This is a genomic window from Mesorhizobium sp. M0854, assembly GCF_040319815.1.
Lineage (GTDB): Bacteria > Pseudomonadota > Alphaproteobacteria > Rhizobiales > Rhizobiaceae > Mesorhizobium.
Genome location: NZ_JAMYOL010000002.1, coordinates 1 through 56,018 on the forward strand (window position 1 = coordinate 1; position 56,018 = coordinate 56,018).

The following is a 56,018-nucleotide window of genomic DNA, read 5'->3' on the forward strand; positions in this document are numbered from 1 at the left end:
CCCCCCCCCCCCCCCCCCCCCCCCCCCCCCCCCCCCCCCCCCCCCCCCACCCCCCCCCCCCCCCCCCCCCCCCCCCCCCCCCCCCACCCCCCCCCCCCCCCCCCCCCCCCCCCCCCCCCCCCACAAGACGGGCGCGGCGACCGACGGTCGCCCGCTCGTCTTCGGAATTCGCCCTGAAGACGTCTATCTCGAGACCGGCGCTCTGGTCGAGGCGCGGGTCCACGATGTCGAGAACCATGGCGTCGAAAAGATCCTGACGCTGCGGGTCGGCGACACCATGCTGCGCGCCACCGTGCCGGCCAGGACCGACGTGCAGATAGAGCAGCCGGTGCGCTTTGCCTGGAACCCGGACAAGGTGGTGCTGTTCGACAAGGGCAGCGGAATAAGCCTGCGTCACGCCGGCTAAGTACAAGCCTCTTTGCTGCAGCTAGAACGGATGCGTTCAAATCGAGCCGTGCATACCGCTCTAAACCATGTGTTTTAGCCGCATTTGTGCGACGTCGAGTGATTCCCTTGGCTGCTAAATGCTCGAGTCTTCCCGTCATCCCCCATACGGGGGATGCGGATGCTCCGATTTGTCGAATAGGCTGATCCTTTGGTCCCAAACGGGCTTTGCAAGCCCAATTTGGAGGCCCAAAACGGAGGGTTGGCTATGGGAACTCTATTTCGCGGTTTTGCGACGATCCTACTCGTCGCCGGTATGGGATTGTCGGCGGCGCATCTGGGCGAGGCGCAGGCAGCCAAGAAAGTTGTCGCCGGCGCGAAGGTCGACGCCAAGAAGATCAAGGATCTCAACGGCACGGTCAATCTGTCCACCAGCGACTGCAAGCTGTTGTTGAGCGGCACCGTCGTGGAAGTCTCGGATGGCAGGTGCGGGGCTTCCGGTAAATATTGCAAGAGCAGCGCCGGCTCGGCCTGCATCACCGAGCAATAACCCGGCCAACGTTTAGCCGGCCTGGCGGATATCAGCCTGTTCCTCGGCCCGGAAATGGCTAGGCGGCGATCCGATGACCCGTTTGAAGGCGCGGCTGAAGGAGGCGTCGGATTCGTAGCCGAGACGAGCCGCGACGACGGAAATCTTGAGCCGGTCGCGGACCAGCCATTGCCTCGCCTGGTGCATCCGCACCTGCGTGACGTACTTTGCCGGTGTTTCGCCGACAATGGTTGCGAAGCGCTCGGCGAAACCTGATCGCGAGGCACCCATCATCTTCGCCAGAGCTTCCACCGTCCAGTCGCGGTTCGGTTCCAGATGGATCGCGGCCAGCACCCGGCCGATCTCGCGGTCCCTGACCGCCGCAATCCAACCGGAAGAGTCGCCGCAGCCGCGCTCGACCCATGAGCGGATGACGGTCGCGGCGAGCACATCGGCCAGCCGCGCCAGGATGCCGCCGGAGCCGACGCGCTCCATCGTCACCTCGCGGGCCATCGCTTCCAGCAAATGCGGGATACCTGGCTCATAGGCCTCCAACTCATGTGCGCGCATCACGTCCGGCATCATGCCGAGCAAGGGGTGCAAGCCATCGAGATTGAAATACATGCTGCCGAAAAACAGCAAGGTCCCCGGACGGCAGCCGGGCATGCCGTCATTCGACATGCAATAGACATTCTTGCAAATTTCCTCGACCTCATAGCCGTGGATCGGCGCCGCCTCGGTACCCGGCTCGCTCGCCAGCGTGTGGGCTGAGCCGCGCGGCAACAATACCGCGTCGCCCGCCTTCAACTCGACCCATTCGCCGGACGGCTGGAGCAACCAGCAGCCTTTGCGGCCGATGAAATGAAACCGTGCCGCCGCCTGAGCCGGAAAATGGATGCCCCAGGGCTCCTTCATCTCGCAACGGCCGTAATCGACGCCTTCGAGGCGCAATCCGCGCAATATGTCTGTCAGCGGATCACCGGTGACGGGGATTTTGGACGAACGGTCAAGCATAATGGTGTTTCTAGCATGGAAACTCCAGACAGTCACTCCCTATGTTGCACTGCAGCCAGATGCTGCGCTGCAACCAGATCGGAGATCCCTCATGACCGAACCCGCGACAGGCGTCATGGACGCCGTTCTCGACCCATCGGAAACCGGCGAACGATCCGAGCCCGCATGGGGGGCAGTGGTCTCCCTGGCGCTCGGAGTCTTCGGCCTGGTGACCGCGGAATTTCTGCCAGCCAGCCTGCTGACGCCGCTTGCGCAGGATCTCGGCATCACCGAAGGCGCCGCCGGGCAGGCGGTAACGGCCACCGCCGTCATTGGCGCGATTGCGGCGCCGACCATGGCCATTGTCACCAAGCGGCTGGACCGCAGGCTGGTCATGTGGGCGCTGACGGTGCTGCTTGTGCTGTCAAACCTGGTGGCCGCGTTTGCGTCCTCGCTTCCCGTTCTTCTGATTGCCCGCATCATGCTCGGGATCAGTCTTGGCGGCTTCTGGTCGATGTCGGCAGCCATGGCGATGCGGCTCGTTCCGATGCGGCTGATGCCGCGCGCCATGTCGATCATTCTCACCGGCGTTTCGGTGGCGACGGTCTGCGCGGCTCCGGTCGGCGCCTATGTCGGCGACATCTGGGGCTGGCGGACGGCGTTCATGATCGCCGCCGTGGTCGGTGCGCTGGCGCTGCTGGTGCAGGTGGCTACCATTCCGAAGCTGCCGCCAGCAGGTACGGCAGGTTTTCGCACGCTGCTGGAGGTGATGAAGCGGCCGATGATCAGGGTGGCACTGCTGGTGGTGCTGCTGGTCGCCTCGGGACATTTTGCCGGCTTCACCTATGTCCGCCCGTTTCTCGAGAAGGTGCCCGCGCTGGACATCGAGACGATCTCGCTTGTGCTGCTCGCCTACGGCATTGGTGGCTTCTTCGGCAATTTTGCCGGCGGCTTCATTGCCGAACGCAGCCTCAAGGCAGCCGTCAGCCTGGCGCCCCTGCTGATCGCGTTTTCGGCGCTCCTGCTGCTGGTGGTCGGAGGTTCACCCGTCGTGGCTGCAATAGCAGTGGCCAGCTGGGGCTTTGCCTTCGGCGCCGTCCCAGTCGGGCTGCAGACCTGGCTGGTGCGGGCCGCCCCCGATCAGGCGGAAAGCGCCGGTGGGCTGATGGTTATGACGTTCCAGGTCGCCATCGCATTGGGCGCCGTCTTCGGCGGCCTGCTTGTCGACAATACCGGCGTTGCCACCGCCTTCGCCTATTGCGCGGCGGCGACGTTGCTTGCGGCACTGGCGGCGTTCTTCCTTGGCCCCAAGCCGATCGACGACCCCAAGGCCTAAACGGAACGGCCGTCGAAGTCGAAGACCGGCACGGCGACGACGTCCAACGCCTCGATGCAATTAATATTGATATAGGCACTTCGCCCGCTCCCTTCGCCGACATCCTCGGCGAAGGGGTGAATGCCGCAGCTGCGGCAGAAGCGGTGGGCGATGACATGGTTGCCGAAGCTGTAGCGGCCGAGATCATCGCCCCAGGCAAGCACCCGCACGCTCTCATGCGGAACTGCCCATAGCAGTGCACCCTTGCGCGAGCAGATCGAGCAATTGCACCGAACGGCTCCGGTCAGCTCGCCTTCGACCTCGAACGCGACCTTGCCGCAGTGGCAGCTGCCTTGGTAGAGCATCGGGCTTTCCTCCTTCGGTTCGACAGATGCAAATCCGACCGTGCCGGGCTATGTCTCCTGCGGCCAGTTTCTGGCTGCTACCTTAAGACGTTGCAAACGCGCGGAGTCCGACACCGAAAAATGCAATCAGCCCGCGATCACCTCGAAGCAATTCTTTCGCCTCTTGCCGCTCGCGTCGACGATGAGAGGGTTTTCGTAAAGCTCTACCCGGAAGCCGCACGGGCGGCGGCGGACGCTACCGATGCGCGGCGAAAAGCCGGCGTCACGCTCGGGCCGCTCGATGGGGCGATCGTCTCGATCAAGGATCTGTTCGATGTCGCCGGCGAGCCGACCACGGCCGGCTCTCTGCTGCTCGCCAACGCAGCGCCGGCGCTGCGGGATGCCATTGTCGTGCAAAAGTTGCGCCAGGCCGGTGCAATCATCCTCGGCAAGACCAACATGACCGAGTTCGCCTTTACTGCGATCGGCGTCAATCCACATTATGGCACGCCCGGCAATGCTAGCGATGCCAGCCGTATTCCGGGCGGCTCCTCCTCAGGCGCCGGCGTTTCGGTGGGCGAAGGCACCAGCGAACTCTCCATCGGTTCCGATACCGGTGGTTCGGTGCGCATTCCGGCATCGCTGAATGGCGTCGTCGGTTTCAAGCCGACTGCGCGGCGCGTGCCGCTTGCGGGTGCGTTTCCGCTGTCAGCCACGCTGGACTCGATCGGTCCACTGGCCCGCACCGTCGCCGAATGTGCGGCGGCCGATGCAGTGATGTCGGGCGAAAACCTGGCGGCACTGTTGCCGCTGCCGCTGGACGGCCTGCGCATCGGTATTGCGCGCGGCGTGCTGTTCGATGATACGCAGGAAGAGGTCGCGACGACGTTCGACCGGTGTCTGCGCAAGATAGAGCTTAGCGGCGCACGGCTTGTGGAGCTGTCGATCGACGACCTGCTTGCCGATCTGCACGTGGCAACCCAACGCGCGTCGATCGCGGCGATGGAAGGGGCGGAGATCCATGCCGACTGGCTGGCGACGGGAGCGACGAGGCCGGTCGACCCGCGGGTAAGCGGGCCATTGTCGCGCGCCGCCGCCATTCCGGCCACGGTCTATATCAGGGCCATGCGCCGCCGCACGGCGCTGGCCGCCGCGATGGATGACCGGCTGGCGTCGGTCGACGTGCTGGCCCTGCCGACCACACCGGTGACGGCGCCGACGATCGTGTCGATGACCAGCGACGAGGCTCTGTGCAACAGGACGGAAGGCCTTCTGCTGCGCAACACGCAGGTCGCCAACCAGTTCGATCTATCAGCCATCTCGCTGCCGATGCCGGGAATGACGCGTCCGGCCGGGCTGATGCTGGTGGCGCGCAATGGCCATGACCACCACCTGCTGCGCATCGCAGCCGGCGTGGAGGGGCTGCTTGCAAATTGATCGCACACCGCGTGTCAGCGCGACGAGCAGTGGCCGCGTTCGCTGTCCTTGGCGGCGCGTTCGATGCTGGTGGCGACCAGCCAAGGCAGGGTGTACCGCTTGCCGTTGAAGGTCCGGGTACGGTTCTCGATCGAGCCGACAACAACGACCTTGCCGGCATAGAGCTTGTCTGAAAGATCGAGCGCCTTGTCTTGTTGCGGCAGGCGATCGATGTCGATTGAAACGCCTTTGATGAGCTTCCCAGCAGCAAGGTCGAGTGCGCTGTTCGATGGACAGGGCGCCGCCAGGCAGCGTATGCCGTTGTCGCAGAACACGTAGCTGCCCTGTTCGTTGGCGAAGGGTTGCGTCGTCGCCACGCAGAAGCCGGCGGTCAGCAGGAATTTTGTGACGCTTGCCATGCCGGCACCATCGCCGGCGAATTCGGGAAAATTGGGGCGCTTTCAGAAATCGGCAGGGAACCGCCGCCGGTAGTGCTCGACCACTTCGGGGTTGCGCAGATTGACCGGCAATCTGTTGGCCAGCACCAGCAAGGCTTCGCCAGCCGCGCCGACGCCCATGCGCATCATCGACTGCTCGGTAATCCCAGCCATGTGCGGGGTGACGATGACGTTGTCGAAGCCAAAATAAGGATGGTTGGGCGGTAGCGGTTGTGTAGCAAAAACATCGAGCGCAGCGCCGCCGATGCGCCCCTTCTGCAAGGCCTCGATCAGCGCGTCGTCATCGATCACCGGCCCGCGCGAAACATTGATCAGCAGCGCATCCGGCTTCATCCGCTCAATGCGCTCGCGGCTGATCAGCCCCCGTGTTTCGGGCGTCAGCGGGCAGCACAGAACGATGATGTCGCTCTGCTCGATGAGTGCATCGATCGACAGGAAGCCGACCCTGTCCGGCGCCGGCCGCATGCTGCGCGTCGTCGCCACCACATTCAGATCGAACCCATGGGCGGCGATGTGGCCAACCGCCTGACCGATCGCGCCGAGGCCGACAATGCCGATCGTCTTGCCCGCGAGCTCGCTGGCTACCACCGTGTGTTCGCGGCCCGCCAGCCAGCCCTTCGCACGCAAGTCGCGGTCCAACACACGGAAGCGCCTAAGCAGCGCCAGCGCCGCGAACATCACATATTCGGCGACAGATCGCGCGTTCACCCCCGGCACATTCGCCACCAGCACGCCGGCCGCATTGGCCGCTTCCATCGGTACCATGTCCAGCCCGGCGCCGTGGCGGATCGCGGCCCTGAGCTTCTTCGCGCCTTCGAAAAGCGCCGCAGGCAAGGGAGCGCGAACGATGATGACATCGGCGTTCCTTGCCTCGGCGGCCAGCGTGGCCGCATCGAGGGCGGAAGCAACGACGAGTTCGCCGGCCCCGGTCAGCATGGAAGCGGCACGAGGGTGCAGTCTGTGTGTTGACAGGATCTTGGGCATTTCAGGCCTTTTCGAGCGCAGGGCTTTCCGGTTCCGCCCCACGCCCCTCGATCAGCCCCTTCCAGTAGCTTTCCGCGCCTTGCAGGTGGGCGCTCATCAGCGCCTGGGCGAGATTGCCGTCGCGGCGCAGCAGCGCCTCGTAGATCTGGATATGCTCGGCATGGGAGCGCACGCTGCGTTCGGGATCGTTGAAATAGATCGGCAGGCGCAGTTCACCCATCATGTAGTAGACGCTGCAGATATTGTGGAAGACGCTGTTCTTGGTCGCCCGCACGATCTCGAGGTGGAACTCGCGGTCTTCCCGGGCAAGCCCTTCACCGGCGGCGATGCGATCCTCGGAGGCCTTCAGGATCTCGCGCAGCCGCTCGAAATTCTCCTCGGTGGCGCGTGAACAGGCAAGTTCGGCGGCCTTGATCTCGTGGATCTTGCGCAACTCGACCGTCTCGTAGATCTGGACGGGATCGAGCGGCAGGCCGGCGCGGGCGAACAGCGCCATCGCCTCGACGCTCGCCTGCTTCGTATCGATGTAGATCCCGGATTTCGCCCGTCGCTCGACGATGCGCATGGCCTCGAGAATGGCCAGCGCCTCGCGGATCTGGCCGCGGCTGACGCTGAAATGCTCTGCCAGTTCGCGCTCCGACGGCGTGCGGCCCGTCTCCTTGTCCGAATGGGAGAACAGATAGGCGGCGAGTTCCGCGAGAAGGTTCTTTTCTTTCATGTCAGCCGTGTTGCGCGTGCGCCTCCAGGAACCGCTCCGAAATGGTGAATCCAAGCCCGGGTCTATCAGGGATCGCTACCATACCGTCCTTTGCTTCGACAGTCTCTTCGATCAGATCGTGGATCATCGGGTTGGCGCCGAGCGAATATTCGACGGTGAAGCTCGCCGGTGAAGCAGCGCAGACATGCAGCCCGGCAAAGAAGCAGGGCGCGCCGGCCCAAAGATGCGGCGCAAAGCGCAGATTGAAGGCGCTGGCGATGGTGCCGATCTTCATCGCCTCGCTGATGCCACCGCAAAAGGCCGGATCCGGCTGGAAGATATCGGCGGATTTGAGCACGGCGAGGTCGCGGAAGGCATAGCGCGTCGCCTCGCTTTCGCCGGTGGCGATCGGGATCGAACCGCAGGCGCGCACCTCGGCCATGCCGGGCTTGTCGTCGGCGATCACCGGCTCCTCGAACCAGGCGAGATCGAGGTCGCCGGCGAGATGGATAAAGCGCTTGGCTTCGGCCACCGTGTAGGTGCCGTGCGCGTCGACCATCAGGTCGATATCGGGACCGAGCGCCCGTCTGGCGGCACGGACGCGAGCGGCCGAGATATGTGGGGCGCCGTCCATGGCGCCGACGCGCATCTTCAGCGCCTTGAAACCGCCCTTGGCGATGTAGGACTGCAGCTGGTCGCCGATGGCTTCCGCAGTGGCCCAGCCGCCGGAAGCATAGGCCGGCATGCGGTCCAGCTTGCGGCCGCCGAGCAGCCGCCAGACCGGAACGCCGAGCGATTTGCCAAGAATGTCCCACAATGCGATGTCGACGGCGCTGATAGCCGCGATGCTCATGCCGCGTCGCGCCAATTGCGGCATGGCGTGGCCGGCGCGAGCGGCGCTGTCGTGGCGCGTGCCATTATAGAGCATCTCCCAGATGACGCCGATGTCAGCCGGGTCGCGGCCGATCAGCTGCGGGCCGACCTCGTAGTTCAGCAAATGGACAAGGGCGCCGTAGCTGCCGGCGCTGCCGGCGGCATTCTTGCCCTCGCCCCAGCCGACCAGCCCGTCGTCGGTCTCGATGCGCAGGATGGCGGCGTCGAACGTCGCCACCTGACCGAAGTCGCTGCGGTGCTGCTTCGCGGCTTCGATCGGTATGCGGACCCACCAGGCTTGGACCGTCTTGATGCGCATGTTCATCCTCGGCCCGGCCGCGGTGAGGCGGAAGGGCTCTTTCCAAACGGCTCGGCTACTTGATCAGCGGCAGCAGCGTTTCCGCGTTGATGCGCATCTGGTCGGTGTAGAATTTCTCCGTGAGCACGCTGGAGCCGTGGTCCTGAATGAATTTCAGCTGCTCCGGCGAGATGTCGACGGGGTTGCGTTCGACCATGTCGGGATAGGGGGCAGCCGGCGTGCGGTCGACGGGGGCGACGAATTCATTGGTCAGCGCGCCGTCATAGCCGATCTCCTTCAGCGTGCCGACGATCTTCGGCCAGTCGATCTGCCCGAGGCCGGCGGCGAAGCGGTTGTTGTCGGCGACATGGAAGTCGTACAGGCGCTTGCCTACCTGCCGGATGGCGTCGTAGACGTTAAATTCTTCCATGTGGATGTGGTAGGCGTCGAGGCAGACGCCGCATTCGGGGCTGACCGCATCGGCCAGCGCCAGTGCCTGGGCGCCGCGGTTGAACAGATAGGTCTCGAAGCGGTTGAGTGGCTCGACCGCGATCTTGACGCCGACCTTCTTGGCGTGGGTGAAGCATTCCCGGGTGGCGTCGACCACCCATTTCCACTCCTCTTCCTCGGTGCCGTCCGGCACCACCTTGCCGACGGTGGCCGGAACCAGCGTGATGATCTCGCCATCAAGTTCGCTGACCATGGTCAGCACGTCCTTGACATACTGCACCGAGCGCTCGCGCTGGCCCTGGTCCTTGGCGGCGAGATTTCGCTCGCCCAGCATCAGCGTCACCGCTCCCCAGCAGCGAATGCCGTACTCGTTCAACAGTGCGCGCGTCTCCTTGGGCTTGTACTGATCGGGTTCGCCGGAGATCTCGATCGACTCGTAGCCGAATTTCTTGATGCGCTTGAGCGTCGTTTCCAGCGGCTCCGCCCGCATCCAATTGTGCGTCGAAAGATGCATGGTCTATCCTTCCCAGAATCGCCTGTACCAGTTCGCCTGCGGCGCACTCTGCCGAAGCGTGCCGCATGATTCTTCCCCAAGGCGTCCCAGCATTTTTTGCAAACTGGTTCGACCAATTGGGCCTGATGGGAGGTCTACAGTAATTTCATCTGGACGGCAAGAAGTGCTGCCATCAAGCGTTGGCTCCTGTCTATGCTATTGATTATACTTAAACATGTGGCCTAACTCGGCATGGTTGCAGGACCGCGGCAGCGCGTCAAATGGCTTGACCAGATTTCGGCATTTGGTAATACCAGAATAGCGGCGCTGAGCGCGCTGTGCAAAGAGACCAAAGACGCTGGCCCTGTTTTCAATCGGCGCTATGCTTGGTCGTGAAACATAGGGAGATGCCGATGCCGACGACGATGAAGGGGCCTGGTCTGTTCCTGGCGCAGTTTGCGGGCGACGCCGCGCCGTTCAATTCGCTGGCCTCGATCACCAAATGGGCGGCTGGTCTGGGCTACAAGGGCGTGCAGATCCCGACATGGGACGCCCGATTGTTCGATCTCGAGAAGGCAGCCTCCTCCAAGGCCTATTGCGACGAGGTGAAGGGCATCTGCGCCGATGCCGGCGTCGAGATCACCGAACTGTCGACGCATCTGCAGGGGCAACTGGTGGCGGTGCATCCCGCCTATGACGCGCAGTTCGACGGCTTCGCGCCGGCTGCGGTGCACAACAATCCAAAAGCCAGGCAGCAATGGGCGGTCGAACAGATGAAGTTCGCCGCCAAGGCGTCGAAGAATCTCGGGCTCAAGGCGTCGGTGTCGTTTTGCGGCGCGTTGGCCTTCCCATACCTCTACCCCTGGCCGCAGCGGCCGGCGGGATTGATCGAGGAAGCGTTTGCCGAACTCGGCAAGCGCTGGAAGCCGATCCTCGACGTTTATGACGAGAACGGCGTCGATGTCGGCTACGAAATCCATCCAGGCGAGGACGTGTTCGACGGCGCGACATTCGAGATGTTCCTCGATGCGGTCGGCGGCCATAAGCGCTGCAACATCAACTACGACCCGTCGCACTTCCTGCTGCAGCAGCTCGACTATCTCGAATTCATCGACATCTACCACGAGCGGATCAAGGCGTTCCACGTCAAGGATGCCGAGTTCAATCCGACCGGGCGGCAAGGTGTCTATTCCGGTTACCAGAGCTGGACCAACCGTGCCGGGCGTTTCCGCTCGCTCGGTGACGGGCAGGTGGATTTCAGCGGCATCTTCTCCAAGCTCACCCAATACAATTACGATTCATGGGCGGTGCTGGAATGGGAATGCTGCCTCAAGCACCCGGAGGATGGTGCGGCCGAAGGCGCTCCCTTCATCCAGCACCACATCATCAGGGTGACGGAAAAAGCATTCGACGACTTCGCCGGCGGCACGACCGATAAAAAGGTGCTGCGCGGCATGATGGGGATCTAGCACAGATATCCCTCCCCCCTCGAAGGGAGGGTCGATCCACGCAGCGGATCGGGGTGGGGTCGCCGGGCGTAGAGCTCGGCATGAACCAACCCCACCCGGCCCTGCGGGCCACCTTCCCCTCAAGGGAGGGATATTTCAGTGACGAGGGAGAAAATCATGGTTGGCGCATCGAAGACGGAAACGGGAGGCGGTCCGATCCGCTACGGCATGGTTGGCGGCGGACAAGGCGCCTTTATCGGCGCGGTGCACCGCATCGCGGCGCGCATTGATAACGAGTTCGTGCTGGTTGCCGGCGCCTTGTCGTCGAATCCGGAGCGCGCCAAGGCCTCGGCGGCCGAGCTTGGGCTCGATCCGGCACGCAGCTACGGCTCCTATGCCGAGATGGCCAAGGCCGAGGCCAAGCGGCCGGATGGCATCGAGGTGGTGGCCATCGTCACGCCGAACAATGTGCACGTGCCGGCCGCCAAGGCTTTTCTCGAGGCCGGCATCCACGTCATCTGCGACAAGCCGCTGGCGACGACGCTGGCCGAGGCAAAGAAGCTTGCGGCTCTGGTCGAAAAGACCGGCAAGGTGTTTGTGCTGACGCATAACTACACCGCCTATCCGATGGTGCGGCAGGCACGCGAGATGGTGGCCAAAGGACAGCTCGGCGATATCCGCATCATGCAGTCGGAATATCCGCAGGACTGGCTGACCGAAGATCTGGCCGCCACCGGCCAGAAGCAGGCTGCGTGGCGCTCAGACCCCAAGCAGGCCGGTGCCGGCGGTGCGCTGGGCGATATCGGCACGCACGCCTACAACCTTGCCCGTTTCGTCTCCGGGCTGGAGCTCGATTCGTTGTCGGCCGATCTCGATGCCTTCGTGCCGGGGAGGCTGCTCGACGACAACATCAATGTGCTGCTGCGCTTCAAGCCGGTCGGCGGGTCGCACCCGGCCAAGGGAATGATCTGGGCAAGCCAGGTGGCGCCCGGCCACGAGAACGGGTTGAAATTGCGCATCTACGGCTCGAAGGGCGGCCTCGAATGGGTGCAGGCCGACCCGAACTATCTCTGGTACACGCCGTTCGGCCAGCCGAAGCAGTTGATTACCCGTAATGGCGCCGGCGCGCTCCCCGTCGCCGGGCGCGTCAGCCGCGTTCCGCCAGGGCATCCGGAAGGCTATCTCGAAGGTTTCGCCAACATCTATCAGGAAGCCGCGCGGGCTATTCGTGCAGCGCGCCGGAAGGGCGGGAAGCCGGCCAAGGATGTCGTCTTCCCGACCGTGCAGGACGGCGTCGAGGGCATGGCCTTCATCGAGGCCTGCGTGAAGTCGTCGAAGAAGAACGGAGCGTGGACGAAGCTTTAATCGCTGCGCCCGGTTAATGGGAAGTCCCCGTCACCCGGATTGCCAGCCGAATTGCAAGGCAATTCGGGGCAATCCGACCTTTCCTCGTGGGGAGAGGAGATCGTTGGCGCTGGCGTTCCCCTCTTTTCCCCGGCGGGGAGAAGGTGGCCACGAAGCGGCCGGATGAGGGGGCTTGTGGCGAAGTCGCCGGAGGAGCAAGCCCGGCCGTAAAAAGGGGAGGGGCGTCGATGAAAATCGGCATGTGCATGTTGTTGTGGACGACCAGTGTCTCGAAAAAACACGAGCCGTTGTTGAGGGACATCAAGGCGACCGGCTTCGACGGCGTCGAGATACCGGTCTTCTCCGGCACGCCGGACAACTACAGGAAACTCGGCGAGCTGCTCGACCGTATCGGGCTGCAACGCACCGCCGTCTCGGCGATGGGCGATCCGGCGATGAATTTGATCTCGCCGGATGCCTCGACGCGCAAGGCCGGTATCGACTACATGAAATCGGCGATCGACTGCACTCAGGCGCTTGGCGCGAACACGTTGAGCGGCCCGCTCCATTCGACACTCGGGGCCTTCTCCGGCAGCGGGCCGACGGCGGCCGAGAAAAAACGTTCGATCGCTTCGCAGCGCGCCATCGGTGACCATGCCGGCAACAAGGGTGTCACCATCGGGCTGGAGGCGCTCAACCGCTTCGAATGCTATCTGCTCAACACGATGGACGATTTGTCGGCGCATATCGACGCGATCGACCGGCCGCACATCAAGGCGATGTACGACACGTTCCATGCCAACATCGAAGAGGCTGACCCGATCGGGGCCTTTACGCGCAACCGCAAGAACATCGTCCATATCCACATTTCGGAGAACGATCGCGGCGTGCCGGGCCGCGGCCACGTCCCTTGGAAAGAGACGTTCTCTGCCATCCGCAAGAGCGGTTATGACGATTGGCTGACGATCGAGGCGTTCGGCCGCTCGCTGAAGGATCTGGCCGCGGCCACCAAGGTGTGGCGCGACTTTTCCGAAGGCCCGGAAGCCGTCTACCGCGACGGCTACAGGCATATCAGGAATGGATGGAGGAAGGCGCCCTAACCGCACGCCTGCGCAACGCCTCTGTCAGCCCTGGCCGGCCTGGATCCGGTTGTAGTCGTGGATCGTCCTGCTCAAGCGGCGGCGCAGGAAATTGGAAATGTTGTCGAAGATGAAAACGACGAGCAGGACCAAGAGCACCATGTAGAAGACATTGGCCCAGTTGGAATTGGTGCGCATCGCCTCCCAGAGCTTCAGGCCGATGCCACCGGCACCGACGGCGCCGATGATCGTCGCGCCCCTGGTGTTGGATTCCCACTGATAGAGTGTCTGGCTGATGAAGACCGGGATCACTTCCGGCAGCACGCCATAGCGCTGCACCAGCAAGCCGTTGGCGCCGGTCGACTGGATGCCCTCGCGTGGCTTGTCGTCGATGTTCTCGAGGCCCTCCGAATAGACTTTGCCGAGCGTGCCGATCTCGGTGAAGAAAATCGCGGCGCTGCCGGCAAGCGGGCCCGGGCCGAAGGCGCGGGTGAAGAACAGCGCCCAGATCAGCATGTCGACCGAACGCATGAAATCGAAGAACCGCTTTAGCACCTGGCTAAGCAGGCCGCTCGGGGTGATGTTGCGGGCGGCGAAGAAGGCGAGCGGGAAGGCAACGATGCCGCCGAGCAAGGTGCCGAGAAACGCCATGACGATGGTCTGGAACAGCTTCGTCCAGACGTCGCCATGCTGCCATTGGGCGTTGTTCCAGATATTGTCGGCGGCCAGCGCAATGTTTGATGTGCCCGGCTTGAGCTGGGGTCCGGACATCAGCAACGAGACCACCTCGCCGGGCGACTTGCCGAAGAAGGGCGAGCGTGTGTCGAAGACGAAATTCGCCCAGCCGAGGAAGCGTTTGCGGACCTTGACGCGATCGACGGTTATGCGGACCTCGCCGGCAAAGCCCATCCTGGCGACGATCTCATCGTCATGCGCGGTGATCCACTCCGGCACCGGGCCGGATATTACCGGTTTGCCGCTGGCCAAGGACACCGGCACCGTCTGGCCATTGGCGACAAGCGTCGCTTCGGCCTTGTCGAAGGTGACCGATTTGGCCCGGCCGTCGATCAGGACGGTGTAGGAGCCGTTGGCGTTGGTGATGACCCAATCGGGATGCGGGTCTTCGCCGAGCGCCGAAAAACGCGGATATCTGGGTGTGATCTGAGGCTGGTCGAGACGGAATTCCGGCTGCAGATCGTAGCTGATCCATTGCGTCAGGAAGAGCGGCAGGCGCTCCCAGTGCGATTCCCTCAGCACTTGCGGCAGGCTGAAGAACCACAAGGCGTAGAGGAGATAGAGCAGGATGCCGGTGAACAGGACCAGCGGGCCGAAGCGTTTGTACAAGGGCCGCCGGAACACTTGGGGGAAGCGCTCCTCGATCGACCGCATCTCATCGGCGGTCATTGCGGCCATGGGCAGTCTTCTTGTTGATTTGCCATGATCTTTTCCAAAAACGGGAATCCACTTTTTGGGATCATGGTCAGGCACCCATCATGAATGCCTGCTCGCCGACGAGCTTGCGGCGTAGCCAGGCGGAAAACTGGTCGACGAGGAAGATCGTCGTGAACAGCAGCAGCACCAATGCCAGCGTCTTGGCGCCGAAGCCGCGCGAGATGGAGAGCTTCAGTTCCTCGCCGATGCCGCCACCGCCGACCGCGCCGATAATGGTCGAGATACGCACATTGATCTCGATCCTGAGCAGCGTGTAGGACATGAAATTGGGCAGCACTTGCGGCAGGCCGGCAAAGCGCACGCGCTCGAACCAGTTGGCGCCGACCGCGCGCAGGCCTTCTTCGGCGCGCATGTCGATGTTTTCGTTGATCTCGTAGAAGAGCTTGCCGAGGGCGCCGATGGAATGCAGGCCGATGGCGATAATGGCTGCGACCGGGCCGGTCGAGAGGATGGCTGCGAACAGGCCGGCAATGACGATCTCGGGGAAGGCGCGAAGCAGTTCCATGAAGCGCTTGACGACGAGCCTGAGCACCGGACTCGGCGTCAAGTTGCGCGCGGCGATGAAGGAAAAGGGCACCGCAAAGACAAAGCCGATGAAAGTGGAAACCAGCGCCACGTTAAGCGTGGTGAGCATCAGCTCGAAATATTCGGGTAGATAAAAGCCGCCCCAGAGATAGACGCGGCCAAGCGGGAAGTTGAACTCTTGGCTGCCCTTGTCGTGCGGCGATGTGATGTCGAACAGCGCCCGCCAGACGTCGTTCCAGTCCTTGGGAACAAGCCAACTAAGGAAATCCAGTATGTGCGGCAGCCGATCGAAGAAATGTCCGGCATTGGCCTCGTCGGCGAACCACATGGCTGTGCACATGGCGACAAGCAGTGAGCCGATGCCGAGCGCCGTGTAGAACCGGCGCAAGGACGTCTGGCGTCGCCAGGCGTCTGCTGCCTGCCGGACCGCGTCTGAACGAATTGTAGCGGCGAAGGTCATACGGGATCACGAGCGGACAAAAAAAGGTGGCGACCGCATCGGCCCGAAAGTCGACTTTCGGAAAGCACGATGCGGCATCTAAGTGTTAGAGCGTACTTTGTGCGTCCAAGTGGACGCACGTCGCTCTAATGGACGCCGTCCTTTTCGCAATTGTCGTCAGCCGCCGATCGCGGCTTTGCGGGCTTCGACGATGACGCTGTAGAAGTCCGGCTTCACCGGAACATAGCCGGTGAAATCGCCGCCTTCGATGGCCTCGAAGCAAGGCTTGTCCTTGGCCGGCAGGCTGGTGAAGAAGTTGGCGAGCTTGGCGCTCATGTCGCCGCCGAGTGCGGTGCGCACGACCAGCGGGCCGTTCGGGATCAAGCCGGAGCGCCAGACTTCAACGAAATCGTTGGGGTCCACGGCGCCCTTGGCGACTTCCTTGTGGAAGGTGCCGGAGGTGTAGCCGTTCTTGAAGTCGCCGATGCCCGAGGAATCGTCAACCGCCACGTCGACCTTGCCGTCGCGAACCGCGAGAAGGTTGTTCTCGTGGCCGCCATTGAACTGAGTCGAGGCGAAGAAGGTTTCGTTCGAAGCGCCGGTGTCCTTCGGGATCTGGGTCAGCGGGATCAGGTAGCCGGAGGTCGAATCCGGGTCGGCATAGCCGAGCTTCTTGCCCTTGGCCGACTTGATGTCGGTGATGCCGGACGACTTCAGCGCAAGGCCGATCGAATAATAGCCGGTCGCGCCGTCGGTCTGCTGGGTGGTGAGGATCGGGGTCACGGCGTTCGGATCCTTGAGGTAGACGCTGGCATAGCCCGACGCGCCAAGCTCTGCGAAATCGAGCGTGCCGCCGAGCAGGCCCTGGATAACGCCGTCATAGTCGGCGGCCGGGAACAGCGAGACCTTCTCGAAGCCGAATTCGGACTTCAGGTGATCGGCGAGGCACTGAAAGTTGCGCAGCCGGTCCGCTTCGTTTTCACCGCCAAGGATGCCGATGCGGAATTCCTTGATATCCTGGGCGTGAGCGGCGCTTGCCGCGATGGCGAGCAATGAAACGGCGCCAAAAACCATCTTCCTGAACATTATCTCTCTCCTGTTGGTCCCGGCCTCGCGCCGGTAGCGTTCGAATTTTTTGACAGGTGCCTTTGACGCGGGCGGGCGATCAGGCCGTTCTCAATATCCCGGGAATGCGGGCTCGAGCGGTCCGGCGGATGCAGCGATTTTCTGTTTGATGGCGACACTGGTGGAGGTGATGGCCTCGGAGATTTCGCCGCCATTGCTGTCGGCGCCGTAGACCATGCGCACGGCCTCGCGGTTGAGGGCTTCAGGCGGGCCGTCGAAGACGACCTTGCCGGCGGCCATGCCGATGATGCGGTTGCAGTAGGTGCGGGCCGTATCCAGCGTATGCAGATTTGTGATGACGGTGATGCCCTCGCGCAAATTGATGTCCTGCAGCGAATCCATCACCACCTTGGCGTTGAGCGGATCGAGCGAGGCAATCGGCTCATCCGCCAGCAACACCTTCGGCTGCTGCATCATGGCGCGCGCAATCGCAACGCGCTGCTGCTGGCCGCCGGAAAGCGTGCCGGCCGGCTGCAGGGCGGTGCGGGCGATGTCGAGGCGCTCGAGGGCTGCAACCGCCTCGGCGCATTCACCGCGGGAGAACATGCCAAATAGGTTGGACACGGTCGAACGGTGATTGAGCCGGCCGAGCAGCACATTGGTCAGCACATCGAGGCGCGGCACCAGGTTGAACTGCTGGAAGATCATGGCGCAGTCGCGCTGCCATCGCCGGAGCGGTGAGCCGCGCAACCCGGAGACCTCGACGCCGTTGAACAGGATGGAGCCCTGGCTGGGATCGATGAGGCGGTTAATCATGCGCAGCAGCGTCGATTTGCCGGCGCCGGAGCGGCCAATGATGCCGACCATCTGGCCTTGCGGAATCGCGATGTGAACATTGCTGACGGCGGTGTTCTTGCCGAACCGGCGGGTGACGCCGCGGATTTCGAGCGTAGCTGACATGGTGCAGGCTCCAGTCCAATCGCAATTGAAGGTCTGTTTACCCTGGCTAGCGCAGCCGCATGAACCTGCGGTGTCGGAACGATGTCAGTTTTGTTACCGCCCACAGCCTGGAGCGGGGCGGGATCAACTCGGCGCGAGAAGCTCGAATGGTGAATGGTGATAAGAACGGCTTCCCTGAGCCTCGAAACCTGTCCGCTGCCCCCATTCACATTCACCATTCACCATTCACGACCCTCAGCCGCCATATTTCTCCAGAAACGCCTCCGCCGACAATTCCCGAAAATCGTCGAGCGCGGCGCGCAGCCTTGCATGATCCCAGTCCCACCAGGCGAGCGCCTGGTAGCGTTCCGCGGTGCGGCGGTCGAAGCGTTCGCGGATCGGCTTGGCCGGCACGCCGGCGACAATGGTGTAGGGCGCGACGTCCTTCGACACCACCGCGCCGGCGCCGACCGCAGCGCCGTCGCCGACGGTGACGCCGGGCAGGATAGTCGAGCCGTGGCCGAGCCAGGTGTCGTGGCCGACGGTGACGCGTTTGGCGCGGCGCTTGGCGAAGAATTCGCTCTCGTGCTCGGCGTCGTCCCAATAATCCGAGGCGCGATAGGTGAAATGGTGCAGCGCCGGCCGCCAGGTCGGATGGTTGGTAGCGTTGATGCGCACGCTTGCGGCGATGTTGGCGAATTTGCCGATCGTTGCGCACCAGACGCCGCAGTCCTGCATCATGTAGGAATAGTCGCCGAGCGTGCTTTCGGAAACCCGGCAGCGCTCGGCGATCTCGGTCCAGCGGCCAAGCGTTGAGTTCTCTACTTGCGCCGTCTCGTGGATCACCGGCGCCTCCGACAGTTTCCTTGTCATGCGGCAATTTTTCCGGCGGCGAAGGCGGTCACGTCGATGATACGGTCGGCCACCGCCTCACGCACGTCGTGGTCGTGGAAGATGCCGAGCAAAGCGACGCCCGCCGCCTTCTTGGCGGCGATCAGGGAAATCACCACGTCGCGGTTCCTGGCGTCGAGCGAAGCGGTCGGCTCGTCGAGCAGCAGGATCGGGTGCTCGGTGATGAAGCCGCGCGCGATGTTGACGCGCTGCTGTTCACCGCCGGAGAACGTCGCCGGCGGCAGCGCCCAGAGCTTTTCCGGCAGGTTGAGCTGCGCCAGCAAGGCACGTGCCTTGCCGTGCGCGACCTCGCGCTCCTCGCCGCGCTCGACCAGCGGTTCGGCCACGACATCGAGCGCAGAGACACGCGGCACGGTGCGCAGGAACTGGCTGACATAGCCGATGGTAAGCCGGCGCACGGCAAGCACGGTGCGCGGGCTGGCCGAGGCGAGATCGATGAGCCCGCCCTCGTGCTGGACGATGATCTGGCCTTCGTCGGCGGCATAATTGCCGTAGAGCATCTTCAGGATCGAGCTCTTGCCGGCGCCGGACGGGCCGCCGAGCACGGCGCATTCGCCGGCCCTGATCGCGAACGAGACACCAGCGACCACCGGCAGTTTGATGCCGTCGCGCAGATGCATGGTGAAGCTCTTCGCGACATCGGAGACAACGAGCGGGGTTGCCATCAGAGGGTTCTCCAATCGTCATTCGTCTGCGGGCCAACACCCCCCTCTGGCCTGCCGGCCATCTCCCCCTCAAGGGGGGAGATTGGCTGTCGCATTCGGTTTCGCCATTCTCCTGTGTCGCAGAACGGGCGGGACATAAAAGCTGCTGATCTCCCCCCTTGAGGGGGAGATGGCCGGCAGGCCAGAGGGGGGTACGCCGGAGCAATCATGGTCACACCTGCAGAATCGAGGAGACAAGCAACTGGGTATAAGGCGCGCGCGGATCGTCGAGGACGCGGTCGGTGAGGCCGCTTTCGACGACGCGGCCGTCCTTCATCACCATCATGCGCTGCGACAACAGCCGCGCCACGGCGAGATCGTGGGTGACGACGATGGCGGCCAGGCCGAGATCGGTGACCAGGCCGCGCAACAGATCGAGCAGGCGCGCCTGCACCGAGACGTCGAGGCCGCCGGTTGGCTCGTCCATGAACACCAGCCGCGGCCCGGTGACGAGGTTGCGGGCGATCTGCAGGCGCTGGCGCATGCCTCCGGAAAAGGCGCGCGGCTCGTCGTCGATGCGGTCTTCGTCGATCTCGACACGAGACAACCAATCGACCGCCGTTGCGCGGATCCTGCCATAGTGACGGTCGCCGACCGCCATCAGCCGCTCGCCGACATTGGCGCCGGCCGACACCGTCATGCGCAGCCCGTCGGCCGGGTTCTGATGGACAAAACCCCAATCGGTGCGCATCAGGAAGCGGCGCTCGGCCTCGCTCATGCGGTAGAGTTCGCGAAACTGGCCGTCGCGCATCCGGTAGCTGGCGGTGCCGGAGCTGGGCAGCAGTCGAGTTGACAGGCAGTTGAGCAAAGTCGTCTTGCCGGAACCGGATTCGCCGACCACCGCCAGCACTTCGCCCGGCCAGAGGTCAAAAGTGACGTACTCGCAGCCGACGCGCGAGCCGTAGAATTTGGACAGCGCCGAAACGCGCAGCAGCGGTTCGTCTGTCATTGCGCCGGCTCCGTTTTTCCTAGGGCAAGATGGGTCTCGGGCGCGAGATGGCCGCAGTGGCCTTCCGCGCGCCGCTTCTCGCAATGATCGGTATCGGAGCAGACGAACATGTGGCCGCCATGGTCGTCGAGGATGACCTCGTCGAGATAGACGTTCTCGGCCGCGCACAGCGCGCAGGGCTGGTCGAAGGTCTGCACCTCGAACGGATGGTCCTCGAAATCGAGGCTGACCACATCGGTGAAGGGCGGCAGCGCGTAGATGCGCTTTTCGCGGCCGGCGCCGAACAATTGCAAAGCCGGCGAACGGTGCATCTTCGGATTGTCGAATTTCGGCGTCGGCGAGGGATCCATCACATAGCGGCCCTCAACCTTGACCGGGTAGGCGTAGGTGGTGGCGATGCGGCCGTGCCTGGCGATGTCCTCGTAGAGCTTCACATGCATAAGGCCGTATTCCTCCAGCGCATGCATTTTGCGCGTCTCCGTTTCCCGCGGCTCGAGGAAGCGCAGCGGCTCGGGGATCGGCACCTGGTAGACCAGCACCTGACCGGCACTCAGCGGATATTCAGGGATGCGGTGGCGGGTCTGGATGATGGTCGCCTTGGCCGTCTCGGTGGTGACGGCGACATTGGCGACCTTCTTGAAGAAGGCGCGGATCGAAACCGCATTGGTGGTGTCGTCGGCGCCCTGGTCAATGACCTTGAGCACATCGTCCGGGCCAATGATCGAAGCGGTGACCTGGACGCCGCCGGTGCCCCAACCATAGGGCATCGGCATTTCGCGCGAGGCGAACGGCACCTGATAGCCAGGAATGGCGATGCCCTTGAGGATCGCCCGACGGATCATCCGCTTGGTCTGTTCGTCAAGATAGGCGAAGTTGTAGGTGGCGATGTCCGCTGGTTGTGCACTCATTCCGCTGCCTGCCTCTTTTCTTCGGCCTTGCCGGCATTTTCGCGGGCATCATGCTCGGCGCGCATGCGGCGCACGAGGTCGAGTTCGGCCTGGAAGTCGACATAATGCGGCAGCTTCAGATGCTCGACGAAGCCGGTCGCCTGGACATTGTCGGAATGCGAGATGACGAACTCCTCGTCCTGCGCGGCGGCGATGACATCCTCACCCAACTCCGAGGCGCGCAGCGCGCGGTCGCATAGCGCCATGGCCATCGCCTTGCGCTCGCTCTGGCCGAAGACGAGGCCGTAGCCGCGGGTGAATTGCGGCGGCGCCTTGGCCGAGCCCTTGAACTGGTTGACCATCTGGCATTCGGTGACGCGGATGCTGCCGAGCGGCACGGCAAAGGGCAGTTCCGGCACGTCCAGTTCCAGTTCGACCTCGCCGATGCGAACCTCGCCGACGAAGGGATGGTTGCGCGCGTAGCCGCGCTGGGTGGAATAGCCGAGCGCCAGCAGAAACCCCTCGTCGCCGCGCGACAGCGCCTGCAGGCGGATGTCACGCGCCATCGGGAATTCGAGCGGCTCGCGGGTGATGTCGCCGGGGGTATGATCCCCAGGCATGTCGCCGTCGGGCTCGATCAGGCCTTCGCGGGCGAGGATGGCCGAGACGCGCGGCATCGCTTCCGCCTCGCCGGCACGCTGTTCCGGCTCGGCGACTTCGCCGCCGGCGGCAAGCTCGGGATCGAGCAGCCGGTGGGTGTAGTCGAAAGTCGGGCCGAGCAGCTGCCCGCCGGGCAGGTCCTTGTAGGTCGCCGACACCCGCCGCTCGACCAGCATCGTGCCGGTGTCGATCGCCCTGGTGTAGCCGAAACGCGGCAGCGTGGTGCGATAGGCGCGAACCAGGAAGATCGCCTCGATCATGTCGCCGCGCGCCTGGACGATGGCGAGTGCCGCCAATTCCCTGTCGTAGAGCGAACCTTCGCTCATCACCCGGTCGACGCCGAGCGCCAGCTGCTCGACGATCTGGTCGAGGCGAAGTGCGGGCACCGAACGATCGCCGCGCCGGCGGTCGGCGAGCAGTTTGTGGGCGTTGCGAATGGCCGCTTCGCCACCCTTTACCGCAACATACATGCTACGCCTCCATCATATTGATGCGCGTCGTGCGCGGCAGGCAGGCAATTGCGTCGAACGTGGCGAGGATGATATCGACGCCACGCGGAAAACGCTGGTTGTTCTGCTTCCATTGCTCGACGAAATGGCGCGGCATTTGCGCCGGCGCGATCGTCGCCGTCTTCTCGATGCCCGGGCCTTCGAGCAGCAGCGCAGCGCCGGAGACGAGATCGCCGACCTCGAGGATCAGCGTCGTCGAACGATCGGGATAATCCTGGGTGCCTTGCGAAAACCCGTCGAGCGCCATCATCTCGGCCGGCGTGGCGATCAGCGCGAAATGCGCGTCGGCCGGGGTGTTGGCCAGCGGCGCGCCGGTATGGAAGCCAAGCCAGGATTTCACCGCCGACACCTGCAAAGCCGGGTCGAGCCAGAGCGGCGTGTCGTTGTCGCACAGCGCCAGCGCAACGGCGCCGGCGGTGGCCGACAGCGGCGCCGGTGGGTGGGCAAGGGCCGGCAAGGGCTGGACGCTGCCCGGCCGCGCCATCGCGTCCATGACGGCACGGAATACGGTCTGGGCATTGAATACCGGATCGGCGAAGCCGCCTTCAATGGATTGAGTGGCGATATCCATCAGTCTTCTCCGCGCACCATGGTGAAGAAATCGACCTTGGTCGCCGCCGTCTCGGCGCGGCGCTGTTCACGCGCCTTGGCCAGTGCCGCCTGCAAGGGCGCAACGATCCTGGTCTCGACCTCATTGCGGTGGGCCGGGTCCTGCCACAGCGCATCGGCGATTGCCGCCAGCCTTGCCTTCTGCTTGTCGCGGCCGAGCGCGTAGCAGTGGCCGACATGGCCGGACGCAAGCCGCACCGTGGCACGGGTGACCGTCGCCTCGCCGACATTGAAAGGGGCACCACCGCCGCCGATGCGGCCGCGTACCGTAACCAGGCCGGTTTCGGGGCCACGCAGAAGTTCCGCTTCGCAAGGCAGGCCGGCTTCGTCCCAGAGGCGGACGATGTCGTCGCCGGCCGATTGCGCCAGCGTCGCCATCACGGCCTTGCGCTCGGCCTGCTCTCGCGCTTCCCGTCCTCGCATGGCCGGTGCTCCTCGTCTGCCTTCATTTGTCTATTGATATAGACAACTATACAAATTATATCCATTATCTAGCGCGTGTCCATGACGGGCACGAGACACGGACCGAAAGATCGGCGCGAGGAATTGGGGCGGGAGATGATCGGACGAGCCAACAGCATCGAGCGGCGCAGCGGTGTCGCGCTGTGGCGGCAGATCGCCGACCAGATCCTGCATTCGATCGCCGCCGGCGATTTTCCCGAGAATGCCGCGCTGCCGCCGGAGATCGCGTTGGCCGGACGCTATGGCGTCAACCGCCACACGGTGCGTAGCGCTATCGCAGCGCTGGTGCAGGAGGGTGTGCTCAGGGCGGAGCAGGGGCGCGGCACCTTCGTGCTGTCGCGCAAGCTGCTGTCTTATCCGATCGGCGCCCGCACCCGCTTTTCCGAGGGATTGCAAGGACAGGCGTCCGAGCGGCATATCACCTTGCTCGCGTCATCGATCGAGCCGGCCAACCGTCGTGTCGCAGAGGGCTTAGGCCTTGCGACGGGGGCCGATGTGATACGCCTGGAAACGCGCGGCGAAGCCGATGGAATGCCGGTATCCCGCGCGGCCGGCTGGTTCGATGCCAGGCGCTTTGCCGGCATCGATGCCGCCATGGCGGAAACCGGTTCGATCACCGCATCGCTGGCACGTTTCGGCATCGACGACTATCTCAGGCAATCGACCGTGCTGTCGGCGCGCCATGCCGATGCCGCCGACCTTGCTGACCTCGACCTGCAGCCCGGCGCCATCGTGCTGGTGACGGTCGCCGTCAACGTCACGCCCGACGGTCAGCCGATACAGTTTTCGGAGTCGCGCTTCCCGGCCGAGCGGATCGAGCTCAAATTGTCGGCGCTCTGAGATGCGGCAGCCCTGGCATCATCCGACTTGAATGACGGCCTTGATCAGGCCGGACTTCTCATGCGCCCAGCGGGCCAGGTCGTGCGGCGTCTCGCCAAGCGTGGTGCGGTGGGTGACCAGCTTTGCCAGCGGCAGCGCGCCGTTGCGGATCGAGGCGGCGACATGGTCGAAATCGGCACGCAGGGCGTTGCGGCTGCCGATCAGCATCATCTCGCGCTTGTGGAATTCGGGATCGGAAAAGGCGATGTCGTCCTTGACGACGCTGACCAGGACCAGCGCCCCGCCGTGCGCGACATGGGCGAAGGCCGACTGCACCGACCGGGTGTTGCCGGTGGCATCGAAAACCACGTCGAAGCCGTCGCCGCCGGTTGCTTCCCGCACCAGGTCGGCAGCAGCGCCCCGCGAGCCGTCGAGGGTCGCGAAGCCGAGTTCGCTTTCGGCGAAACCCAGCCTCTCCGCACTCATGTCGAGCAGCATCACGTCTAGCCCGGCGATGCGGGCGAACAGCGCCGTGCCGAGCCCGATCGGGCCTGCACCGATGACCAGTGTGCGCGCACCTGGATCAGCGAGCGAGCGCCGCACGGCATGGGCGCCGATCGCCAGGAATTCGACGGCGGCAGCATCGGCCAGCGACAGGCCGTTTGCCGGATAAAGATTTTGCGCCGGCACCAGGATCTGCTCGCACATGGCGCCGTCGCGGTGGACGCCGAGCACCTCGATCATGACACAGCAATTCGGCTTGCCTTGCCGGCAGGCGATGCATTTGCCGCAGGCGAGATAGGGATTGACGATCACCGCTTCGCCGACGGCGAGATCGACGTCCTCGCCAACCTCGATCACGGTGCCAGAAACCTCGTGGCCCATGATGCGGGGATAGGCGAGGAACGGGTGCTTGCCTTCGAAGATGTGATAGTCGGTGCCGCAGATGCCGACATGGCTGACGGCGACCAGCGCCCAGCCGGCGGGGGGCGCGCCAGGCGCCGGACGATCTTCGAGGACAAGTTCGCCGGGCGAGCGGCAGACGACGGCTTTCATGCTTCAATCCAGTCGGTTCATGGCACCGCCGGCCCTGCTGTCGCGAGGCCGGCGGTTGTTGGGAGGCAGTCTATTTGCCGCGGCGGCGCAGCCCGTCGAAATAGACGATGACGATGATCAGCACGCCGGTGATGATGCGCTGCCAGAAGGCGTTGACGTTGAGCAGATTGGCGCCGTTGTTGATGGTGGCAAGGATGAAGGCGCCGAGCAGCGGTCCGTGCACGGAGCCGACAGCGCCGAACAGCGAGGTGCCGCCGATCACCGAGGAGGCGATCGCCTGCAATTCCCAGCCCTCGGCCTGCGTCGGATTGCCGATGCCGATGCGCGAGGCAAGCAGCACGCCGACGAAGGCCGCACACAGCCCCGACAGCGTGTAGGCCATGTAGATGGTGCGCTGGACGTTGACGCCTGACAGGCGCGACGCCTCGGCGTTGGAGCCGACCGAGAACAGATAGCGGCCCCAGCGGCTGTGGTGCAGGAAGATGTAGGCTGGGATACCGACCAGGATCACCATCCAGAACAGATTGGGGACGCCGGCGAAGGAACTGCGCGAGAACGTCTGGAAGGCGTCGTTGTTGATCGAGATCGAGTTGCCGTTGGTCATCAACAGACCGATGCCGCGCAGCGAGGTCAGCGTCGCCAGGGTGATGATGAAGGGCGGCAGGCCCATCTTGACGATGCCGAACCCATGGAACATGCCGATGGCGACGCCGACCAGCAAGGTGATCAGGATGGCGAGGAAAACCGGTGTCCCGGCGTTGATCAGCATCGCGACGATGACAGTGGCGAAGCCGACCACGGCGCCGACGGAAAGATCGATGCCGCCGGTGATGATGACGAAGGTCTGGCCGACCGCCAGGATGGCGATCATCGACCCTTGCCGCAACAGGTTCGAGATGTTGTTGGCCGAGGCGAAGCTCGGCGTCGCCACCGACAGGATGATCCATAAAAGAACCAGCAGCGCCAGCAGTGTCAGCCCGAACAGGGCGTTGTAGTTGCGTTTCGGCCTTTCGGCAGCGATCGCCTCGGTGCTCATATCCGTCCTCCCGGTTTTTCTTGTTTCTCGGCCAGCGCCTGGGTGAGGATCTCCTCGTGGTCAGCGGTACGAAAGCCGTGCGTGGCCACCAGCTTGCCGCGCCGGAACACGTGCAGCGTGTCGGCGAGTTCATAAACCTCGGGCAGGTAGGACGAGATCAGGATGATGCCGGCTCCCTTGGACAACAGCGCGCCGAACAGGCGGTAGATCTCGGCCTTGGTGCCCACGTCGACGCCGACAGTCGGCTCGTCGAAGATGAATAGCTTGGCGCCATGGGCGAGCCATTTGCCGATGACGATCTTCTGCTGGTTACCGCCGGACAGGCTGGAGGCCAGCGCGCCGCGCGTCGGCGTCTTGATGCGCAGGTCGGCGATCTGGCGATCGGCTTGCGCCTTTTCCTGCGCGCGGGAGATCAGCAGATTGCTGGAGATGCGCTTGTAGATCGGCAGATTGAGGTTGAGTCCGACCGGCAGGTTGAGGCAGAGGCCCTGGTCGCGGCGGCTTTCCGGGGCCAGCGCCATGCCGAGCCTGATCGCGTCATGTTCGGAATTGACCTTGACCTCCTTGCCCTCCCAGAGGATCTGGCCGGCCGATTTGCGGTGGCGGCCATAGAGCGTGGTGACGAACTCGCTGCGCCCGGCGCCGATCAGGCCGTAGAGGCCGACGATCTCGCCGGCGCGGACGGACATCGAGACATTTTCGAAACCCTTGCCGGACAGGTTCCTGGTTTCGACGATGGTCGCGCCGGGGGTGAAATGCTCCTTGTGGTAGACCTGCTCGATCGAGCGGTTGATCATCATCTTGACCAGCTCGGCGTCATTGGTCTCGGCAATGTTCCTGGTGCCGACCAGCGTGCCGTCGCGCAGCACCGAGACGCGGTCGGCGAGCTCGAACACTTCTTCCATGCGATGGCTGATGTAGATGATGGTGACGCCTTCGCCCTTCAGCCGGCGGATCAGCGTGAACAGCTGGTCGGCCTCCTTGCGGGTAAGATAGGCGGTCGGCTCGTCGAAGATCAGGAATTTGGTGCCGCGCACCGTGGCGCGGGCGGCGGCGATCAACTGCTGCTGGCCGATGGTCAGGTCACCCAGCATGACATGCGCCGGCAGGTCGAAGCCGAGATCGTCGATGATCTTCTGCGCCTGCCTGACCATCGCCCGCTGCTGCAGGATGCCGAAGCGGGAATCCTCCTCGCCGAGGAACATGTTGGCGGCGACGGTGAGATGGCGGCATAGGACGACTTCCTGATGCACGGCATTGATGCCGAGCGCCATCGCCTCATGCGGCGTTGCCAATGCGGCAGGCTTGCCCTCCCAGATGACGTCGCCGGAGGTGCGCGGCATGACGCCGGTCAGAAGCTTGATCAGGGTGGATTTGCCCGCGCCGTTCTCGCCGACGATGGCGTGGATCTCGCCGGCCTTGAAGGCGAGATCGACCGGCTTCAGCGCATGGGTGCCGGGATAGCGCTTTTCCAGCCCGCGGAGTTCGAGGATGGTCCTGCCCGGTTCCAGCGTTGGGGCCGGATGGAGTTCCTGCGCCGTCGACATCATGACAATCCTCCCAGATTGGCCCCCAAAGATTGGCCTCGCGATTGGCACGAGTGGGATGTTTCCGGGGCGAAAAGGCCCCGGAAACAGTTCACCTGAGGCTATGCTCAGTCGAGCTTCGGGTTGAGCAGCGCGTCGATCTTCGGATCCTTCATGTTGGCCTTGGTGACCAAATTGGCGCCCGTGTCGACATTGGCCTCGACCTTCTCGCCCTTCGAGGCGGCGAGCGCCGTCTTGATGCCGTCATAGCCCATCCGGTACGGATCCTGGACGACGAGAGCCGAAATGACGCCGTCGTTGAGGAACTTGATCAGCTTCTCGTCGCTGTCGAAACCGACCAGCCCGACCTTGCCGGCAAGACTGTTCTCGGCGATCGCCTGGCCGACGCCCTGCGCCATGATCAGGTTGGAGGCGAAGATGCCCTTGAGGTTGGGGTTGGCGGTGATCAGGTCGGTGGCGATGTTGAGGCCGGTGGTGGCCTGGCCGTCGGCGTATTTGTCGGCGACCAGCTTGAGGCCCGGATATTTGGCAGCGAGCTGTTCCTTAAAACCCTGGGCGCGCTGTTCGAGCGAGCCGGCGCCCGGAAGAGCGGTGATCAGGGCGACGTCGCCCTCGACCTTGCCGCCATTGGCTTCGCCGATGGCTGCGGCAAGGCCGTCAGCGGCAACGCGGCCGCCCTGGATGTTGTCGGTGGTCAGGAACGAGGTGAAGGCCTTGGAGTCGGCGCCAGAGTCGATACCGATGATCTTGACCTTGGTGGCGGCCTCGTCGATCGGCTTGCCGAGCGCCTTGGCTTCGGTCGGCGCAATGACGACGGCCGCCGGGTTGCCGGCGACGGCATTTTCAAGGATCGAAATCTGGCCGTTGACGTCGGTCTCGGCCTGGGCGCCGAGCTCCGGCACGTTGACGCCGAGATCCTTGCCGGCCTTGCGGGCGCCGGCCAGAACGATTTGCCAGTAGAAGGAGGTGGTGTCCTTGACGATGATCGGGATGGTCACGTCGGCCGCGGATGCCGGCGCCGAATGCATCACGCCGGCAAGCATCGAGGCGGCTGCAAGTGCCACGAAGGCGCGGCGATTGAGAATGCTGGTCACGAATTTCATTAGGAGTCCTCCCTAAGTCGCCCGGTGAATGTTACGGAAGCTCCATTCGGATGGCGGCCCAAACGGAACTTTATCAATAAAAAACATTTACCGCATTTTGATAGTGCATCACCTCGGTCGGCGCAAGCGGTGTTTGATGGCCGCTTCGAATGGCTCGGCGGGAAAGCTTGCTCCCTCGGAACTCCGCTGCCAATCCCCTCCAATATGTCGCATGGAATATTAATTCCATCATCCAGTCAATATGGAATGTTCATTCTTTTTCGGGAGCGTTGGAACTATGACGCCTGGCGATCACGTCCGGGGTTCGCGACCATTGCGCATGTCCGGCTTAGAGCGTCGCTCCGAGATGCCAAGGCACGAACTCGTTGTCGCCGTAGCCGAACTCTTCGCTCTTGGTCTTGCGGCCCGAAGCCGTCTCGACGATCAGTTCGAAGATCTCGCGGCCCATGCCGGCGATGGTCTTTTCGCCCGAGGCGATGACGCCGCAATTCACGTCCATGTCCTCTTCCATCGTGTGATACATGGTCGAGTTGCTGGCGACCTTGATCGACGGCGTCGGCCGGCAGCCGAAGCAGGAGCCGCGGCCTGTGGTGAAGACGATGACGTTGGCGCCGCCCGCCACCTGGCCGGTGGCCGAGACCGGGTCGTAGCCGGGCGTGTCCATGAACACCAGCCCGTGCCCGGTGACCTTTTCGGCATAGCCGAAGACGCCGTTGAGCGGCGTCTGGCCGCCCTTGGCGACCGCGCCGAGCGACTTTTCCAGGATGGTGGTCAGGCCGCCGCGCTTGTTACCCGGTGAGGGGTTGTTGTCGATCGAAGCGCCATGCTTGGCGACATGGTCTTCCCACCATTTCACGTAACCGTCGAGCTTGGCGGCGATCTCGGGGGTGGCGGCACGATAGGCAAGCAGGTGCTCGGCGCCGTAGATCTCCGTCGTCTCGGAGAGGATGCCGACGCCGCCGACGCCGGCCAAAATGTCGACCGCGGCACCCAGCGCCGGATTGGCGGTGATGCCGGACATGCCGTCGGAGCCGCCGCATTGCAGGCCGACGACGATCTCGCTGACCGGGATCGGCTCACGCTGAAGCTTGCCGACCTCCTCGGCGATCTCGGCCAGCACGACCAACGCCTTCTCGACCGATTTGCGCGAGCCGCCGGCTTCCTGGATGTTGAAATGACGTTTTCCCGCGGCAACGCCCTTCTGGCCGTAGAGGGTGAGCTGGTTGACCTCGCAGCCGAGCCCGACCATCAGCACACCACCAAAATTCGGATGACGGGCGTAGCCGGCCAGCGTGCGGTGTAGCACTATCATGCCGTCGCCGGTGGCGCTCATGCCGCAGCCCTGGCCGTGGACGATCGGGACGAAGCCGTCAATGCCGGGATATTGCGGCAAAAGCGTGCGGTTCGCCGCGTCGGCGATGGCGTGGCAGACGGTGGCCGAGCAATTGACGCTGGCGAGAATGCCAATGAAGTTGCGCGTACCGGCGCGGCCGTCGGCGCGGCGGTAGCCCATGAAGGTGCGGGCGCGGTCGGCCTCGGTCGCATGCACTGCCTCGCTCGGCGGCACCACCGGCAAACGCCCGCTTTCGAAGACCAGATTGTGCGAATGGACATGCTCGCCGGGCGCGATGTCCTGCGTGGCGCGGCCGATCGCCTGGGCGTATTTGACCACGGCCTCGCCGGCCGCAATCGGCTTGATCGCCACTTTGTGGCCCGGCTCGATCACTGCGGCGGCGACGGCGCCGCCCGGCAGCACGGTGCCGATCTCGATGCGGCCATTGGCGACCGCGACATTGTCGGCGGGAGACAGAAGAATGCTGTTTGCGGCGTTCACGGGAGCTTCCTGGGTGTGTTCCTGGGTGCGCGAGCGGATTGACACGCGGCTCTTAACATATAATGTCTTTTATCGTGAAAAAACATTTTTGCGTCAATTGTTTTTTCGCCAGAGCGCGACGCGTCTTTTGGATGCGAGAAGTAGGCTCTACAACCAAAACTAGCGTTGCGCATGATGTTTTCCGAAAAGGTACCGGTTTCATGCGCGAGAAACGCTTCACACTGGCCGCAAACGGCGATGCGCCACGGGGCAGGGGATGTCGAAGAGCAACAACGTTTACAAGGACGCCTATAATCGCGGTCTGAGGCTGCTCGACGAAACCAGGAGCCTGCCTTCGGAGCCGGAGCTGGGTACGCTGCTCGGCGTCAGCCGCACGACGGTCCGCACTATCCTTGCGCGCATGGAAGAAACCGGGCTGATCGATTGGAACAAGCGCAGCAAGACGGTCCTGCGCGAACCGCGACCGGACGATTTCTTCCCCGAGGAAGAAACCGACACGCTGGCCGAGATCATCGAGCGCTCCTTCATGCGGCGGCTGCTTGCCAGCGGTGCCGAAGCCGGCATGCAGATCAACGAGCTCGAACTGGCGCGTGAGATCGGCGTCGGCACCACCAGCGTGCGCGAATTCCTGATCCGCTTCTCGCGCTTCGGGCTGATCGAGAAGCGCCGCAACAGCCACTGGGTGCTTAAAGGCTTTACCCGCGCCTTCGCGCTGGAGTTGACCGAAATCCGCGAGATGTTCGAACTGCGCTCGGCCGCAGCCTTTGCCGCTCTGCCCGAGGACAGCCCGGTGTGGGCCGATCTCGACCGCCTGGAAGACGAGCATCACCGGCTGAAGCGCGAGATCGCCGTGCGCTTCAACGAATTCTCCGAGCTTGACGAGCGCTTTCACCGGCTGATCCATCGGGCGTCGCACAACCGCTTCATCGTCGATTTCTACGACGTCATCGCCATGATCTTCCACTACCACTACCAGTGGAACAAGGCGCAGGAGCGCGAGCGCAACGAAGTCGCGGTCCAGGAGCATCTCGCCTATATCGCCGCGCTCAAATCGCGCGATCTCGCCAAGGTCGACGCCGCCTGCCGCAAGCACCTGAAATCGGCCCGCCACACGCTGCTGACGTCGATTCCCGAGGGCAGGCAGCCGCAACGCGCGTGATTGTGTTGCGTTGCCGCAGCAACGTTTTGGCGATTTTCCGGCCGCCGGCTCCGTGCTAGAGAGCTGACGTTGCTGCGTGAAGAGGCTGGTTCTTGACCATACGCCGGAGACGATGGAGCATGCCGGTCGCGTTCGCCGCGGCGTGGCTTTTCATGCTCCAGTCGATATTCGGCGCGTTTGCTTCCGGCGTCGCACCCAACGCCTCGCAATTCGATGCTTTCGGCAACACGATCTGCACCCATGACGGTGCGGCGCAACTCCCCGCCGGCGATCCGCATCAGCAGCACATGCCGGCTTGCTGCATGCTTGGCTGCAATCTCGTTTCGGCGGTCTACGCGTCGCTGGATGCAGCCGGGAGCCTGGCTCGCAGCCTTTCCATCGAAACCATCGCCTTTTTCCTGCCGGCCTTCCGGCATCGCGATTTCGCCCGCGCCCGCACTCCGTCCAATCCGCGTGCACCACCGGCGACGGCCTGATCCGTTCTGGTTCGCGCCGCGCAACGCTTTGCCGGCGCGTTTATTGACATCGTTCGCGGCCGGCCATCGGCGCGATCCCCCTTAAAGTCCACGGAGCAATCATGTCTCACTCTTTTCGCGCTGCCGCATCCAGCCGCAGGCGCTTCGCACTGGGTCGTTTCGAGCAGCGTCTCGGCGTCGCCCTTTGCGTTCTTGCCCTCCTGTTCGCCAGCGCCCAGACGGTGTTGGCACACGAGTTCAAGCTTGGCGATCTCGAGATCGGGCACCCGTGGTCGCGGGCCACGCCAGCCGGCGCCAAGGTGGCCGGCGGCTACTTCACCATCACCAACACAGGCAGTGCGGCGGATCGCCTGCTGTCGATCACCTCCGACATTTCGGCCAAGGCCGAACTGCACGAGATGGGCGTCAGCAATGGCGTCATGACGATGCGGCCGGTCACCGGCGGCCTCGAAATCCCGGCTGGCGGCAAGGTCGCGCTGGCGCCTAACGGCTATCATTTGATGTTCATGGATTTGAAGCGGCAGCCCAAGGAGGGCGAAACGTTCTCCGCCACGCTGACCTTCGAAAAAGCCGGGCCCGTGCAGATTGAATTCGCCGTGCAAGGCATCGGCAGCGCGGCGCCCCAGGACGACGACTGACTTGGCCGCTTCGAGAGGTACCATCATGAAGAAATCTCTTTTGCCCGGCTGCGTGCTTCTTGTCCTCGGGACCAGCGCGGCCTTTGCCCACATCACGCTCGAAACGCCGGAGACCGCAGTCGGCTCGACCTACAAGGCGGTTCTTCGGGTGCCGCATGGCTGCGAGGGCAAGGCAACGACCGCCGTGCGCGTGCAGATCCCGGAAGGGGTGCTTTCGGTCAAACCGATGCCGAAGCCGGGTTGGACGCTGCAGGTCAAGAACGGCAAATACGAGAAGTCCTACCAGCTCTACGGCCAGGCAGTGACCAGCGGCGTCAAGGAGATCGACTGGAGCGCCGGCAGCCTGCCGGACGAATTCTACGACGAATTCGTCTTTCGCGCGACGCTGGCGTCCGACCTGCCGGCAGGCCAGACGCTGCATTTCCCGGTGGTGCAGGAATGTGACGGCGTTGCCGATCGCTGGATCGAGATTCCGGCGGCCGGGCAGGCTGAGGACGCGCTGGAATTTCCGGCGCCCGGCCTCAAGCTGCTGCCGAAGTGAGCTCCAGCGGCGCGCTTTGGCGGATGAGCGCGCCGCTGCTCTTGGCGGTGAGATGAGCGCGGCATCCTTCCTGCGGCAAGCTTGCATGGCCGGCAACTATTCTGGCCGGCTTCTGGCTGGGCTGCTGGCCGTCGTCGTGCTGCTCGCCGTAATTGCCATGCCTGATCCAGCCTTCGCCCATGCGGCGCTGATCAAGGCCGAGCCGGCTGACGGTGCGGTGCTGGCGCAGAGCCCGTCGCAGATGTCGCTGACCTTCAGCGAGCCGGTTTCGCCGCTGGTGCTGACGCTGGTGCGGCCCGACGGCACGGCGGTCCCGCTGACCTCCTTCCGGCTCAGCGGCCAGACCGTCGAGATCGACAATCCGCAGGCGTTGACATCCGGCACGCATGTGCTGAGCTGGCGGGTAATCTCCGCCGACGGCCATCCGGTCGGCGGCTCGGTGCTGTTCTCGTTCGGCACACCGAGTGCTGCGCCGGCTGCCTCCGAAGCTGTCGACCGGGCGCTTCGAACGGCGATCTGGATCGGCAAGGTTTTTCTATACATCGGCCTGTTTTTCGGCGTCGGCGGCGCCTTTGCGCAGGCTTGGCTGGCGCAAGGCGGTCGATCCGGCCAGAACATGATCGTCGCCGCGATCCTGTGCGGGCTGGCCGCCGCACTCTTGTCGCTCGGTTTCCAGGGGCTGGATGCACTCGGCGCGCCGCTTGCCCGGCTGGCGCAGCCGGTCATCTGGCAGACCGGGCTTGGCACCAGCTTCGGCTGGACGGTGCTGATCGCGCTGATGGCGCTCGGCCTGAGCCTATTATCGCTGGTCGTGCCGCCCGCCGACGCAAAGCCGCTGGCCTTGGCCGGACTGGTTGGCGTTGGCGCAGCACTTGCCGCCAGCGGGCATGCCAGTGCCGCCGAGCCGCAATGGCTGAGCCGGCCGATGGTGTTTCTGCACGCCACTGGTATCGCGATTTGGTCCGGGGCGCTGGCGCCGCTCGGTCTTGCCTTGAAACGGCAGCCGGACAAAGCCGGGCCGTTGCTGCGCCGGTTTTCACGAGCGATCCTGTTCGTCGTGGCGGTGCTTGCGGCAGCCGGCATCGTGCTCGCCGTCATCCAGGTGCAAACGCCGTCGGCGCTGGTCCATACCGCTTACGGCCGGCTGCTGCTGCTCAAGCTGGTGCTGCTCGTCTTTCTGTTCACGCTCGCCGCCGTCAATCGCTTCAAGCTTACGGCCCCGGCTGAGGCGGGCGAAACGGAAGTCCAGCGGCGGCTGGCCCGCTCGATCTTTATCGAGGTGCTGATCGTGCTGGCGATCTTCGGCGTTGCCGCCGGCTGGCGCTTCACGCCGCCGCCGCGCGCGCTGGCGATCGTCGCGGCACAGCCGGCGTCGGTGCATATCCACACTCTGCAAGCGATGGCCGATCTCAGCATTGCGCCCGGGCACACCGGACCTGTTGCCGCTTCGATCTTCATCATGACCGGCGATTTCGGCCCGCTCGACGCCAAGCAGGTGACGCTGGTGCTGTCAAAGCCCGATTCCGGCATCGAGCCCATCAAACGCCCGGCGACGAGGCTTGGCGACGGCACCTGGCGCGTCGACGATCTCGTCATTCCGGTCGCCGGCCGGTGGACGGCGCGGCTCGATATCCTGGTCTCGGATTTCGAGATGGTGAAGATAGAGGCGCCGATCGACATCAGGCCGGAGTGAAGTGCGGATATTCAGGTGATGCCGGCCTGCAAATGGCGGTATCCTGCGCTTCCGGTGCTCACGTATTTAAGTACGCTCCGCTCCGGTTCTCGGAAACCACCTGTTTGGTCGCTTACGCGCCCGTCTTCGGCTCCGGCTCGGCCTGACCTGCATCTCAACACGCCCCGGCTGCAAGACAATTCGGCGAGGCGGTTGACGCGGCCGCGAACCCCCGTCAATCATCGCCATCAAGAATGGGCGTCCAACCCAATCGCGGGCTCAAACCAACAAGATCCGAAAGCAGGGAAGAAACGATGGAAAAAGCCGAAATTGGCCTGATCGGCCTTGGCACGATGGGCTCCAACCTGGCGCTCAACATCGCCGAGAAGGGGCACCGCATCGCCGTCTTCAATCGCACCGCGGCGCGCACCGATGCCTTTGTCGAAAATGCCGGCGCGCTTCGGGATAGGGTGGTGCCCTGCTACAGCCTCGAAGAACTGGCCGCCGCGATCCGGCCGCCGCGGCCGATCATCATCATGGTGCTGGCCGGCAAGCCGGTCGACGAGCAGATCGCGGCATTGCGCGGCGTGCTGTCGGCCAACGACATCGTCATCGACGCCGGCAATGCCAATTTCCGCGATACGATGCGTCGCTTCTCCGAGCTTACCGATTCGGGCCTGACCTTCATCGGCATGGGCGTGTCCGGCGGCGAGGAGGGCGCACGCCACGGTCCCTCGATCATGGTCGGCGGTACCGAAGAGTCCTGGAAGCGCGTCGAAAAGGTGCTGACCGCGATCTCGGCCAAGTTCAAGGGCGAGCCTTGCGCGGCGTGGCTTGGCACCGACGGCGCCGGCCATTTCGTCAAGACCATCCACAACGGCATCGAATATGCCGACATGCAGATGATCGCCGAGATCTACGGCATCTTGCGCGACGGGCTCGGCATGGGGCCGAAAGAGATCGCTGAGGTGTTTTCCCAGTGGAACACGGGCAGGCTCAATTCGTACCTGATCGAGATCACCGCCAAGGTGCTGGCCGCCGACGATCCCAAGACCGGCAAACCGGTGGTCGACATCATCCTCGACCGCGCCGGCCAGAAAGGCACCGGCAAATGGTCGGTGATCGAGGCGCAGCAGCTCGGCATCCCGGCCACCGCGATCGAGGCGGCTGTGGCGGCACGCGTGCTGTCATCGATCAAGGACGAGCGGCTTGCCGCCGAAAAGGTCTATGGCGGCGGCGTGAGCAAGATTTCCGGAGACAGGGACGCCCTGCTCGCCGATCTCGAGCTGGCCCTGTTTGCCGGCAAGATCGCCGCCTACGCGCAAGGCTTCGCGGTGATGAGCGGCGCGTCGAAGGAATTCAACTGGAACCTGCCGATGCCGGTCATCGCCAAGATATGGCGGGCCGGCTGCATCATCCGCTCGCAATTGCTGGATACGATGGCGGAGGCCTTCGGCGGCGGCGGCGCAGCCACCAACCTGTTGATGGCGCCGGCTTTCGTCTCATTGATGCATGAGGCACATCCGTCGCTTCGCCGTGTCGTCGCAAGGGCGGCCGAAGCCGGCTCGCCGGTGCCGGCCCTGTCATCTGCACTTGCCTATTTCGACAGCTACCGGCAGAGCCGCGGCACTTCGAACCTGATCCAGGCGCAGCGCGATTTCTTCGGCGCGCACGGCTTCGAGCGCATCGACGGGCAAGGCGCGTTCCATGGCCCGTGGGGGAGTGGGGCGGCGGGTTAGCGCCGCTTAATGGGCATTCAGGGTGATTTTCTGTCCAAAAGCAGTCGCGAGTAGTCGGTTCATAGTTGGCGGTTTTTCCAGAGTATTGCTAACTAAACGTACGGCGACCTGAACTGCGCTTCGTGCAGGTGTATTGGTTGAGCGACACGGCGCTGGTACGCCCTCACTTGCGGCGCAGCGCGTTACTCACGTAGTCGGCTATCACGCCTACCGCGGGGACTCGAAGCAGAAGCCGTCATCAAGCCTTCTGGATCGCATCAGCCAACCCAATCTATCGACCCGTGAGCGTCATTTCAGCGGTCGGCCGTCTTGAGCCAAGACAAGCGGAATAAGTTCAACCGCCACGCGGCTGGCAAGGATTGCGCCGTGGCGCTGATATCGATCCTCTTTGTGCTCATTCGCATAATCCACCGCTACTTTCACGCCGAAGAAGTCGACGTGATCGACTGAGCGCTTTGCTGCTCGATAAACGCCAAACATTTCCATATCCAGTCCAAGCACCCGCTTGTGCTCCTCGGCGATCATTGCTGCCATGTCCTTCGAGGCGATCACAGCAGAGCCGCTTACCATTGGAGCAACTGCAGCGCTGCCTTCAAAAAACTCAGGGTCGTTGAGCGCCTTGAGATCCTCCTTAAGAGCCTTGAAGTGGCCGCTCCTCTCTATCTCTTGCTTAATTATGGTGTCCAGACGATCTGGAATTGCCTCCTGGTACATCTCCAACGTGAACTCATTCCCAAACCACTTGCCGGCCTGGTGCTCCCACACGGGACTGCCAATGAGAATGTCACCAAGCTTGGCCCGTCCCTCGAAAGCCGCACAGATTCCCACGATCAAAATGAGCTTGGGACGGAAGGTCTCAATGGCCTTGTCAGTCGCAATGCTCGCCTCAACCAATCCCATCCGCGGCAATAGAACCGCAACCCCAGTGTGCTGTTCGACGTTGACTTCGAGACAATTGAGCCCGTTTCGTGAAAACAGCTTTCCAATCTTCGCCTTGGTGCTCTGCAACACTTGGCGCTCAAGTGGCAGTCCGCAAATGATTACAAAGTCGTGCTCCTGAAATCGAAACGCACGTTGCAAGCTTACTTTGAGAGCCGGAATCCAGTGTGCTCCATCAGAGTACTCAACCGTCGCGATTCCGAGCCCCGCAAGTTCCCTACCGCGCGCTAATATTAACTCGTCATGTTGAGTTATCGCGACATAGGCGGCCTTCGCATTCAGATGACTCGCTCTTATGAGTTCGATAACTTGCTCGGTAACGTCAAATGGCGCGTCGTCATCCCTCATCGGCACCATCAGATCAAGTACAACAAGATCGAATCTGGACGTCGCCAATACACCACTGAATTTGGCAAAACTTCTAACGATCTCTATTTGAACGTCATTCGCCATATATTCACGAATAACATTGGTTACTGCTTCCGCCTTTTGGCCTTCGTCCTCAAGCAGCAGCACCTTTGTCATCAAATCCCTCCGATAAATCGAGCAAAACTAGCCCGCCAATTTGCGTTCGACTGATCGAAGTGCAGAATTCCAATCAAATTTACGCTGATTTCCTCGGACAGGCGCCCGATTACCTCAGGCAACCTCACCAACTCGCCCCAGATTTCTACCTCAGGGTATTGGGTGACGATCAAAACAGCGTCGCTGCGTCGTAGCCGATTCAACTCCAGCAACACTTCAACACCGCCCGACGGCATCGACTTGGGGTTGCCTACGCCCAGCGCGCGATCATGACTCGGCAGAGCGATGTCCAGGATGATTAAGTCATACGAGGTGGCGCATACGCTCTCGACAGCCGTTTGAACAGCCCGCGCACAAACGAGTCGCTCGACCACCACGACTTCTTTGAGCGCGACACCAATTGCCTCTTCTTTGAAGGGGTCATCCTCAACAAGGAGAACGTTCATTGGCTCAAAGCGTTGTTAGGGTCAGTCGGAATGTGAAGGCCACGCCTGTCGGCAAGAACGAGACCGCAATATCTGAGATGTCAGTCTTCGAAGATGCGAGCACCCTCAGCTTACGAATCCCGGTAGACCCTTCTGTCACGAGTGCATCGTCCATAGGCGCGGTCATCTCATGCTCAATTCTTGCTTGTGAATCGCTCTCACGTCCAGCTTCAAACCGCGACGCCACCGTGACATGGATTGTCGTGACAGGTCCATCGACCTTTTCGTTGACGCCAAGGTCCAAAGTGCCGCCCTTCTGACCATGCCGAGCGGCATTATGCACAAGAATGTAGAGAGCGTCGTAGACGTATTGATATCGATGGCCAACGATCCGCGTACGCGACTCCTCAGGCTCCGATACTTCAGGCGCGAATCCAGCGACTTGTTCAGCCACCTCCATTCGCACTACTTGAAATAGCTCCTGTAGCGTCGCTGACGGCGAGGTCTCCTTTGGAGCGGCAAACCAAGCGCTGATCTGCTGGAGTGTCTCCGTTACTTTCTCGTTCACTCTCCGTACGATCGCTCTTGCCTGGTCATCATCAGTGCCGAATTCTGGCGTCCGCCGAAGGTCCTCCTTCTTAAGCAGAAGCTTTTCACCGCGCCACCTCTCCAGCTCTCGCTGAATCTCAGTAAGGTTCGGCCGCAACAGCAACCAGCAAGATTGCGAAATTATGTCGATCGCCTCGGGAATTGATGCCCTGTTCAATAACGATTCGCACACCTGCCGTACAGAAAATTCAAGAAGATTATACTCGCTTATCCGCACATGCGGTACTAGCAGTCCCTTTGGCTTTCTCTCTGACCTGACTTGAAGCCTCTCTCGAGGAAACTGCTTTACCTCTTCATCAAACCCAGTCAGCCAAGCTCGTAAGCCGTACTCATAGTTCGCCCGATCGGAACCACATTGCTTGAGCAGCTCTTCGACCAAATCCGATGCGCTCTTTATGAGAGTCCCGTGAAATGTTCCATGTCGTATTCGACGGCCTATGTATGAATCGACACCATAGGCCTTATTGCAACAGAATTCATTGAAGGCGGCGTCAATTATGCTAGCAACCTGAAGTGACGGGTCGATTAGGACCTCGATCTGATCGTCAATTTTGATTTCCTGGGTAGGAATACCCTGATCGACAGCGGAGAGGTCAATCTCCCTGAGAGGTCCAGCAAGCTTTTCAAACATCCATTGCTTAAAGCGAATTGGATCGACGTACAGACGTTGTGAATCAATGTCATGGCGGATCAATGCCAGCTTGTTTTCCAAGGCTAAGGATCTGGCTCTCTCTAAAAAGACCTTGCTACGAATTTGATGGCCATACCAATCCAGTATGGACCTAAAAGCGTCGTTCACCTCGAAGGCGGACTTATACAATTTATAGCACTGTATAAGAAATGACTCATTCCATATCGCCATGTAAAATTGCGCAACATTGGGCGATTTATCATAAATGAACGTCAGTAGAGACAATATATCTCCACCATAGTCATCAATGACTAATCTTTCGGTTGCGCTTCGCATATTAAATTCTGTGCTTATCTTTGGTGCCGCCTCAAACATCAGGGTCGTTCTAACAAGTTCATAGAGTTTGTCATCCGGATTTGGCGGGAGCGCCCCATCAAGTTCCGTCGAGCTCAATAGCTGCGGGACGTTCTGCGTGGCGTTCATCAGGGCCATAAGCATAACGCCGTCGCAGTCGCCCAATGAATATCCGTGCTCAATGAGATGAACGAGACGGAGTGTGCGTTGGAACTCATCGTCAGGGAGTATTGCCGCGCCACTAACGGTCTGTTGTGGGTGCACATCCTGTTGCGTCATCACCGAAAGTGCCAAGGGGTTGTGCTCGGCATTTTCAAAAAAAGGCCGCTCGACTCCAAAGAGGTTATCAAATCGAGGCCCAGCGTACCTTTCGATCGGCACGTAGAACGAAGCTAGCCGCTCGTCCGAAAGCCAAGCATTTGTCAGGCAGAATAGATCTTGCGCAGCAAGAGGCCCACTGGTTGGCGTAAGGTTCAGAGCATCAAACATCCCGCTTGTGCGCACCGCGCCATAGGCTTCGCTCAACTCCTCTGGAAGGCTAAATCGCTGCGCTGCTTCATTTGTCGACGTAAGTGAACTGCCGATGATGCGTCCCTCAAGAATGAACATTAGGGCATCAGGCAGAGAATACGAGGAAAGCGCCCGCAGATGCTGCGCCCACCCTTCATCGCCCCATCCAAGCGGAGAGAAGTGGTATTGCAGCAGTCGTCTTGTCGTTAGAGGAAGTCTTTTGTCGTTCGTTAAGCGCAAAAACATACGTCGTGATGCGATGTAGTCTCTATCGACAGCATATGAGTCGTCGACTGCCCTGTGAATTATGTGACGATGCTCTCGTATAATATCCAAATATGGACGTATGGCAGAAATAACAGTACTGTCATTTTCAAATCTACGAGAAATACACAGATATTTCCTTGTTACGTGGAAAGATATTCCGACAGTTTCAGCAAAGAGTCGCGTAGTGTCGTATAATGTTTCTATTTCTCTCCTTTCAATGGATCGATTGAGATCTGCCACAGCGGATAGGTACGTCTGAAGCGTCCGAACGTGTCGGTTTATGCGCCGTTCTATTTGGGAAATAAGTCCAGATTGGCTGAGATGTTCTAGTGAAGTCAGTCGGTCCATTCTAGGTGGTCTGGCCGGGAACGGCAGCGAAACGGTTACGCGCCCATCAGCTTGGAATTCCGCGATAATCGCAAGCGCTATTTCTAAGTCACCGCCAGTGCAAAGTGAGTATAGGCGGTCCATGACATCCGCCGACACCGGCTTGTCGCGAGATGATATGATGCCGCGGACGAGGTTTCGCGCCTCAGTGGAACCTATGTCCATCAGCTTATGCATTGACTTTGAGCCGCCCGATTCTCCCTGAACCGCTTTTCGCACGGCGGACGTTTGCTGGCAAATATAGGGACACGTCTTAAATCGCCCCGCGACACCAACATGTTATCCGCTCAGTCGTAGCGTAAACCTGCGATGACGTGGACCGTTGCGGGCCCGTAGTCCGCTTTCTCGCCTTTGACGACAACTGCTGCCTGTCGGCCATCGGCCCCAACGCTGCCAGTCAGCAGCGCGCATTTTGCCAAGCGAAATCACTCGGCGTCGCAGAAATGCGGCTAAGACAAATAGATGGAGCCGGATGCCAGTTCAATTTGAACATATCCCGCTCTAGTCGGGGCGGCGATAGGCCTGCACTTCGCCCGGCTCGCTCAGGCTTTGCAGGGTGCCGGGTGCGGCGCCGCCGATCCAGCCCAGCACCGAGCGGGCGAGTTCGGCGCCGGCCAGCCGGAAGTTCTCGTTGACGACCAGCAATTCGCTGCGAAACAGGTGGAGAAGCTCCGACGATTGTTTGGACACCACATCGACATCGCGGCCAAGCTTGAGGCCGGCGTCTTCGATGCCGGCGACGATGGCGAGCGTCGCGGCGGCGGCGCTGCTGATGAAACCATCCGGGCGGTTTTCGCGGCGCATCAGCTGCGCGGTCCGCATTCTGATCTGCTCGATCGAATGATCGATCGAAACGGTGTTGAACGGAATCTCGCTGGCGCCGACCTCGCTCAGCGCATCGGCAAAGCCGGCGAGCGTGTGGCCGTGATAGGTCAGCTCGACCGGCGGCGCCAGCAGTGCCAGGCGGCGGCGGCCGAGGCCGGCCAGATGGCGCACTGCCTCGGCTGCGAAAGCGTAATTGTCGAAATCATGATAGGGATGGATCAGCCCCATATCGGTGCGGCCATGCGTGGCAAAGGGGATGCCGCGCTCCAGCATATAACGGGCCCTCGGATCGTTCGGCTGCGTGCGCGAAATGATGACGCCGTCGGCTGAACCGGTTTCCACGAGGTAGCGGATCGGGTCGAGCGGATCCTGCGAGCGCGAGTAGGGTGTCACGATCAAATGGTAGGGCGTGTCGGCAATGACTTCGGAAACGCCGTAGATGATATCCGAGACAAAGCTCATGATCTCGTGCTCGGTGTTGAGCACCAGGCTGATGACATTGGTCTTGCCGGTGCGCAGGCGGACGCCGGCACGGTTGGGCCGATAACCGATCTGCTTGGCGACAAGCTGGACGCGCCGCCTGGTCTCGGCGCCGATCTCGGGCGCATCCTTTAGCGCGCGCGACACGGTGGTGACGCCCAGCCCGGTCATGAAGGCGAGCGTCTTCAGTGTCGGCCGGCCTGGGCCCGACGCTTCGTCGGCCTTCTCTTTTTGATGCCTGTTCATTCATCCCGCCCCGTCAGGCGCATAGCAGTTGCCGGGCAGGCCGGCAATCGGCGGGCCGCGGGTACGCCGCGGGCCTTCACCGAATGAGACCGCTATATACTGAAACGTTACAGATTGTCACTGCCGTGGCGATATCACTGGTGACAGGCGCAAAACGAGCGGCACTCCGGTCGGCGCAAAAAAGAGCGACAGAAGGAGCTTTTCCGGTTTTCTGGCGTCGCAGCATTGCATTTTGCAGTGCAACCCCTCTTGTTGCGATGCGGTAGGCCGACGAGCCGCACGATTTTATTCGCGCTTCGAAAAAACTTGATGCCACCTTCGCCCGAGGGGTTGCGCGCCTCAAGCAATTGCCGTATCGAAAATCTGTAACGTTTCAGATTCTGGGAGGAACGAAATGCGATACCAACTCATGACTGCTGCGCTGGCTGCGACGGTCGCGCTGCAATTTGCCGGCCCGGCGGCCGCGACGGATCTGGAAGTCACCCATTGGTGGACCTCCGGCGGCGAGGCGGCAGCGGTCGCCGAACTCGCCAAGGCTTTCGACGCAACCGGCAATCACTGGGTTGACGGCGCCATCGCCGGCTCCGGCGGCACGGCGCGGCCAATCATGATCAGCCGCATCACCGGCGGCGACCCGATGGGCGCGACCCAGTTCAATCACGGCCGGCAGGCGGAAGAATTGGTGCAGGCCGGGCTGATGCGCGACCTCACCGATCTCGCCACCAAGGAAAAGTGGACGGAAATCGTGCAGCCGAAGAGCCTGCTCGATGGCTGTACCCTCGACGGCAAGATCTATTGCGTGCCCGTCAATATCCACTCCTGGCAGTGGCTGTGGCTGTCGAATGCGGCCTTCAAAAAGGCCGGCGTGCCGGTGCCGAAGAACTGGAATGAATATGTCGCTGCGGCGCCCGCGCTTGAAAAAGCAGGCATCCAGCCGCTCGCGGTCGGCGGCCAGCCCTGGCAGGCCTCCGGCGCTTTCGACGTGCTGCTTGCGGCGGTCGGCGGCACCGACGCCTTCCTCAAGGTCTACAAGGACAAGGACGCGGAATTCGCCGCCGGGCCCGAGGTCGCCAAGGTCTTCAAGGCCGCGGACGATGCCCGCAAGATGGCCAAGAATACCAATGTGCAGGACTGGAACCAGGCCACCAATCTGGTCATCACCGGCAAGGCGGGCGGCCAGATCATGGGTGACTGGGCGCAGGGCGAGTTCCAGGTTGCCGGTCAGGTCGCCGGCAAGGACTATACTTGCCTTCCGGGCCTCGGTCTCAACGAGATGATCGCCACCGGCGGCGACGCTTTCTACTTCCCGCTGCTGAAGGATCCCGAAAAATCGAAGGCACAGGAAGTGCTGGCCCACACGCTGCTCGATCCCAAGACGCAGGTCGCCTTCAATCTCAAGAAAGGCTCGCTGCCGGTGCGCGGCGACGTCGACCTCAAGGCGGCGAACGACTGCATGAAGAAGGGGCTCGAAATTCTCGCCAAGGGCAATGTCATGCCGTGGACCGACCAGCTGCTTTCGCAGGATACGCAGAAGCAGAAGGAGGATCTTTTCTCCGAGTTCTTCGCCAAGCAGGACATGACCGTGGAAGATGCGCAGAAGCGCTTCGCCGCCATTGTCGGTTCGGCCGATTGAGCGATCGACCGACCGCCTCACTCCCGCCCCTGCAAACGCAGGGTCGGGAGCTCGGGTCAAGGCCTCTTGACCCTCCGGCCCTTACCCGATCCAGCGCGGCTGTGCAGATGAGCAAGAGCGAACGCCCTAGCCAACTCTTTCGCAACCTCAATGCGAAGATCGCCTCGATCCCAATGATCCTCACAGCGCTGGTGATCTTTGTCGGCGGCAGCGCGTGGACGGTGCTTTATTCCTTCACCAGTTCGAAGCTCCTGCCACGGCTAAATTTCGTCGGGCTCGACCAGTACTACCGGCTGTGGTCGGTGCCGCGCTGGCTGGTCTCGATCGAGAACCTGCTGATCTACGGCGTGCTGTCGCTGCTGTTCTCGCTGGTCATCGGCTTCCTGCTTGCCGCCCTGCTCGACCAGAAGATCCGGTTCGAAGACACGTTCCGGACCATTTTCCTCTATCCCTTCGCCCTCTCCTTCATCGTCACCGGTCTCGTCTGGCAGTGGCTGCTCAACCCCGAGTTCGGTGTCCAGGCAGTGGTGCGCAGCCTCGGCTGGACGAGCTTCAGCTTCAATCCGCTCTATGATTCCAGCATCGTCATCTACGGCATATTGATCGCCGCTCTCTGGCAGGGCACCGGGCTCATCATGTGCCTGATGCTGGCCGGCCTGCGCGGGATCGACGAGGATATCTGGAAGGCCGCAAGGGTCGACGGGATACCGACCTGGAAGACCTATCTGTTCATCATCATACCGATGATGCGGCCGGTGTTTATCACCACGCTCGTCATCATCGCTGCCGGTATCGTCAAGATCTATGACCTGGTTGTCGCCCAGACCAGCGGCGGGCCCGGCATCGCCTCCGAAGTCCCGGCCAAATATGTCTATGACTACATGTTCTTCGCCCAGAATCTCGGTCAGGGGTTCGCCGCCTCGACCATGATGCTGCTGTCGGTGATCATCGTCATCGTGCCGTGGGCCTATCTCGAGTTTGGAGGCAAGAAGCGTGTCTGACCATACCGTTTCCTTGCCGGCCGGCCCCGGCACGCTCGAAGCGTACGGGCCGAGCGGGCCGAAGCCGCGGCATATGTTCTCGCGCCGCAACATCTTCCTCTACGGCACGCTCATCGTGGTGGCGCTCTACTATCTTTTGCCGCTCTATGTGATGGTGGTGACGTCGCTCAAAGGCATGCCCGAGATACGCCTCGGCAACATCTTCTCGCCGCCGATGGAGATCACCTTCGAGCCATGGGTCAAGGCCTGGTCGAGCGCCTGCACCGGGCTCAACTGCGACGGGCTGTCGCGTGGCTTCTGGAATTCGGTGCGCATCACGATCCCGTCGGTGATCCTGTCGATCGCGCTCGCCTCGGTGAACGGCTATGCGCTTGCCAACTGGCGCTTCAAAGGTGCCGACACCTTCTTCATCATCCTGATCGTCGGCGCCTTCATCCCTTATCAGGTGATGATCTATCCGATCGTCATCATCCTGCGCGAAGTCGGCCTTTACGGCAGCCTCAGCGGCCTGGTGATCGTCCATTCCATCTTCGGCATGCCGATCCTCACACTGTTGTTCCGCAACTACTTTACCTCCATGCCGGAGGAGCTGTTCCGGGCAGCGCGTGTCGATGGCGCCGGCTTCTGGGGCATTTATTTCCGCATCATGCTGCCGATGTCGCTGCCGATCTTTGTCGTCGCCATCATCCTGCAGGTGACCGGCATCTGGAACGACTTCCTGTTCGGCGTCGTCTACACCCGCCCCGACACCTATCCGATGACGGTGCAGCTCAACAACATCGTCAACTCGGTGCAAGGCGTGAAGGAATATAACGTCAACATGGCAGCCACCATCCTGACCGGCCTGGTGCCGCTGATCGTCTATTTCCTGTCCGGAAAATTGTTTGTGCGCGGCATCGCCGCCGGCGCGGTGAAAGGATGATGGCGATGAACGCAAACGGCAGCATTGCGGCAAACGGCACCAGCGTCTCGATCCAGAACCTGTCGCTGAATTTCGGTGCGATATCGGTGCTGCAGACGCTCAACCTCGATGTTGCCGAAGGCGAATTCATCGTGCTGCTCGGCCCGTCCGGCTGCGGCAAGTCGACCTTGCTCAACTGTATTGCCGGGCTGCTCGACGTTTCCGAAGGCCGCATCTTCATCAAGGGCAAGAACGTCACCTGGGAAGAGCCCAAGGATCGCGGCATCGGCATGGTGTTCCAGTCCTACGCGCTCTATCCGCAGATGACGGTGGAGAAGAACCTGTCGTTCGGGCTGCGCGTTGCCGGCCTCGCCAAGGACGAGATCGCCAAGCGCATCGCCCGGGCCGCCGAGATCCTGCAGATCGAACCGCTTTTGCATCGCAAGCCGGCGGCGCTGTCCGGCGGCCAGCGCCAGCGCGTGGCGATCGGGCGCGCACTTGTGCGGGACGTCGATGTCTTTCTGTTCGACGAGCCGCTCTCCAATCTCGACGCCAAGCTGCGCGCGGAATTGCGCGTCGAAATCAAGCTGCTGCACCGCAAGCTCGAGAACACCATGATCTACGTCACCCACGACCAGATCGAGGCGATGACGCTGGCCGACCGTATCGCGGTGATGAAGGGCGGCGTCATCCAGCAGCTCGATGCGCCGCAGACCATCTATAACCGGCCGGTCAACCGGTTTGTCGCCGGCTTCCTCGGCTCGCCGGCAATGAACTTCCTCGACGGCAGACTGGAGCAGGCGGCAGGCGACTGGCACTTCGTCGCCGAGGATGTGCGGATACCGCTTGCCACCTATGCTTTCGAGAAGGACCCGGTGCCAGGGCCGGCCGTGTTCGGCATCCGCCCCGAGCACGTGGCGTTCAACAGCGGCACGGGATGGCCGTTCGCAGCCACGGCAAATGTCGAGGTCGTCGAGCCCATGGGTTCCGACACGCTGGTCTGGCTGAAGCTCGCCGGCCAGAATTTCACGGTGCGGGTGACGGCCGAGCGCACGCCAAACAACGCCGAGGCGGTCGGCATCGGTTTTGACCCGATGCGCGCCTCGCTTTTCGACGCCGCCACAGGTAACCGCCTCTAGAGCATGATTTAGCCTCCCAAGACTCTTCTACTCCCGCAAGACTCATCCCCCCAAACTAACCATCCACAAGAAAACGGACAGAGACGATGAACTGGTCATTCCAACTTTACAGCGCCCGCAATTTCCAGCCCTGGGAGGGCGTGCTCAAGATGCTGGGGGAGCTTGGTTACAGCCAAGTCGAAGGGTTCGGCGGCGTCTATGACGATCCCAAGGCGTTCCGTGCCGAGCTCGACAAAAACGGGCTCGCCATGCCGACCGGGCATTTCTCGATCGACGCGCTCGAGAAGGATTTCGACGGCGTGCGCAGGACGGCCGACGCGCTCGGCATCACGCTGCTCATCTGCCCGTTCCTGAACGCCGAGTTCAGGCCGGCCGACACAGCCGGCTGGCGCGGTTTCGGCGAACGCCTGGCCAAGGTCGGCGAGACGGCCAGGAAAGCCGGCTATGGCTTTGCCTGGCACAACCATGATTTCGAGTTCAAGGCGCTTGCCGACGGTTCGGTGCCGCAGGACCATATCCTGTCCTCCGCGCCCGACATCGGCTGGGAGATGGACGTCGCCTGGGTGGTGCGCGGCGGCGTCGATCCGCTGCCCTGGATCGAGAAGCACGGCAAGCGCATCGTCGCCGTCCATGTCAAGGACCTGGCCAAGCCGGGCGAGGGCCTCGACGAGGACGGCTGGTCGGATGTCGGCCACGGCACCATCGACTGGCCCGGCCTGATCAAGGCGCTGCGCGCCAAAAGCGCCGCGAAATACTACGTCATGGAACAGGACAATCCCAATGATATCGAGCGCTTCGCCCGCCGCTCGATCGCAGCCGCCAAGACCTATTAGGAGCACACCAGCATGGCAACAAAACTTGGCATCGGCGTCATCGGCTGCGGCAACATCTCGAAGGCGTATTTCTCGCTGGCACCGCTGTTTCGCGGCATCGAGATGCGCGCCTGCGCCGACATCAACATGGAAGCGGCGAAAGCGCGGGCAAAAGAGTTCAAGCTGCGCGCCGAGACCGTCGAGGGGCTGCTCAAGGCCGACGATATCGACATCATCGTCAACCTGACCATTCCGGCGGTGCATTACGAGGTTTCGAAGCAGATCCTCGACGCCGGCAAGCACGTCTATTCGGAGAAGCCCTTCGTGCTGTCGGTCAAGGAAGGGCTCGACCTGAAAAAACGGGCGGAAAGCAAGGGGCTGCGCATCGGTTCGGCGCCCGACACCTTCCTCGGCGGCGCGCACCAGCTTGTCCGCGACCTGATCGACACCGGCAGGCTCGGCAGGATCACCAGCGGCACCTGTCATGTGATGAGCCATGGCATGGAGCACTGGCACCCCAATCCGGACTTCTTCTTCCAGCCGGGCGCCGGGCCGGTGCTCGACATCGGACCCTATTACATCACCAACCTGATCCAGCTGATCGGGCCGGTGAAGCGGGTCGCCGCCTTCGCTTCGATCCCGATGACGGAACGCATCATCAGCTCGAAGCCGCGCGCCGGCGAAAAGATCCCGGTCTCCACGCCAACGACGATCCACGGCGTGCTGGAATTCGAGAACGGCGCCGTCGTGACGCTCAACACCAGCTGGGATGTCTGGAGCCACGGCCACGCGCCCATGGAGCTCTATGGCGAGGCGGGCACGGTGTTCGTGCCGGATCCGAACTTCTTCGGCGGCGAGGTGCGCTACACCGATGCCGCCAAGCCGGTGAAGAAGCTGCCGAAATGGCCGCATCCGTTCGGCGTGCCCAACGAGATGCATTCGCAAGGCATGATGGCCAACTACCGCACCGCCGGTTTGGCCGACATGGCGATCGCGATCAGGGAAGGCCGGCCGCACCGCTGCTCGATGGAACTGGCGCTGCATGCCGTCGACGTCATGACCGGCCTGTTGCGTTCGGGCGAGACCGGAAAGTTCGTCGCCATGCAGACCAGCTGCGAGCGGCCCGCGGCACTCGGCGTCAAGGCGGCGAAGGAGCTGCTGGCGAAGCAGAAAACCAAGTAGGCGGCGCGCCTCCCAAGCACCGCAAAAAGCCTCTCCCCGTTTGCGCGAGGAGAGGCTAAGGGTGGCAAGCTCGACTGCCCCACTGTCGCGGCGGCAGCCGTCGGGCTCGTTTCGATTTGAGGATTTCCCATGCCGTATGTCCCCGCCGAAAACCGCTATGACAAGATGGTCTACAATCGCTGCGGGCGGTCCGGCCTGAAGCTGCCGGCGATCTCGCTTGGGCTGTGGCACAATTTCGGCGACGACACGTCGCATAGAACCAAGCAGGCGATCACGCGCAGGGCGTTCGATCTCGGCATCACGCATTTCGACCTCGCCAACAATTACGGCCCGCCGCCCGGCTCGGCGGAGCGGGCGTTCGGCGAGATCCTGCGGACGGACTTTGCCGGTTATCGCGACGAGCTGATCATTTCGACCAAGGCCGGCTACGAAATGTGGGCAGGGCCTTATGGCGAGTGGGGCGGCCGCAAATATGTGCTGGCCAGCCTCGACCAGAGCCTGAAGCGGATGGGGCTCGACTATGTCGACATCTTCTATTCGCACCGCTTCGACCCCGACACCCCGCTGGAGGAAACGATGGGCGCGCTCGATCACGCGGTGCGCTCGGGCAAGGCGCTCTATGCCGGCATTTCCTCGTATAATTCGCAGCGCACCCGCGAGGCCGCCGACATATTGAAGCAGCTCGGCACGCCTTGCGTGATCCATCAGCCGAGCTATTCGATGCTCAACCGCTGGGTCGAGGATGATGGCCTGCTCGATACGCTGGAGGGGCTCGGTGTCGGCTCGATCGTGTTCTCGCCGCTGGCGCAAGGCATGCTGACCGACAAATATCTCGGCGGCATCCCCGACGGCAGCCGCGCCAGCCAGGGCAAGTCGCTGCGCCCGGCATTCATCAACGACAAGTCGATCACCAATATCGAGGCGCTGAACGTCATCGCCCGTCGCCGCGGCCAGACGCTGGCGCAGATGGCGCTGGCCTGGGTGCTGCGCCGGGGCAGGGTGACGTCGGCGCTGATCGGCGCCAGCCGGCCGGAACAGGTCGAGGATTGCGTCGGCGCGCTGAAGGCGCTCGACTTCAGCGATGCCGAGCTCGCCGAGATCGACACCTTTGCCCGCGAGTCGAACATCAATCTCTGGGCGGCATCGGCCGAGCGCAAGGGACCGCCGAGGAAGTAGGCGACGACGGTCTGCGGTCCGGTTTCATCGAAAAGACGCGGCAGCGCGAACTGGTAGCTGTCTTCGACACGGTGGCCAGCGGCTAACTTTCGGCTGCCTTGAGGTTCCGCGCGGCTTGCTCGAGCGTCGCCCTGTCGTTGCCCAGCCTGTCGATCAGCTCTTGCGCCTGATCACCGGTTATCCCGGTGCGCATCGCCAGTGCCTCGACCGTCAGAACGTCGGAGCTGGCGATCGTTCCCGCCGGAACGTCCGCGTCGTCGAGGCCAAGCTCTTGCTTCGCCTGCTGCCAATGACGCTCATGCGCGCCATCCGGGCGGCCCTCGCGTACCCAGATTTCATAGGCTCGCTGCCGAATCTTTTCATGCCGATCGTCGTCCATGGCGGTTCCTCCCTTGTGGCGTTTTCACCAACGCGGGGAGCGCCGGAACGATCCGATGTTGATGCCGAATTCGCAGACATGCCGGACAAAAGCCGGTTTCTCACCGAACAAACACCGGACATACGCGTTTTGCGGAGGAACCTGCACAGTGGGCCGGCCGTTGAGCCGAGCCTGAGCAAAGGAGATTACAATGGCCGACGAACCAAACGAATCCGCAGCACCGAAGATGACTCAACGTGAAGCTCAGGAAGCCCTGGAGAAGCAGGTCGCGCAGCTGAGGCGCGAGATCAGCAAGATCAACCGAACCTTGGCGGAACGCGCGGAAGAGGCGATCGAGGACGCCGGCGATTGGTATGGCAACGCTGCCGAGCGCGCCTCTCGGACAGCACAAGCCCTGCGCAACAGGGCGCAGACGGTGTCGGGGGTGGTCCAGGAGAATCCCGGCACAATATCGTCGGCATTCATCCTCGGAGCGGCCGTAGGAGCGCTACTCGGCCTCACCCTGGCCGCCACAGATCAGCGCCGCGATCGCTGGTTCTAGTCCCGACCCCAGGTTTTTGGGACAGAACCGGGTTTTGGGACAGAAACAGAGGGATTGCTCCCGCTGTTCATTGGTTCAGCAATGACACCGGTCAGGGCGTGGCGGGCTTCTGCGCCGTGCCGAGGGCTTTGGGCGCTGCGGGCGCCGCCGTCTTCATCTTCTCCTCGATCCAGCCGGTGTAATTGGCCAGCCGCGTGTAGATGCCGTAGGCGTTCTTGTGGCCGCAGGCGGTACCGCCGTCGGCCGGACCTTCGCCCCAGCTGACGACGCCGACCTGCACCGGACCATCGGCGCCGGTCATGAACAGCGGTCCGCCGCTGTCGCCATTGCAGGCGTCGCGCTCGCCGCTGGCCGTGCCGGCGCAGATCATGTTGCCGGTCAGCGGATCGGCCATATCGGCTGCAATCGCGTTGGCGGCCGCCTCGATGCCCCTTTCCGAATAACGCATGCGGCGGGCGAGTTCGCCGAGCGCTGCCTTCAAATCATGCGCATAAATCGCCTTGATGCCGCTGTTGCAGGTTGCGTTCGGCTGGAGGTCCAGGTCGGCGACCATCAGTGCGGTGGGAAACGTTCCGTCCTGCATCTTGCCCCAGCCGGTGACGGTCGTCTTGCCGGCGTCTGGTGTCGGCTCACGGGCAATTTTGATGGTCGGGGCATCGGCCGGCGCGGCCAGCCGGATCAAGCCGAGATCGTTGTCCAGCGTCTGCTCGCTGTAGCCCTCGTTGACGATGATTTCCACCGCCTTGTAGCGCTTGCCCTCGCTCAGATCGGTGGCGCCGGTGAGCACGGTGACCACATCAGGCGAAATCGGCTCGCCGTCGTCATTGAGGCAGTGCGCCGCCGTCAGCACCCATTGCGGCGCGATCAGGCTGCCGCCGCAGAACTGCGCATTCGCCTGCGAGGCCGGGCTTTTGTCCAGTTTGCCGGTGGTCAGCAATGCCACCTGGAACGGGTAAGCGCCCTTCTCGGCCTCTTTGCCGCCGTAGACGCGATCGGCGCCGTCGGGGTTCTCCGCCCTGGCCTTGGCCCTGGCCTCGGCCACGCGTTTCATCGGCGAGATCGCCGCCTCCGGCCGAGCGGCCGCGTCCGTGGCATGAACGGATTTGACGGCCGGCAAGGCCGCCGCGATGCCGAGCAGCGCGGCGGCGGCAATCGGTCTGAACCTATGGATGATCTTCACCTCGAACCCCCTGAGACGATGTTCCCGACAGGTCAGTCGCCGACGCATGGTCCACTGAAATGGAACCGGCCGGTGAGATCATGCTCCACGGCGAAGCACGATCCGTCACAAAGCCGAGCACCATTTCTGCTAGTCGTGCTGTCGAGCCAACCCGCCCAAAATCCTATAGCCCCCCACGGGCTATGTGGAAGCAATTTGTCGTTGCCAATGTTGGATTATTTTAGGCAGTATACCGTTGCAGGCATTTTTGGCGGGGACCTAAACTGGCTGCACTGAATAATGGCCCGGTAAAGGCACCGGTAACCAATTTCATTTTTTTGCGCCACCACGATCTCGACAATATTTCTGTATCTTGATCCAGTTCTTGCTGACTTTTGGGAGAGTCTCACCATGACAAAACTGACACATAGCATTATTGCGTCCGCGTTGCTTTCCACCGCAATGTGGGCGGTTCCTGCCTTGGCTGCCGATCCAGGTTCCGCCAATGCCGGCAACGGCGAAAGCATGCGGGATGTAACATCGGGCGATTACAAGCCCGGCCGGGCGAAACCAATCGCCCCGCCGAAACTGACCGACGACGAGGCCAACCGCGCCGCGCCGCTCACCGACGAAGCAACGGCCGTCAAATCCTATGGCATCATCGGCCGCTCCGCCGATGGCAAGGACATCAAGATTGACCCGAACGAGACGCTGAAGGACCTTGTCATCAAGGACATGAACGCGCCCGCCGACGGGCAGAAGTCCGACAATTCCGGACTGAGCGGAGGCGAAGAGGCTGGCCGTCAGGTGTTCGGCACGGACGACCGCGAGCAGATCAAGAATACCAAAACCTACCCATTCACCGCGATCGGCTATCTCGAAGGCAAATCGAAGAGCGGCAGCTATGGCAGCTGCTCGGCGACGCTCATCGGCCCGCGCACGGTGCTCACCGCGGCGCACTGCCTCTACAGCCACGAGGACAAGGCCTGGCTCGACGATATCCTGTTCGTGCCGGCTCTCAACGGCAAGACTGCCGACGACGCGCCGTTCGGCGCCTTCACCTATGAAAGCGCTTATGTCATCCAGGGCTTCATCGACAATTACCAGGGCTTTTACGGCTCGGTCGTGCCGTGGGATCTCGGCATCGTCACCCTAAAGCAGGATGTCGGCACCAACCTCGGCTGGCTCGGCTATGCCAATTATGACGACCTCGGCGATTTCACCGCCAACATCATCGGCTATCCCGGCGACAAGCCGATGGGCACGATGTGGAAGGCGACCTGCGAAGTGCATGCCGAAAACATCGCCACCGAGTATTTCCAGTACGACTGCGACACCTATCCCGGGTCGAGCGGCAGCTCGGTCTATGCCTATGACAATGGCTCCAAGCAGCGCGTCATCACCGGCGTGAACGTGGCCGAGAGCCCGGATGCCAATACCGCCGTGCGCCTGAACGCCATCAACGTCCAGTGGATCAACAGCCTGTACAAATAGGCTTGCAGAATTTCGGCCGCGATCGTCGCGGAAAACCTGCCGGCGGCGGAGCATTTCCGTCGCCGGCTTCGCATTTTTCGGGGATTATCTGGACCGGGCCGAGGATGGCGCCTGGCGGACATAGTTCTCGATCGGCTGGGCGAAAGTCGGTGAACCGGCCTTGCGCTCCTTGTCGATATAGCCGGCAAAATAGCTCCAGAAGGAAGCGGCATAGTCGCGGAAATAGGAGTCGGCGACGTCGCGCGAGCACAGCCTGCCTTCGACGCAGAAGGAAAGGCGGTTGAGGAAATAGACGACGCGGTCGAAATTGTCGCTGAGGTCGGCAAGCGGCATGTCGCCGCCGGTAGCGCTCATCGCTTCGATGCCGATGCGCTGTCTGAACACCTGTTCCTCGGTCGGCGTCGGATTGGCACTGAGCAGATTGCCGTATTTGGCGTTGAGCGCCGCCAGGCGTTGCTTGAGGGCCCGTTGCGCCTGCTGGTAATCCTTGCTTTCCCAGAGCTCGACCAGCGACATCGTCTGCTCGACGCGCTTCTGCTCCTGGTTTGCCAGGAACTGGTAGACCGAAAAGATCAAGGTGAAGATGATCGCCAGGCGCACCAGCAATCCGGACCAGGCATAGACGAGCATGCGCCAGTCGCGATCGGTGAATGGGTTCGCCTCCTTCTTGACCTCGTGATTGCTCACCCACGGCAGGCCTTCGACGGTTTCCGGCAGCGACACCGGCTTCGTTTGCGGTACCGGCGCCGTCACTGCCCGATGCGTTGCGTTGCCCCCCGCTTTCGTCATCCGCAGCTGTCCAATTCTATGGTGGCGGACGGGTCGAGCACGATGCCCGGCGTCTCCAGCTTCTTCTTCAGGCAATCCAGCTGCGTGCGCGAAACGATGAACTGCACGTCAGGCTCCACCTGCGCCTTGCCCGGCGACGGCAACGGCTCGACCACGCCGCGTGAGGTGCAACTGCTGAGATCGACGACAACGGCGGTGTTGCCGGTTTTGGCGATCTGGTCGTACTGGTCGAGAAAGCAGCTCGCCAGTTCGGAGTTGATGACGACCTCCTTGGCGCAGAGGCCGCAAGCCTCGTCCGCCGAAGCATTGGCGGCCAGCAACAGCCCGGCGACAAGGCCGGCGGTTGTTGCGCGCCACGAAAATACGATCCTGTTCACGAACGCCCTCACCCGTTCCGTTCGGCCGCCGACAGCGGTGGTCGAAGAATGTTCATTATCAGCCGATTAGGCAAGAGGCCCGGCCGGGCACCTGACCGCGCCTCAGGCGCGCGGCACCGTCTCCATCGGAAAAATCATCACGGCGCCCTTCGACCCCTTGTCGTCGGTCAGCCGCATGGCCGACCGTGTCGCCGGCGCCATGCCGATATCGGCCAGCATGTCGGCGAAGCTTGGCTGTCCCAGTCCGCGCGTTACCGAGACAACGCCCTCTTGCGCCAGGAAGCTCAGATCCTGCTTCTCGCTCTGCGGCGGTGCTTCGGTCAAGACGGCGATCATCCGCTCCATGCCGAAGCTGGTGTCGGTGAATTTGAACAGGCCTTCCTCGAGCACGGCGCCTTCG

At 62.5% G+C, this 56,018-nt stretch carries 54 protein-coding genes and 1 pseudogene (1 of these 55 running past the window's edge); 23 read left to right on the forward strand and 32 right to left on the reverse strand.

The genetic code is table 11. The features are described from left to right. Positions 1–130: 130 nt before the first annotated feature. Both NKH99_RS02880 and NKH99_RS02885 read left to right on the forward strand, forming a co-directional pair. Positions 131–406, forward strand: a pseudogene (locus NKH99_RS02880) (TOBE domain-containing protein); the annotation flags it as partial. 246 nt (positions 407–652) lie between these two features. Beyond that, positions 653–934 carry a hypothetical protein gene (locus NKH99_RS02885; RefSeq protein ID WP_352474067.1) on the forward strand — a complete coding sequence of 94 codons (282 nt, stop codon included), beginning with the start codon at positions 653–655 and terminating at the stop codon, positions 932–934. Between the two features lie 12 nt (positions 935–946). Here the strand turns inward: NKH99_RS02885 and NKH99_RS02890 are convergent, their stop codons facing one another. Further along, a complete protein-coding gene (locus NKH99_RS02890) occupies positions 947–1,927 on the reverse strand; it encodes an AraC family transcriptional regulator (RefSeq protein ID WP_352814578.1) in 981 nt (326 codons plus the stop codon). A 91-nt stretch (positions 1,928–2,018) separates the two neighbouring features. Between NKH99_RS02890 and NKH99_RS02895 the strand changes: the two genes are divergently transcribed. Further along, positions 2,019–3,242 (forward strand): MFS transporter, encoded by a 1,224-nt coding sequence (locus NKH99_RS02895; RefSeq protein ID WP_352448398.1) that lies wholly within the window; start codon positions 2,019–2,021, stop codon positions 3,240–3,242. On the opposite strand, the gene NKH99_RS02900 is transcribed toward NKH99_RS02895, so the two are convergent. Further along, positions 3,239–3,586: a GFA family protein gene (locus tag NKH99_RS02900; protein ID WP_353012501.1), complete on the reverse strand. Its 348-nt coding sequence runs from the start codon at positions 3,584–3,586 to the stop codon at positions 3,239–3,241. The genes NKH99_RS02895 and NKH99_RS02900 overlap by 4 nt on opposite strands. A gap of 120 nt (positions 3,587–3,706) precedes the next feature. Here NKH99_RS02900 and NKH99_RS02905 point away from each other — a divergent pair, with 120 nt between their 5' ends. After that, positions 3,707–5,002 carry an amidase gene (locus tag NKH99_RS02905; protein WP_353012504.1) on the forward strand — a complete coding sequence of 432 codons (1,296 nt, stop codon included), beginning with the start codon at positions 3,707–3,709 and terminating at the stop codon, positions 5,000–5,002. Positions 5,003–5,016: 14 nt separating this feature from the next. On the opposite strand, the gene NKH99_RS02910 is transcribed toward NKH99_RS02905, so the two are convergent. Genes NKH99_RS02910 through NKH99_RS02930 form a run of 5 tightly spaced genes read right to left on the reverse strand, consistent with a single transcriptional unit; the run spans position 5,017 to position 9,255 of the window. Continuing rightward, complete coding sequence (locus tag NKH99_RS02910; protein ID WP_353012507.1) at positions 5,017–5,400, reverse strand: hypothetical protein; 384 nt, start codon at positions 5,398–5,400, stop codon at positions 5,017–5,019. 42 nt (positions 5,401–5,442) lie between these two features. Beyond that, the gene (locus NKH99_RS02915) at positions 5,443–6,423 is read right to left on the reverse strand and encodes a hydroxyacid dehydrogenase (RefSeq protein WP_352448395.1); all 981 of its coding nucleotides are present in this window, start codon (positions 6,421–6,423) and stop codon (positions 5,443–5,445) included. 1 nt (position 6,424) lies between these two features. Further along, a complete protein-coding gene (locus NKH99_RS02920) occupies positions 6,425–7,141 on the reverse strand; it encodes a FadR/GntR family transcriptional regulator (RefSeq protein ID WP_292661187.1) in 717 nt (238 codons plus the stop codon). 1 nt (position 7,142) lies between these two features. After that, complete coding sequence (locus NKH99_RS02925; protein WP_353012509.1) at positions 7,143–8,312, reverse strand: mandelate racemase/muconate lactonizing enzyme family protein; 1,170 nt, start codon at positions 8,310–8,312, stop codon at positions 7,143–7,145. A gap of 55 nt (positions 8,313–8,367) precedes the next feature. Next, positions 8,368–9,255: a sugar phosphate isomerase/epimerase family protein gene (locus tag NKH99_RS02930; protein ID WP_352448392.1), complete on the reverse strand. Its 888-nt coding sequence runs from the start codon at positions 9,253–9,255 to the stop codon at positions 8,368–8,370. Between the two features lie 392 nt (positions 9,256–9,647). On the opposite strand from NKH99_RS02930, the gene NKH99_RS02935 reads away from it, so the two are divergent. From NKH99_RS02935 to NKH99_RS02945, 3 genes are all read left to right on the forward strand, one after another. Beyond that, complete coding sequence (locus NKH99_RS02935; RefSeq protein ID WP_352766971.1) at positions 9,648–10,703, forward strand: sugar phosphate isomerase/epimerase family protein; 1,056 nt, start codon at positions 9,648–9,650, stop codon at positions 10,701–10,703. A gap of 156 nt (positions 10,704–10,859) precedes the next feature. Next, positions 10,860–12,047, forward strand: a complete 1,188-nt coding sequence (locus tag NKH99_RS02940) for a Gfo/Idh/MocA family protein (protein ID WP_352766973.1) — start codon at positions 10,860–10,862, stop codon at positions 12,045–12,047. 227 nt (positions 12,048–12,274) lie between these two features. Further along, positions 12,275–13,126 carry a sugar phosphate isomerase/epimerase family protein gene (locus NKH99_RS02945; RefSeq protein ID WP_353012513.1) on the forward strand — a complete coding sequence of 284 codons (852 nt, stop codon included), beginning with the start codon at positions 12,275–12,277 and terminating at the stop codon, positions 13,124–13,126. 24 nt (positions 13,127–13,150) lie between these two features. On the opposite strand, the gene phnE (NKH99_RS02950) is transcribed toward NKH99_RS02945, so the two are convergent. The 11 genes from phnE (NKH99_RS02950) to phnG all read right to left on the reverse strand — a co-directional run bounded on the left by phnE (NKH99_RS02950) (position 13,151) and on the right by phnG (position 23,178). Continuing rightward, positions 13,151–14,518, reverse strand: a complete 1,368-nt coding sequence (phnE, locus tag NKH99_RS02950; RefSeq protein ID WP_353012517.1) for a phosphonate ABC transporter, permease protein PhnE — start codon at positions 14,516–14,518, stop codon at positions 13,151–13,153. Positions 14,519–14,585: 67 nt separating this feature from the next. After that, complete coding sequence (gene phnE, locus NKH99_RS02955) at positions 14,586–15,542, reverse strand: phosphonate ABC transporter, permease protein PhnE (protein ID WP_352539455.1); 957 nt, start codon at positions 15,540–15,542, stop codon at positions 14,586–14,588. A 156-nt stretch (positions 15,543–15,698) separates the two neighbouring features. After that, positions 15,699–16,607, reverse strand: coding sequence for a phosphonate ABC transporter substrate-binding protein (gene phnD / locus NKH99_RS02960; RefSeq protein ID WP_352620198.1), 909 nt, complete (start codon positions 16,605–16,607; stop codon positions 15,699–15,701). 90 nt (positions 16,608–16,697) lie between these two features. Further along, positions 16,698–17,546 (reverse strand): phosphonate ABC transporter ATP-binding protein, encoded by an 849-nt coding sequence (phnC, locus tag NKH99_RS02965; RefSeq protein ID WP_352474086.1) that lies wholly within the window; start codon positions 17,544–17,546, stop codon positions 16,698–16,700. Between the two features lie 234 nt (positions 17,547–17,780). Continuing rightward, the gene (locus tag NKH99_RS02970) at positions 17,781–18,398 is read right to left on the reverse strand and encodes a DapH/DapD/GlmU-related protein (protein ID WP_353012521.1); all 618 of its coding nucleotides are present in this window, start codon (positions 18,396–18,398) and stop codon (positions 17,781–17,783) included. After that, complete coding sequence (gene phnL, locus NKH99_RS02975; protein ID WP_352539450.1) at positions 18,395–19,102, reverse strand: phosphonate C-P lyase system protein PhnL; 708 nt, start codon at positions 19,100–19,102, stop codon at positions 18,395–18,397. Before phnL ends, NKH99_RS02970 begins: the two co-directional genes overlap by 4 nt. 211 nt (positions 19,103–19,313) lie before the next feature. Further along, positions 19,314–20,090, reverse strand: coding sequence for a phosphonate C-P lyase system protein PhnK (gene phnK, locus NKH99_RS02980; RefSeq protein ID WP_353012524.1), 777 nt, complete (start codon positions 20,088–20,090; stop codon positions 19,314–19,316). After that, positions 20,087–20,998 (reverse strand): alpha-D-ribose 1-methylphosphonate 5-phosphate C-P-lyase PhnJ, encoded by a 912-nt coding sequence (locus NKH99_RS02985; RefSeq protein WP_353012527.1) that lies wholly within the window; start codon positions 20,996–20,998, stop codon positions 20,087–20,089. The genes phnK and NKH99_RS02985 overlap by 4 nt, the downstream gene beginning before the upstream one ends. Then, positions 20,995–22,107, reverse strand: coding sequence for a carbon-phosphorus lyase complex subunit (locus NKH99_RS02990; protein WP_353012530.1), 1,113 nt, complete (start codon positions 22,105–22,107; stop codon positions 20,995–20,997). Before NKH99_RS02990 ends, NKH99_RS02985 begins: the two co-directional genes overlap by 4 nt. Before the next feature lies 1 nt (position 22,108). Further along, entirely contained in the window at positions 22,109–22,717 is a 609-nt protein-coding gene (gene phnH, locus NKH99_RS02995) for a phosphonate C-P lyase system protein PhnH (protein ID WP_353012533.1), read from the reverse strand. Then, positions 22,717–23,178, reverse strand: coding sequence for a phosphonate C-P lyase system protein PhnG (gene phnG, locus NKH99_RS03000; RefSeq protein WP_352613115.1), 462 nt, complete (start codon positions 23,176–23,178; stop codon positions 22,717–22,719). The genes phnH and phnG overlap by 1 nt, the downstream gene beginning before the upstream one ends. Before the next feature lie 135 nt (positions 23,179–23,313). Here phnG and phnF point away from each other — a divergent pair, with 135 nt between their 5' ends. After that, a complete protein-coding gene (gene phnF, locus NKH99_RS03005) occupies positions 23,314–24,057 on the forward strand; it encodes a phosphonate metabolism transcriptional regulator PhnF (RefSeq protein ID WP_353012536.1) in 744 nt (247 codons plus the stop codon). An 18-nt stretch (positions 24,058–24,075) separates the two neighbouring features. On the opposite strand, the gene NKH99_RS03010 is transcribed toward phnF, so the two are convergent. The 5 genes from NKH99_RS03010 to NKH99_RS03030 all read right to left on the reverse strand — a co-directional run bounded on the left by NKH99_RS03010 (position 24,076) and on the right by NKH99_RS03030 (position 30,612). After that, the gene (locus NKH99_RS03010) at positions 24,076–25,092 is read right to left on the reverse strand and encodes a zinc-binding alcohol dehydrogenase family protein (protein WP_352613111.1); all 1,017 of its coding nucleotides are present in this window, start codon (positions 25,090–25,092) and stop codon (positions 24,076–24,078) included. Between the two features lie 70 nt (positions 25,093–25,162). Further along, positions 25,163–26,128: an ABC transporter permease gene (locus NKH99_RS03015; RefSeq protein ID WP_352448376.1), complete on the reverse strand. Its 966-nt coding sequence runs from the start codon at positions 26,126–26,128 to the stop codon at positions 25,163–25,165. Next, positions 26,125–27,678, reverse strand: coding sequence for a sugar ABC transporter ATP-binding protein (locus NKH99_RS03020; protein ID WP_352456805.1), 1,554 nt, complete (start codon positions 27,676–27,678; stop codon positions 26,125–26,127). Before NKH99_RS03020 ends, NKH99_RS03015 begins: the two co-directional genes overlap by 4 nt. 104 nt (positions 27,679–27,782) lie before the next feature. Next, positions 27,783–28,778 carry an ABC transporter substrate-binding protein gene (locus tag NKH99_RS03025; RefSeq protein WP_292638478.1) on the reverse strand — a complete coding sequence of 332 codons (996 nt, stop codon included), beginning with the start codon at positions 28,776–28,778 and terminating at the stop codon, positions 27,783–27,785. Positions 28,779–29,106: 328 nt separating this feature from the next. After that, positions 29,107–30,612: a UxaA family hydrolase gene (locus NKH99_RS03030; RefSeq protein ID WP_353012539.1), complete on the reverse strand. Its 1,506-nt coding sequence runs from the start codon at positions 30,610–30,612 to the stop codon at positions 29,107–29,109. Positions 30,613–30,868: 256 nt separating this feature from the next. On the opposite strand from NKH99_RS03030, the gene NKH99_RS03035 reads away from it, so the two are divergent. From NKH99_RS03035 to gnd, 6 genes are all read left to right on the forward strand, one after another. Further along, positions 30,869–31,771, forward strand: a complete 903-nt coding sequence (locus NKH99_RS03035) for a GntR family transcriptional regulator (protein ID WP_352766985.1) — start codon at positions 30,869–30,871, stop codon at positions 31,769–31,771. A gap of 119 nt (positions 31,772–31,890) precedes the next feature. Further along, positions 31,891–32,247, forward strand: coding sequence for a DUF2946 family protein (locus tag NKH99_RS03040; RefSeq protein WP_352448372.1), 357 nt, complete (start codon positions 31,891–31,893; stop codon positions 32,245–32,247). A 101-nt stretch (positions 32,248–32,348) separates the two neighbouring features. Next, the gene (locus NKH99_RS03045) at positions 32,349–32,885 is read left to right on the forward strand and encodes a copper chaperone PCu(A)C (RefSeq protein WP_352448371.1); all 537 of its coding nucleotides are present in this window, start codon (positions 32,349–32,351) and stop codon (positions 32,883–32,885) included. Positions 32,886–32,910: 25 nt separating this feature from the next. Beyond that, entirely contained in the window at positions 32,911–33,426 is a 516-nt protein-coding gene (locus NKH99_RS03050) for a YcnI family copper-binding membrane protein (protein ID WP_352906839.1), read from the forward strand. A 52-nt stretch (positions 33,427–33,478) separates the two neighbouring features. Beyond that, positions 33,479–35,119, forward strand: coding sequence for a copper resistance CopC/CopD family protein (locus NKH99_RS03055; RefSeq protein ID WP_353012542.1), 1,641 nt, complete (start codon positions 33,479–33,481; stop codon positions 35,117–35,119). A gap of 293 nt (positions 35,120–35,412) precedes the next feature. Continuing rightward, on the forward strand, positions 35,413–36,837 hold the full coding sequence (gene gnd / locus NKH99_RS03060; protein WP_353012545.1) for an NADP-dependent phosphogluconate dehydrogenase: 1,425 nt from the start codon (positions 35,413–35,415) through the stop codon (positions 36,835–36,837). 288 nt (positions 36,838–37,125) lie between these two features. Here the strand turns inward: gnd and NKH99_RS03065 are convergent, their stop codons facing one another. The 4 genes from NKH99_RS03065 to NKH99_RS03080 all read right to left on the reverse strand — a co-directional run bounded on the left by NKH99_RS03065 (position 37,126) and on the right by NKH99_RS03080 (position 43,035). Then, positions 37,126–38,301, reverse strand: a complete 1,176-nt coding sequence (locus tag NKH99_RS03065; protein WP_353012548.1) for a 5'-methylthioadenosine/S-adenosylhomocysteine nucleosidase family protein — start codon at positions 38,299–38,301, stop codon at positions 37,126–37,128. Continuing rightward, positions 38,301–38,747, reverse strand: a complete 447-nt coding sequence (locus NKH99_RS03070; protein ID WP_353012551.1) for a response regulator — start codon at positions 38,745–38,747, stop codon at positions 38,301–38,303. The genes NKH99_RS03065 and NKH99_RS03070 overlap by 1 nt, the downstream gene beginning before the upstream one ends. A 4-nt stretch (positions 38,748–38,751) precedes the next feature. Next, positions 38,752–40,929, reverse strand: coding sequence for a hypothetical protein (locus NKH99_RS03075; RefSeq protein ID WP_353012554.1), 2,178 nt, complete (start codon positions 40,927–40,929; stop codon positions 38,752–38,754). A gap of 1,056 nt (positions 40,930–41,985) precedes the next feature. After that, positions 41,986–43,035, reverse strand: coding sequence for a LacI family transcriptional regulator (locus NKH99_RS03080; protein WP_353012557.1), 1,050 nt, complete (start codon positions 43,033–43,035; stop codon positions 41,986–41,988). Between the two features lie 394 nt (positions 43,036–43,429). Between NKH99_RS03080 and NKH99_RS03085 the strand changes: the two genes are divergently transcribed. From NKH99_RS03085 to mgrA, 7 genes are all read left to right on the forward strand, one after another. After that, positions 43,430–44,668 (forward strand): ABC transporter substrate-binding protein, encoded by a 1,239-nt coding sequence (locus NKH99_RS03085; protein WP_352448364.1) that lies wholly within the window; start codon positions 43,430–43,432, stop codon positions 44,666–44,668. Between the two features lie 107 nt (positions 44,669–44,775). Continuing rightward, the gene (locus tag NKH99_RS03090) at positions 44,776–45,669 is read left to right on the forward strand and encodes a carbohydrate ABC transporter permease (RefSeq protein ID WP_352502626.1); all 894 of its coding nucleotides are present in this window, start codon (positions 44,776–44,778) and stop codon (positions 45,667–45,669) included. Further along, entirely contained in the window at positions 45,662–46,591 is a 930-nt protein-coding gene (locus tag NKH99_RS03095; protein WP_023675222.1) for a carbohydrate ABC transporter permease, read from the forward strand. Before NKH99_RS03090 ends, NKH99_RS03095 begins: the two co-directional genes overlap by 8 nt. A 5-nt stretch (positions 46,592–46,596) precedes the next feature. Then, positions 46,597–47,709, forward strand: a complete 1,113-nt coding sequence (locus tag NKH99_RS03100; RefSeq protein WP_352448362.1) for an ABC transporter ATP-binding protein — start codon at positions 46,597–46,599, stop codon at positions 47,707–47,709. A gap of 86 nt (positions 47,710–47,795) precedes the next feature. Next, a complete protein-coding gene (locus NKH99_RS03105; RefSeq protein ID WP_023675224.1) occupies positions 47,796–48,542 on the forward strand; it encodes a sugar phosphate isomerase/epimerase family protein in 747 nt (248 codons plus the stop codon). A 12-nt stretch (positions 48,543–48,554) separates the two neighbouring features. After that, on the forward strand, positions 48,555–49,703 hold the full coding sequence (locus tag NKH99_RS03110; protein WP_352613089.1) for a Gfo/Idh/MocA family protein: 1,149 nt from the start codon (positions 48,555–48,557) through the stop codon (positions 49,701–49,703). 129 nt (positions 49,704–49,832) lie between these two features. Continuing rightward, positions 49,833–50,879 carry an L-glyceraldehyde 3-phosphate reductase gene (mgrA, locus tag NKH99_RS03115; RefSeq protein WP_353012562.1) on the forward strand — a complete coding sequence of 349 codons (1,047 nt, stop codon included), beginning with the start codon at positions 49,833–49,835 and terminating at the stop codon, positions 50,877–50,879. Between the two features lie 82 nt (positions 50,880–50,961). Here mgrA and NKH99_RS03120 read toward each other — a convergent pair whose 3' ends face one another. Continuing rightward, complete coding sequence (locus NKH99_RS03120; RefSeq protein WP_352613087.1) at positions 50,962–51,258, reverse strand: DUF2934 domain-containing protein; 297 nt, start codon at positions 51,256–51,258, stop codon at positions 50,962–50,964. Positions 51,259–51,448: 190 nt separating this feature from the next. Between NKH99_RS03120 and NKH99_RS03125 the strand changes: the two genes are divergently transcribed. Beyond that, positions 51,449–51,799 (forward strand): hypothetical protein, encoded by a 351-nt coding sequence (locus tag NKH99_RS03125; RefSeq protein ID WP_352613085.1) that lies wholly within the window; start codon positions 51,449–51,451, stop codon positions 51,797–51,799. Positions 51,800–51,890: 91 nt separating this feature from the next. Here the strand turns inward: NKH99_RS03125 and NKH99_RS03130 are convergent, their stop codons facing one another. Continuing rightward, positions 51,891–52,979, reverse strand: a complete 1,089-nt coding sequence (locus tag NKH99_RS03130) for a S1 family serine peptidase (RefSeq protein ID WP_352613083.1) — start codon at positions 52,977–52,979, stop codon at positions 51,891–51,893. A gap of 390 nt (positions 52,980–53,369) precedes the next feature. Between NKH99_RS03130 and NKH99_RS03135 the strand changes: the two genes are divergently transcribed. After that, positions 53,370–54,452, forward strand: coding sequence for a trypsin-like serine peptidase (locus NKH99_RS03135; RefSeq protein WP_353012566.1), 1,083 nt, complete (start codon positions 53,370–53,372; stop codon positions 54,450–54,452). A gap of 84 nt (positions 54,453–54,536) precedes the next feature. On the opposite strand, the gene NKH99_RS03140 is transcribed toward NKH99_RS03135, so the two are convergent. From NKH99_RS03140 to NKH99_RS03150, 3 genes are all read right to left on the reverse strand, one after another. After that, positions 54,537–55,241 carry a DUF4760 domain-containing protein gene (locus NKH99_RS03140; protein WP_353012569.1) on the reverse strand — a complete coding sequence of 235 codons (705 nt, stop codon included), beginning with the start codon at positions 55,239–55,241 and terminating at the stop codon, positions 54,537–54,539. Next, positions 55,238–55,618, reverse strand: a complete 381-nt coding sequence (locus tag NKH99_RS03145) for a hypothetical protein (protein WP_292664733.1) — start codon at positions 55,616–55,618, stop codon at positions 55,238–55,240. The genes NKH99_RS03140 and NKH99_RS03145 overlap by 4 nt, the downstream gene beginning before the upstream one ends. 102 nt (positions 55,619–55,720) lie before the next feature. Next, a protein-coding gene (locus NKH99_RS03150) for a caspase family protein (protein WP_353012573.1) crosses the window boundary here: on the reverse strand, positions 55,721–56,018 show its end. Its footprint extends 1,904 nt past the window's final position; 298 of the gene's 2,202 nt are visible here — the last part of the coding sequence; the start codon falls outside the window, past its right edge — the gene reads right to left on this strand; it ends in the stop codon at positions 55,721–55,723.

Excerpts from the sequence above, each read along its gene's own strand:
- NKH99_RS02885 (WP_352474067.1), top strand. The coding sequence starts at position 653 with ATGGGAACTCTATTTCGCGGTTTTGCGACGATCCTACTCGTCGCCGGT.
- NKH99_RS02890 (WP_352814578.1), bottom strand. The coding sequence starts at position 1,927 with ATGCTTGACCGTTCGTCCAAAATCCCCGTCACCGGTGATCCGCTGACA.
- NKH99_RS02895 (WP_352448398.1), top strand. The coding sequence starts at position 2,019 with ATGACCGAACCCGCGACAGGCGTCATGGACGCCGTTCTCGACCCATCG.
- NKH99_RS02900 (WP_353012501.1), bottom strand. The coding sequence starts at position 3,586 with ATGCTCTACCAAGGCAGCTGCCACTGCGGCAAGGTCGCGTTCGAGGTC.
- NKH99_RS02905 (WP_353012504.1), top strand. The coding sequence starts at position 3,707 with ATGCAATCAGCCCGCGATCACCTCGAAGCAATTCTTTCGCCTCTTGCC.
- NKH99_RS02910 (WP_353012507.1), bottom strand. The coding sequence starts at position 5,400 with ATGGCAAGCGTCACAAAATTCCTGCTGACCGCCGGCTTCTGCGTGGCG.
- NKH99_RS02915 (WP_352448395.1), bottom strand. The coding sequence starts at position 6,423 with ATGCCCAAGATCCTGTCAACACACAGACTGCACCCTCGTGCCGCTTCC.
- NKH99_RS02920 (WP_292661187.1), bottom strand. The coding sequence starts at position 7,141 with ATGAAAGAAAAGAACCTTCTCGCGGAACTCGCCGCCTATCTGTTCTCC.
- NKH99_RS02925 (WP_353012509.1), bottom strand. The coding sequence starts at position 8,312 with ATGCGCATCAAGACGGTCCAAGCCTGGTGGGTCCGCATACCGATCGAA.
- NKH99_RS02930 (WP_352448392.1), bottom strand. The coding sequence starts at position 9,255 with ATGCATCTTTCGACGCACAATTGGATGCGGGCGGAGCCGCTGGAAACG.
- NKH99_RS02935 (WP_352766971.1), top strand. The coding sequence starts at position 9,648 with ATGCCGACGACGATGAAGGGGCCTGGTCTGTTCCTGGCGCAGTTTGCG.
- NKH99_RS02940 (WP_352766973.1), top strand. The coding sequence starts at position 10,860 with ATGGTTGGCGCATCGAAGACGGAAACGGGAGGCGGTCCGATCCGCTAC.
- NKH99_RS02945 (WP_353012513.1), top strand. The coding sequence starts at position 12,275 with ATGAAAATCGGCATGTGCATGTTGTTGTGGACGACCAGTGTCTCGAAA.
- phnE (WP_353012517.1), bottom strand. The coding sequence starts at position 14,518 with ATGGCCGCAATGACCGCCGATGAGATGCGGTCGATCGAGGAGCGCTTC.
- phnE (WP_352539455.1), bottom strand. The coding sequence starts at position 15,542 with ATGACCTTCGCCGCTACAATTCGTTCAGACGCGGTCCGGCAGGCAGCA.
- phnD (WP_352620198.1), bottom strand. The coding sequence starts at position 16,607 with ATGTTCAGGAAGATGGTTTTTGGCGCCGTTTCATTGCTCGCCATCGCG.
- phnC (WP_352474086.1), bottom strand. The coding sequence starts at position 17,546 with ATGTCAGCTACGCTCGAAATCCGCGGCGTCACCCGCCGGTTCGGCAAG.
- NKH99_RS02970 (WP_353012521.1), bottom strand. The coding sequence starts at position 18,398 with ATGACAAGGAAACTGTCGGAGGCGCCGGTGATCCACGAGACGGCGCAA.
- phnL (WP_352539450.1), bottom strand. The coding sequence starts at position 19,102 with ATGGCAACCCCGCTCGTTGTCTCCGATGTCGCGAAGAGCTTCACCATG.
- phnK (WP_353012524.1), bottom strand. The coding sequence starts at position 20,090 with ATGACAGACGAACCGCTGCTGCGCGTTTCGGCGCTGTCCAAATTCTAC.
- NKH99_RS02985 (WP_353012527.1), bottom strand. The coding sequence starts at position 20,998 with ATGAGTGCACAACCAGCGGACATCGCCACCTACAACTTCGCCTATCTT.
- NKH99_RS02990 (WP_353012530.1), bottom strand. The coding sequence starts at position 22,107 with ATGTATGTTGCGGTAAAGGGTGGCGAAGCGGCCATTCGCAACGCCCAC.
- phnH (WP_353012533.1), bottom strand. The coding sequence starts at position 22,717 with ATGGATATCGCCACTCAATCCATTGAAGGCGGCTTCGCCGATCCGGTA.
- phnG (WP_352613115.1), bottom strand. The coding sequence starts at position 23,178 with ATGCGAGGACGGGAAGCGCGAGAGCAGGCCGAGCGCAAGGCCGTGATG.
- phnF (WP_353012536.1), top strand. The coding sequence starts at position 23,314 with ATGATCGGACGAGCCAACAGCATCGAGCGGCGCAGCGGTGTCGCGCTG.
- NKH99_RS03010 (WP_352613111.1), bottom strand. The coding sequence starts at position 25,092 with ATGAAAGCCGTCGTCTGCCGCTCGCCCGGCGAACTTGTCCTCGAAGAT.
- NKH99_RS03015 (WP_352448376.1), bottom strand. The coding sequence starts at position 26,128 with ATGAGCACCGAGGCGATCGCTGCCGAAAGGCCGAAACGCAACTACAAC.
- NKH99_RS03020 (WP_352456805.1), bottom strand. The coding sequence starts at position 27,678 with ATGATGTCGACGGCGCAGGAACTCCATCCGGCCCCAACGCTGGAACCG.
- NKH99_RS03025 (WP_292638478.1), bottom strand. The coding sequence starts at position 28,778 with ATGAAATTCGTGACCAGCATTCTCAATCGCCGCGCCTTCGTGGCACTT.
- NKH99_RS03035 (WP_352766985.1), top strand. The coding sequence starts at position 30,869 with ATGTCGAAGAGCAACAACGTTTACAAGGACGCCTATAATCGCGGTCTG.
- NKH99_RS03040 (WP_352448372.1), top strand. The coding sequence starts at position 31,891 with ATGCCGGTCGCGTTCGCCGCGGCGTGGCTTTTCATGCTCCAGTCGATA.
- NKH99_RS03045 (WP_352448371.1), top strand. The coding sequence starts at position 32,349 with ATGTCTCACTCTTTTCGCGCTGCCGCATCCAGCCGCAGGCGCTTCGCA.
- NKH99_RS03050 (WP_352906839.1), top strand. The coding sequence starts at position 32,911 with ATGAAGAAATCTCTTTTGCCCGGCTGCGTGCTTCTTGTCCTCGGGACC.
- NKH99_RS03055 (WP_353012542.1), top strand. The coding sequence starts at position 33,479 with ATGAGCGCGGCATCCTTCCTGCGGCAAGCTTGCATGGCCGGCAACTAT.
- gnd (WP_353012545.1), top strand. The coding sequence starts at position 35,413 with ATGGAAAAAGCCGAAATTGGCCTGATCGGCCTTGGCACGATGGGCTCC.
- NKH99_RS03065 (WP_353012548.1), bottom strand. The coding sequence starts at position 38,301 with ATGACAAAGGTGCTGCTGCTTGAGGACGAAGGCCAAAAGGCGGAAGCA.
- NKH99_RS03070 (WP_353012551.1), bottom strand. The coding sequence starts at position 38,747 with ATGAACGTTCTCCTTGTTGAGGATGACCCCTTCAAAGAAGAGGCAATT.
- NKH99_RS03075 (WP_353012554.1), bottom strand. The coding sequence starts at position 40,929 with ATGTTCATTCTTGAGGGACGCATCATCGGCAGTTCACTTACGTCGACA.
- NKH99_RS03080 (WP_353012557.1), bottom strand. The coding sequence starts at position 43,035 with ATGAACAGGCATCAAAAAGAGAAGGCCGACGAAGCGTCGGGCCCAGGC.
- NKH99_RS03085 (WP_352448364.1), top strand. The coding sequence starts at position 43,430 with ATGCGATACCAACTCATGACTGCTGCGCTGGCTGCGACGGTCGCGCTG.
- NKH99_RS03090 (WP_352502626.1), top strand. The coding sequence starts at position 44,776 with ATGAGCAAGAGCGAACGCCCTAGCCAACTCTTTCGCAACCTCAATGCG.
- NKH99_RS03100 (WP_352448362.1), top strand. The coding sequence starts at position 46,597 with ATGAACGCAAACGGCAGCATTGCGGCAAACGGCACCAGCGTCTCGATC.
- NKH99_RS03105 (WP_023675224.1), top strand. The coding sequence starts at position 47,796 with ATGAACTGGTCATTCCAACTTTACAGCGCCCGCAATTTCCAGCCCTGG.
- NKH99_RS03110 (WP_352613089.1), top strand. The coding sequence starts at position 48,555 with ATGGCAACAAAACTTGGCATCGGCGTCATCGGCTGCGGCAACATCTCG.
- mgrA (WP_353012562.1), top strand. The coding sequence starts at position 49,833 with ATGCCGTATGTCCCCGCCGAAAACCGCTATGACAAGATGGTCTACAAT.
- NKH99_RS03120 (WP_352613087.1), bottom strand. The coding sequence starts at position 51,258 with ATGGACGACGATCGGCATGAAAAGATTCGGCAGCGAGCCTATGAAATC.
- NKH99_RS03125 (WP_352613085.1), top strand. The coding sequence starts at position 51,449 with ATGGCCGACGAACCAAACGAATCCGCAGCACCGAAGATGACTCAACGT.
- NKH99_RS03135 (WP_353012566.1), top strand. The coding sequence starts at position 53,370 with ATGACAAAACTGACACATAGCATTATTGCGTCCGCGTTGCTTTCCACC.
- NKH99_RS03140 (WP_353012569.1), bottom strand. The coding sequence starts at position 55,241 with ATGACGAAAGCGGGGGGCAACGCAACGCATCGGGCAGTGACGGCGCCG.